Origin of the sequence: Streptomyces sp. NPDC056600 (assembly GCF_042792855.1) — a bacterium.
In the GTDB taxonomy this organism is placed as follows: Bacteria; Actinomycetota; Actinomycetes; order Streptomycetales; family Streptomycetaceae; genus Streptomyces.
In genome coordinates, this window is the sequence record NZ_JBHTVQ010000015.1 from 55,323 (window position 1) to 112,021 (window position 56,699).

Below are 56,699 nucleotides of genomic sequence, written 5' to 3' on the forward strand. Positions count from 1 at the left end.
AGGCGCCCAGGTCCTCGAAGCCGCGCCGGGCGATCGCCGACAGCAACGCGTGGTGCGTGGGGAACCAGCGGCGCGGCGCACCGTGCGACACCCCCGCCCGGCGCGCGATCTCCCGCAGCCCCACGGACGCGGACCCCTCGGCCAGCACCAGGTCCACCCCGGCGTCGATCAACCGCTCCCGCAGGGAGCCCTCACCAGACATGGACAGTGTCTACCACCGTCGCGTAGACACTGTCTACCTCGTGTGGTGAGGGCCGGCCCCGAGGGGTGAGCGACGCCGGTCCGGTCACGATCCGGTCAGGCGGACGCGGCGAGGCGGCGGCGCAACTCGTCGTCCGCGACGTCCTCCTGGTGGGTCAGGAACACCCACAGGTGACCGGACGGGTCCCTCAGGATGACCGTGCGGTCGCCGTGGAACATGTCGGTCGGCGGCTGGAGGATCTCGGCCCCGGCGGACTCCGCGCGCCGCGCCAGGCTGTCGACGTCCGGCACGAAGACGTGCAACGTGACGGACGTGCCCCCGCCCAGCGAGGCGGGTGCGGCGAAGGAGGCGGCCTCCGCCTCCTCCACACTGGCGTCGCCCAGCATCAGGGTGGACGGTCCGATGCTGATCTCGGCGTGCAGGACGCCGCCACCCGGGGCGTCGATCCGGAAGTCCTCCCTGGCGCCGAAGGCCCGCCGGCAGAAGTCGATCGCCGCGGCGGCGTCGTCGACCATGATGTGCGGGATCACGGCATAGCGGTAACGGTCGGGGATCCCGGCGAAGTCGCTGCGTTCGGTCATGGCGGACCTCCTGGACGAAGACGCCGCCGGCGGGTGCCCGCGGCGCGGTCACGAACCTAGGAACCCAAGCGCGCTTGAGGTCAAGCGGACGGGGAGGCGACGGCCTCGGACGACGTCGCCGTGCGCCGTGACGCGACCGCCGCTGCCCCGCTAGCCCGTTTGTCCTCGTGCTGGTGCACGTGAGGTGGTCGTCGGTGACGCTGTCGGAAGTGGCCCTCGGCGACGGGATGTCGCTGCGCAGGGGCGTGCCGACGGAGGAGCCGACACATGATGCACCGGATCGTTGCCCTTGCCGTGGCGGGTGTCGTGGCCGCGGCGGTCTCGGCCACGGCGGCCCCGGCGGTCCCGGAGGTCCCGGAGGTCCCGGCACGGGCGCCCGAAGGACCGGGGACCCCGGCCCCGGGACGGACCGCGCCATCCGGGCCCGCTCCTCACCCGCGCCCCGCGCCACACGACCACCACCCCGGGCCGCCCCAGCACCACAGACCTCCGCACCACCAGCCCTCGCACGCCGAGCCGCCCCAGCACCACAAGCCGCACCACCCCGGGCCCTCGCACCACAAGCCGCCCCACCACAAGCCGCCCTCGCACCCCAAGCCGCCGCACCACCCGAGGCCGCCCCACTCGCCGAGCCCGACGCCTCCTCCCGGTGGCGGCGGGCCCGGTGGCGAGGCCTGGGCGTGGACCCAGCTGACCAGCCACGGCACCCAGGTCCGTTACGTGTCCACCGACCCGAGCCAGACGTGTCCCACCCTGCGCTACACGCTGGGCGCCCAGGTGACCGTCACCCTGCGGCGGGTGAGCACCCCCACCGGGTCCCACTTCCCCACCACGGTCTGCGAGTCGGGCGCGCAGACACCGGTGCCCCTCGGGGCGGGCAACGCGCAGCTCGACCTGACGACGGTGCAGGCGGCGACGCTCCATCCGGCGGGCGGTCGTCTGCCGCTGCCGAGGTGGACCGTGACCACCCGTCCCCGCACGGTCGACGTCATCGGTGACACCGGCTGCGAACTGCCGGTGAACACGGCGGAGCCGGCGCAGTCCTGCGCGACCGCCTGGCCCTTCACCCCGATCGCGAACAGCATCGCCCGTGGGGCGCCCGACCTCGTGGTCCACACCGGTGACTACCTCTACCGCAACGACCCGAGCCGGGCGGACGACAAGGCCAGGAACCCGGGGTGCACGCTGCGCGCCGAGGCGGCGAGCTGGGCCTGTGTGGTGGCGGACTTCTTCCGGCCGGCCGAGGCGCTGCTGGCCGCCGCCCCCGTCGTGCTGGCCCGGGGCAACCACGAGGACTGCACGGGACAGACCGGGGGCGCCGGAGACGCCTGGTTCCGGTACCTCGCCGACGAACTGCGCGGCAACGGGACGTGCAGCCGCTTCCCGCCGCCCGCCACGATCCGCGCCGGCCTGCTGAACCTCGTCTCCGTGGACACCTCGTTCGCCGACCCGAACGACACCGGCAGCACGGCGCAGGTGAACACCTTCCTCCCCCAGTTCCAGGCCGTGAACCAGGCCGCGCGGCAGCGCCCGGCCGAGGACTTCTTCCTGCTCACCCACAAGCCGGTGTGGATGGTGAAGGCGGCGGGGCAGGCCCCCGGCGCGGTGACCTGGCTGACCCATGTCCTCGACGCGGCGGTGGCCGGCACCACCCAGCACCGCCTGGCGGACAACGTGCGCCTGGTGCTGTCGGGGCACGTCCACCTCTACCAGATGCTCGACTTCGACACCGTCCGTCCGCCCCAGCTGACCGTGGGCTCCTCGGGCTCACCGCCGGACAGCGGACCGATCGACGGCAACGTCACGGGACAGCCGATCGGCACGCCCCCTCAGCCGGTCCACCGGTCGATCACCCAGGTGGTGAACCCCTCGAACCCTCCGGCGGGCCTGGAAGGCGTCCACGGCTACGGTCAGCTCCAGCACGTCAACGGCACCTGGGACCTGACCTTCCACCGGACGGACGGTGGGGTGCGAGGCCAGGTCTGCACGCTGAGCACGAGTCTCGCCAACAAGTCCTTCAGCTGCCACTGAACTCCTCGTCGACGAGGGGGACCTGCCCGCACGTGGCCCGCCGACCTCCGGTTCTCAGCGGAGGTCGGCGGTGGTGAAGTGCTGCTGGTAACGCATGCCGTCGTCGGTGCCCCGCATCACCCAGAACGCGTCGACGTCCCGGCTCTTCGGGTTCAGGAAGCCGGCGGAGCCGAACACGACGTCCAGGTGCTGGTCTCCGTCGGTGTCGATGAGATCGATGACGGAGATGCGGTTGCGGGTCGGGCCACGGCCGGGGGCCGGGGTGTCGCTGCCCGGGACACCGGGGCTGTCGAGAGTGACCGCCTGCACCGCCGAGGCGTCCCCCTCCAGGAGGTTCGGGACCAGCCACACCACCCCGTTGTTGTCGTTGGCACCGGTCGCCGACGTGACCAGATCGGGCCTGCCGTCGCCGGTGACGTCGCCGAGCGCGGAGCCGCCCATGCCGGAGTAGTGCAGTCCCTCCTTCAGGCCGGGCGGCGGGGCGGCGCCCACCCCGTCCTGCTTCCCGGTCTCGGGCCCGGAGCGGGTGCTGAGCCAGTAGCCGACACCCAGGACCTTCCGGGTCGGATCGAAGCGTGCCGAGAACAGGTCGTCGGTCCCGTCGCCGTCCACGTCGCCGGGCGTCCCCCGAAAGCCGATCTCCGGACGCTCGCGGCGCTCGGCGAGCTTCAGCCCGTCGGGGCCGCCCTTCAGGTACTGCAGACCGCTGACCTGTACGTCGCCGTCGCCCTCCGACTCCAGGTCGAGCGCGTGGAACGTCAGGGCCAGGTCGGTCGCCTTGTCACCGTCGAAGTCGCCTGCCACGGCCCCGGCCGGAATCGAGTCCGGCCAGTGCCCGTTCTTCAGCTCCTGCGTGCGGGCCGGTTCCCCTCCGCGCCCGACCGGACCGAACCACACGGTGCCCTCCGGGCCCTCGGCCCCGCCCGGAAGGAACAGGTCGTCGTGGCCGTCCCCGTCGAAGTCCCCCACGGCCGCGAGGCTCTTGGCGGCCCCGGTCAGCGGCTTCGGGTCACCGACGCCCCGCGAACCGCCCCACAGCACGTCGGGCCTGCCCATCCGTTCCATCGCCGGGACCCGCAGCAGATCGGTGAAGCCGTCACCGTCGAGATCCGTGCGGAACAACTGGACGGGCCAGTACCCCAGCGTGGAGGTCCAGTCGGGCGACCTCGGCACCACCGTGCGCCGGCCCGGGTCCAACCCCTTCGCCGAGCCGTCGACGATCACCACGGTGCCGTCCTCCACCACCGCGGCGAGGTCGTCGTAACCGTCGCCGTTGAAGTCGTCGGGCCGGGCCGGCCCGGACGGCTTCGCTGCCGACGGCTGCGCCCCCTTCCCACTCCCGCCCGCCGCAGGACTCCGTGTCCCGCCCCGCTGCCCGGCGGCAGGGTCCTTCCCGGCGTCCCTCCCGGCGCCGCAACCCGCCGCCAGCAGCACGGCTGCCAGAGCGGCGGCGGCCAGACCGAACGGACGCCCAACCCCACGCCCCGCCCCCGCTCGCGGCGTCCGCGGCACCTGTATCGCACGCACCATGCGTCCTCACCCATCCCCCTAGGCAACCTGAACCACACCCTGGACTCGCGAGGGAGCGAAAGGGTTGTGGCCCTGAGGGCGCCCGGGCGGGAGCTCAATGGCCGCAGGGCGTAGGGGACTCCGGCTCAGGCGTCCTCGTCCCGTTCCCGAGCCACCAGCATTTCTGCGCTCTACCTGCGTTCGGGCAGGGACAGTTCAAGCTCCTTGGGGCCGTACACAGCGGCGTCCGCTCCTGTCGTCAGCGCCCATCGCCGCGGCCTGGCCGGTCCGGCCTCAGGCGCATGGCGAGCGGCAGCCAACCGACCGCCGCGCCGACCACGTACCAGAACAGGTCCGGCGCGTTGAAGGTCGAGCCGAGGACGAGACGGGCGGCGAGGCTGTGCCGGGAGAGCTCCGCGGGCACGCCGGTGAGCTGCGAGAACTCAACGGCCCAACTGACGGCTAGGGCGACCGTGGCAGCCTTCCACGGGGTCGTCCGGGGTGCGGCCAGGACGACCAGCGCGAGGAGCAGCAACGTGTAGAGGGCGCCCCCGCCGTACTTGGCGAGGCCGCCCGCCGCGACGGCCCTGAGGCCCAGCCCGGCCGCGACGATCACCAGAACGGTCACGGCAGCCACCAGTCGGGTCCGGCCCGGGTGCCGTCGCCGATCCACCAGTTGCCGCCGCACTCCGCACCGCCCGTCCCCAGGCCCACTCCAGGGCCTTGCCCGACACGGGACCAGGACGCGGGCAGTGGGCTTCCGGTTCCGGGCCGCTCCGCGCGGCCGACGCGGCTCACATGCCATGACCGGCGCACCCGGGCCAGGGTTCGCCGGTCGGAGCGGGCCGGTCGGAGCGCGTCGGCCGGGGCGACGGCGGTCAGGCCGCCGGGTCGGGGCTCTCCGGGATGGTACCCAGCGCCGCCCCCAGGTCCGAGAGGTCGGCGTTGAGGGCCGCCATCAGCTCCTCCATCTGCTGGAGCAGGCCCGCCGGCTGTTGCGGCACGCCCTGCATCCCCGACCCGCCCGGAACGAACTGCGGCGGCGGCACGGTCTCTTCCGACATCGATGTCTCCCAGCCCCGAGGGGCGCACACGGACGGACGCCCCGGCGGATGGTCCCCGGCGCGGAAGCCGGGTCGGCCCGGCTCCGCACCGGACAACGAACTCCGCAGGTGGCGGTAACTGCATGGGACATCGAACGGTCGCCAGGTTGACGCTTTTTCACTCTGGCGATGATCACGGCGAACGTGGGACCGGAGAGACACCCGAGGGGAACGGGAGGGGAAGGGGAAAGTGGCCGCCGGAGGGGCGGGCGTGCTCCGGGCCTGGGTTTCGGTGCAGGATGGGGGCATGGACCTGCGAATCTTCACCGAGCCCCAGCAGGGGGCTACGTACGACACCCTGCTCACGGTCGCGAAGGCCACCGAGGACCTCGGCTTCGACGCGTTCTTCCGTTCCGACCACTACCTCCACATGGGCGACGTCAGCGGCCTGCCCGGGCCGACCGACGCGTGGATCACGCTCGCGGGCCTGGCCCGGGAGACCAAGCGGATCCGGCTCGGCACGCTGATGACGGCCGGTACCTTCCGTCTGCCCGGCGTGCTCGCCATCCAGGTCGCGCAGGTCGACCAGATGTCCGGCGGGCGCGTCGAGCTGGGCCTCGGCGCGGGCTGGTACGAGGAGGAGCACAAGGCGTACGGCATCCCCTTCCCGAAGGAGAAGCTCGCCCGCCTGGAGGAGCAGCTCGAGATCGTCACCGGGATGTGGGCCACCGAGGTCGGCAAGACCTTCAGCCACCACGGGACCTACTACGACCTGACCGACTCCCCCGCCCTGCCGAAGCCCGCGCAGAGCAAGGTGCCGGTGCTCATCGGCGGTCAGGGCGCCAAGCGGACGCCGCGGCTGGCCGCGCGGTACGCGGACGAGTTCAACATGCCGTTCTCCTCGGTCGAGGACACCAAGGCGCAGTTCCAGCGGGTGCGCGCCGCGGCCGTGGAGGCCGGGCGGTCCGCGGACGACCTCGTGTACTCCAACGCGCTGGTGGCGTGCGTGGGCCGCGACGACGCCGAGGTGGCCCGCCGGGCGGAGAAGATCGGGCGTGAGGTGGACGAGCTGAAGGAGAACGGTCTCGCGGGCTCCCCCGCCGAGGTCGTCGAGAAGATCGGCCGGTATGCGCAGGAGGCCGGGTCGCAGCGGATCTACCTGCAGATCCTCGACCTGGACGACCTGGACCACCTGGAGCTGATCTCCTCCGAGGTGCAGAGCCGCCTCGGCTGACCACGCCGCCGACACGTCGGTCGACGCCGTCGCCTCGGCGGACGCCGCGTCGGCGCGGACCGTCGCCGCGATAAACAAGGGCGCAGGTCGGGCCCGTTGTGCGATCGTGAGCGGCGTCGTCCTGCGAAGCCCCCGGGACAGGTGTCCCGGGGGCTTCGCATGTCCGTCCCCCAGGCCGCGCCGCGAGCGGCTCCAGGAGAATGAGGAGAGGTGTCCGGATGTTCCTGACCATCACCACGACCGGTACGCCGGAGAACCCCGCCACCGATCTCGGGTTCCTGTTGCACAAGCACCCCGACAAGGCGCAGCCCTTCTCCACCTCCTACGGCACGGCGTTCGTGTTCTACCCGGAGGCCACCGAGGAGCGCTGCACGGCGGCGCTGCTGCTGGAGGTCGACCCGGTGGCGCTGGTGCGCCGCGGGCGGGGCAAGGGGCGCGGCGGAGCGCCGGACTCGGCGCTCGCGCAGTACGTCAACGACCGCCCGTACGCGGCCTCGTCGCTGGTGGCGGTCGCGCTGAGCGCCGTGTTCTCGACGGCGATGAAGGGGCAGTGCAACGCCCGCCCCGAGCTGCCCTCGCGGCCGCTGCCGCTACGGGTGGAGATCCCGTCCCTGCCGGCCCGCGGCGGCCCGGAGCTGGTGACCAAGCTGTTCGAGCCGCTGGGCTGGACGGTGGACGTGCGGCCGGTGCCGCTGGACACCGCGTTCCCCGAGTGGGGCGACTCCCGGTACGTGGCGCTCACCCTGGAGTCCGAGGCCCTGACCGTGGCGCAGGCGCTTCGCCACCTGTACGTGCTGCTGCCGGTGCTGGACGACGCCAAGCACTACTACGTCTCCGCCGACGAGGTCGACAAGCTGCTGCGGGCGGGTGAGAGCTGGCTGGCCGGGCACCCCGAGCACAAGCTGATCGCCAACCGGTACCTGTCGCGGCGCTGGTCGCTGGCGCAGAAGGCGATGGACCGGCTGGATAACGAGCGCGAGGAGCTGGCCCGGCTGGCGGCGGCCGACGACACCGCGGTCGAGGAGATCGACAACGCGGTCGACCCGGACACCGACACCGAGGAGCGCCCGGTGCCGCTGGCGGTGCGGCGGCGGGAGGCGATCCTGGAGGCGCTGCGCGACCGGCGCGCCGCCCGGGTGCTCGATCTCGGGTGCGGTCAGGGGCAGTTGGTGCAGGCGCTGCTGCAGGACACCCGCTACCGCGAGGTCGTCGGGGTGGACGTGTCGATGCGCGCGCTGACCATCGCCTCGCGCCGGCTGCGGCTGGAGCGGATGGGTGAGCGGCAGGCGTCGCGGGTGCGGCTGCTCCAGGGCTCGCTGGTGTACACCGACAACCGGCTCAAGGGGTACGACGCGGCGGTGCTCAGCGAGGTGATCGAGCACCTGGACCTGCCGCGGCTGCCGGCACTGGAGTACTCGGTGTTCGGCTCGGCACGGCCGCGCACCGTGGTCGTCACCACGCCGAACGTCGAGTACAACGTGCGCTGGGAGTCGCTGCCCGCCGGTCACTCCCGGCACGGCGACCACCGGTTCGAGTGGACGCGGGAGGAGTTCCGCGCCTGGGCGGACTCGGTGGCGGCGCGCTACGGCTACGACGTCGAGTACCGGCCCGTCGGACCGGACGACCCCGAGGTGGGGCCGCCGACCCAGCTGGCCCTGTTCACCCTGTGCGCGGACACCGGCGGCGAGAGGCACGCGGGCTCCGCCACCGCCCCTGCGCCCGCCCGTACCGACGCCCGTACCGACGAGAGCAACGACGAGAACCGTAAGGAGGCCGCGGCGTGAGCGACGCACCTGTCATCGAGGAGGCCCGGCCCGCCGGGCGCGTGCTGCCCGTCACCGACCTGTCCCTGGTGGTGCTGGTCGGCGCCTCCGGCTCCGGCAAGTCCACTTTCGCCCGGCGGCTGTTCAGGCCGACCGAGGTGATCTCCTCGGACTTCTGCCGCGGGCTGGTGTCCGACGACGAGAACGACCAGAGCGCCACCCGGGACGCGTTCGACGTGCTCCACTACATCGCCGGCAAGCGCCTCGCGGCCGGCCGGCGGACCGTGGTGGACGCCACCAACGTGCAGCCGGAGGCGCGGCGGCAGCTGATCCAGCTGGCGCGGGAGCACGACGTGCTGCCCATCGCGATCGTGCTGGACGTGCCGGAGGCGGTGTGCGCGGAGCGCAACGCCGCCCGGGCGGACCGGGCGGACATGCCGCGCCGGGTCGTCCAGCGGCACATCCGTGAACTCAAGCGTTCGCTGCGCCACCTGGAGCGCGAGGGCTTCCGCAAGGTGCACGTGCTGCGCGGGGTGGCTGAGGTGGAGGGCGCCACCGTCGTCACCGAGAAGCGGTTCAACGACCTGACGCACCTGACCGGTCCGTTCGACATCGTCGGCGACATCCACGGCTGCTCCTCCGAACTGGAGGCGCTGCTCGGCAAGTTGGGATACGTCGACGGGGTGCACCCGGAGGGCCGCACCGCCGTGTTCGTCGGCGACCTGGTGGACCGCGGACCCGACTCGCCGGGCGTGCTGCGGCGGGTGATGTCGATGGTGGAGTCCGGCAGCGCGCTGTGCGTGCCGGGCAACCACGAGAACAAGTTCGGCCGCCACCTGCGGGGCCGCCAGGTCCAGCACACCCACGGCCTGGCCGAGACGATCGCCCAGATGGACGGCGAGAGCGAGGAGTTCAAGGAGCGGGTCCGGAAGTTCATCGACGGCCTGGTCAGCCACTACGTGCTGGACGAGGGCCGGCTGGTGGTCTGCCACGCGGGTCTGCCGGAGAAGTACCACGGCCGCACCTCGGGCCGGGTGCGTTCGCACGCCCTGTACGGCGACACCACCGGGGAGACCGACGAGTTCGGGCTGCCGGTGCGCTACCCGTGGGCGGAGGACTACCGCGGCCGGGCCGCGGTGGTCTACGGCCACACCCCGGTGCCGACAGCCACGTGGCTCAACAACACGATCTGCCTGGACACCGGTGTCGTCTTCGGCGGCAAGCTGACCGCGCTGCGCTACCCGGAGCGCGAACTGGTCGAGGTGCCGGCCGAGCGGGTCTGGTACGAGCCGGTGAAGCCGCTGGTCGGCGAGGCTCCGGGCGGTCACCAGGGCCGACCGCTGGACCTGAACGACGTGCACGGCAAGCGGATCGTGGAGACCCGGCACGCCGGGCGGATCTCGGTGCGCGAGGAGAACGCGGCGGCGGCGCTGGAGGTGGTCAGCCGGTTCGCGGTGGACCCGCGGCTGCTGCCCTACCTGCCGCCGACCATGGCGCCGACGGCCACCTCCACGGTGGAGGGCTACCTGGAGCACCCCGCGGAGGCGTTCGCGCAGTACGCGGCGGCCGGGGTGGAGCGGGTCGTGTGCGAGGAGAAGCACATGGGCTCGCGGGCGGTGGCCCTGGTCTGCCGGGACGCGGCCGTGGCGCGGGAGCGGTTCGGCGTGGACGGTCCGACGGGGTCGCTGTACACCCGCACCGGGCGGCCGTTCTTCGACGACGAGCACGTCACCGAGGAGGTCCTCGGCCGGCTGCGGTCGGCGATCGACGGCGTGGGCCTGTGGGAGGAACTGGACACCGACTGGCTGCTGCTGGACGGTGAGCTGCTGCCCTGGTCGCTGAAGGCGGGCGGGCTGCTGCGCCACCAGTACGCGGCGGTCGGCGCGGCCTCCGGGGCGGTCTTCCCGGGCGCGCTGTCCGCGCTGGAGGCCGCCGGGTCGCGGGGCGTGGACGTGGCCGGACTGCTCGCCCGGCAGCGCGAACGGGCCGTCGACGCGGGGAAGTTCACGGAGGCGTACCGGCGTTACTGCTGGAGCACCGAGGGCCTGGACGGGGTGCGGTTCGCTCCGTTCCAGCTGCTCGCCGGGCAGGGCCGGAACCTGGCGGGCGTGCCCCACGACGCGCAGTTGGCGTGGCTGGACCGGCTGGTGGAGGCCGACGGCAGCGGGCTGCTGCGGAGCACCGGCCGGCTGCTGGTCGACACCGGCGACCCGGCCTCGGTGGCCGCGGGCGTCGAGTGGTGGCTGGAGCTGACCGGGCAGGGCGGCGAGGGCATGGTCGTCAAGCCGCTCGGCGCGGTGGTGCGGGACGCGGAGGGCCGCCTGGTGCAGCCCGGCGTCAAGTGCCGGGGTCGGGAGTACCTGCGGATCATCTACGGCCCGGAGTACACCCGGCCGGACCACCTGGAGCGGCTGCGGCAGCGGCACCTCGGCCACAAGCGGTCGCTGGCACTGCGGGAGTACGCGCTGGGCCTGGAGGCGCTGGACCGCCTGGCCGAGGGCGAACCGCTGTGGCGCGTCCACGAGGCGGTGTTCGCGGTCCTGTCCCTGGAGTCCGAGCCGGTGGACCCGCGGCTGTAGTCCCGCGTGCGGACGTCGGCGCGACGTGGCCGGGCCGGGAAGGGGCGCCCCCTTCCCGGCCCGGCCGTCTCGTACGCGGCGGTGCGAGTACCCTCGGGCCGCCGGTCGTTCAGGGAGGTGGGCATGACGCCGAGGCCGTCGGTCGACGAGGCCATGGGCCTGCTGGAGGCGGAGGTCCGGGCGGAACGGCGGGCGAGCGCGCGCCTGGACCTGGAGGCCGCCTGGGAGGCCTTCCTGCGTTTCGGCCGGCAGCTGTTCGACGTCTCCGACGCCCCGGACGGCGACGGGCTGCTGTTCCAGTACGGGACGTACGACTTCGAGGGTCCCCCGGCGTTCACGGTGGACCTTGTGCGTCAGTTCGAGATCCTCGACGCCGAGGGCGACCACGCCGGATACGTCCAGCTGCACTGCGAGGTCCGCTTCGGCCCGGAGCCCGCGCTGGAGGCGCTGGGAAGCCTCACCTCGTGGTTCTTCCACGACGGCGGCCAGGATCTCGACGCGTGGGCGCGGGAAGTGACCGAGCGGCCGGCCTGGGCCGTGGTGTGTGCCCGCACGCCGACCGCGGTCCGGGTGTACCAGGAGTGCGTGTAGCCGTTCGGCTGCCGCGCCCCGTCACCCGAGGGCCCGCACCTCACGATGTCGCCATGTCGACACCAGGCGGCCCGGGGACGGCCGAGGGTTCAGTCCGTCGGCGTGACGAACCGGGACGCACCCTCGCGCAGGCGGTCGCGGAGGGCGTGGAACAGGGCGGTGGCGCGGGGGCCGGGCCAGTCGGGCGGGAGGAGGCGGGGCGGGAGGCCCGGGTCGGCGTAGGGGAGTTCACGCCAGGCGTCGAGGGCGAGGAGGTAGTCCCGGTAGGCCTCCTCCGCCGGGGTGTCCTCCCGCTGTTCCCAGGCCCGCAGCATGCCGGTGTGGCGGGCCAGGAAGTCCTGGTAGCGGACGGCGATGGCGTCCAGGTCCCACCAGCGGGCCACCGCCTGCTCGGTGGGCGTGTAGCCGAGGTGGTCACCGCGGAAGAGGTCCACGTAGCTCTCGAGGCCCAGGCGGCTGAGGGAGTGCCGGGTCTCCTCGTGGACGCGGGCGGGGGCTATCCACACACCGGGGGCGGCGGCGCCGAAGCCCAGGCGGGCCAGTCGGGTGCGCAGCACGTGGCGCTGCTGCCGCTCGGTCTCGGGGACGGAGAAGACGGCCAGCAGCCAGTCCTCCTCGTCGGACGGGGCGGCGTGCACCCTGCGCCCGGTGTCCTCCAGCAGCTGCCGCGCGCCGGGCGACAGTTCGTACCCGGCGGCGCCCGTGGCGGTGCGGGCGGGGACGAGCATGCCGCGCCGCTTGAGCCGGGAGACCGCGGACCGCACCGAGGGGGCGTCGACGCCGACCGCCGCGAGGAGCCGGATCAGCTCCGCGACGGGCAGCGGTCCGGGCAGGTGGCGGCCGTACGCGCCGTAGAGCGTGACGATGAGGGAACGGGGAGCGCGTTGGTCGGACACGTTGATCATTTTAAAGGGCCGAAAATGACGGAGTGTCACGGGGGGCGGCCCTGACCTGGGTCGCCGTCCCCGTCCCGGCCCAGGCGGCCGTTCCTCGCCGCGCCGCTCAGGCCCAGCCGAGGCGCGCGGCCTGGAGGCCCAGCTGGAGCCGGGTCTGGGCGCCGGTGAGCTTCATCAGCTGGCCCACCCGACGCTGCACGGTGCGCAGGGACAGGCCGAGACGGACGGCGACCGCCTGGTCGGTGAGCCCGGCCACCAGCAGGCTCATGATGCGGGCGTCCGTCTCGTCCAGGGCGCTCTGCGAGGACTGCACGGCCGTCCCGGCCCGGGGAACGGTGAGGCGCGAGCTGCGGTGCCAGACCAGTTCGAACAGGCCCATCAGGGCGTCCAGCAGACCGCTGGGCCGCACCAGGAGGGCGCCGTCCGCGGCGTGACCCCGGCCGCCCATCGGCACCATGGCGAGTTCCCGGTCGGCGATCATCAGCTTGACCGGGACCGAGTCGGTGACCCGCACCTCCTCACCGGCGTCCACGGCGCGTTCCAGTTCCTCGACGATGCCGTCGTCCTCCTCCAGCATGCGGCGCTCGAGGACCACCCGGTAGGCGACGCCGCGGGCGGCCGCGGCGGCCTCGGTGGCGGTGTTCTCGGTGGTGGAGACGAAGCGCGCGGGAGCCTGCACCAGGCAGAGGATCTCGCTGCGCGCGCCGGTCTGGAGCTGTTCCAGCCGCTGCCGGGTGGCCTCCGTGCCGCGGACCACGTCCAGGACGTCGGAGGAGGACCGCTCGGCCATGGTGGCCCGGTACAGCTCCTCCAGGGAGCCGAGCTCGAGCTCGGCCAGCCGGAGCGCGTTCTGCTGGCGCACCAGCATCGAGCCGAGGGCGAGCCGGGGCGGGGAGGCGCTCAGCCGGCCGGGCGCCTGCCCGTTGCGGGCGGCCAGGCCCAGCGCCTCCAGGCTGCCCATCAGCCGCGCGGCCTCGCCCTCCGGCACGCGCAGCACGCCGGCGAGCTCCGCGGCCGAGCAGGAGGGGCGGCGCAGCAGTTCGCGGTAGGCGTCCGACTCGTTCTCCGTCAGTCCCAGCACATCCTGGATCATCGTGGCCCCCCACTGGATCGCGTCCCGCCCGGGCACGGCGGGTTCATGCCATGTCGTAATGCCGCAACCTCGCACGGATCTTGTCTGGCGTAAAGCACCGTCCATGGCTCGAAGCACTCTCCCCCGCACGCGGGTACCCGCAAGCCGGGGGAAGGGACCGTCCGGCAGGGATGAAAGGGCCTGGTCGGGGTCAGGATCAGTGGCATGGGATTTCACGTCGACTCAGAGGCCGGCCGCCTGCGCCGGGTCGTTCTGCACCGCCCCGGCCTGGAGCTGAAGAGGCTCACCCCCAGCAACAAGGACGACCTGCTGTTCGACGACGTCCTCTGGGTGCGCCGCGCCCAGGCCGAGCACGACGCCTTCGCCTCCGTGCTGCGCGAGCGCGGCGTGGCCGTGCACCTCTTCGGCGACCTGCTGGCCGAGACCCTGTCCGTCCCCGAGGCCCGCACCCTGGTCCTCGACCAGGTCTTCGACGACCGGGAGTTCGGCCCGCTGGCCACCGACCACCTGAGATCGGTCTTCGAGGCGCTGTCGTCCGAGCGGCTGGCCGAGGCGCTGGTCGGCGGCATGACCAAGCGGGAGTACCTGGACGAGCATCCGGAGCCGGTCTCCATCCGGTTCCACGTGATGGAACTGGACGACTTCCTGCTGAACCCGCTGCCCAACCACCTCTTCACCCGCGACACCTCCGCCTGGATCTACGACGGCGTCTCGATCAACGCGATGCGCTGGCAGGCGCGCCGCCGGGAGACCGTGCACTTCGAGGCGCTCTACCGGCACCACCCGCTGTTCCGCCGTGAGGACTTCCACATCTGGTCGCAGGGCCACGCGGACTACCCCTCGACCATCGAGGGCGGCGACGTGCTGGTGATCGGCAACGGGGCGGTGCTGATCGGGATGAGCGAGCGGACCACCCCGCAGGCCGTGGAGATGATCGCGCGCAAGCTCTTCACGACCGGTTCGGCCCGCACCGTGGTGGCGCTGGACATGCCCAAGCGGCGGGCGACGATGCACCTGGACACGGTGATGACCATGGTGGACCGGGACACCTTCACCCAGTACGCGGGCCTGGGCATGCTGCGCTCCTACACGATCACTCCGGGCGGCGCGGGCCGGCTCGAGGTCGCCGACCATCCGCCGGAGCACATGCACCGCGCGATCGCCGCGGCGCTGGACCTGCCCGAGATCCGGGTGCTCACCGCCACCCAGGACGTCCACGCCGCCGAGCGGGAGCAGTGGGACGACGGGTGCAACGTGCTGGCGGTGGAGCCGGGCGTGGTGGTCGCCTACGAGCGGAACACCACGACCAACACGCACCTGCGCAAGCAGGGCGTGGAGGTGATCGAGATCCGGGGCAACGAGCTGGGCCGCGGGCGGGGCGGCCCGCGCTGCATGAGCTGTCCGGTGGAACGCGATCCGGTGTAGGGTCTCGCTTTCCTCGACGCCGTGAATAATCATTCTTGGTGTCGTATAGAATTCCAGAGTCCCCGCAGCAGTCCAGGAGCTCGTGATGCCTTCCCTCCCCTCCGCCCTCGCCGGTCGCAGCTTCCTCAAGGAGCTGGACTTCACCCGTGAGGAGTTCCGCGGCCTGGTCGAGCTGGCCGCCGAGCTGAAGGCGGCCAAGAAGGCCGGGAACGAGACCCCCTACCTGCGCGGCCGCAACATCGCGCTGATCTTCGAGAAGACCTCGACGCGCACCCGCTGCGCGTTCGAGGTCGCCGCCGCCGACCAGGGCGCCTCCACCACCTTCCTGGACCCGTCCGCCTCGCAGATCGGGCACAAGGAGTCGGTGAAGGACACCGCCCGGGTGCTGGGCCGGATGTACGACGGCATCGAGTACCGCGGCGACAGCCAGGCCAAGGTGGAGGAGCTCGCCGCGCACGCCGGCGTGCCGGTCTTCAACGGCCTCACCGACGACTGGCACCCCACCCAGATGCTCGCCGACGTGCTCACCATGACCGAGCACTGCGCGAAGCCGCTGGAGGAGATCGCCTTCGCCTACCTGGGCGACGCCCGCTTCAACATGGGCAACTCCTACCTGGTCACCGGTGCCCTGCTCGGCATGGACGTGCGGATCGTCGCGCCGCGCTCCTACTGGCCCGACGAGGAGATCGTCGCCCGCGCCCACAAGCTGGCCGAGATCAGCGGCGCCCGCGTCACGCTGACCGAGGAGGTCGCCGAGGGCGTCTCCGGCGCGGACTTCGTGGCCACCGACGTCTGGGTCTCCATGGGCGAGCCCAAGGACGTGTGGGGCGAGCGGATCGCGGCCCTGTCGCCGTACGCCGTGACCATGGACGTGCTGCGCGCCACCGGCAACCCGGACGTCCGGTTCCTGCACTGCCTGCCCGCCTTCCACGACCTCGGCACCGAGGTCGGCCGGCAGATCCACGCCGAGTACGGCCTGGACTCGCTGGAGGTCACCGACGAGGTCTTCGAGTCGGAGCACTCCGTGGTCTTCGACGAGGCCGAGAACCGCCTGCACACCATCAAGGCCGTGATGGTCGCCGCACTCGGCCGGTGACACGCCCCCGGCCGGTCACGACGCTCGGCCGGTGACACGGCGCCCGGGACGACGTCATCTCGTCCCCCGCATGCTCGGCATGCCCCACACCACCTGACTGACCTGCTGATACGCCCCGTGGCCGTCGTGCCGCGGGGCGTGTCGCCGGGCGGCGTGGAACCATCCCTTCCGTGCCGTCCGACCAGCGACCCACCCCGTCGCGTACCGCACCACCGAGAAACGAGCACCACCCGTATGCCCGCTCCACGCGTCAAGTCGTCGCGCCTCCTGATCGCCGAGTCCGGCCATGACCTCGAGGGTCACGGTCTGAAGCGGACGATGAGCCTCTTCCACCTCATCTGCTTCGGCATAGGCGCCGTGGTCGGCACCGGCATCTTCGTCGGGCTGTCCGACTCGATCGCCGAGGCCGGTCCCGCGGTCGTCGTCTCCTACGTCCTCGCCGCGATCACCTGCGTCTTCACCGCCTTCTCCTTCGCCGAGCTCGGCGGCGCCATCCCGGTGGCCGGCTCCTCGTACTCCTTCGCCTACGCCGGTCTCGGCGAGACCTGGGCCTTCCTGGTCGGCTGGTGCCTGCTCCTGGAGTACGGCATCTCCATCTCCGCGGTCGCGGTCGGCTGGAGCGAGTACGTCAACGAGCTGTTCGACAGTCTGCTGGGCCTCCAGCTCCCCGCCGCCCTCTCGCACGGCCCCACCGAGGGCGGTCTGGTCAACCTGCCCGCCGTGGTGCTGATCGGCCTGGCCACGATGCTGCTGGTGCGGGGCGTCCGGGAGAGCGCCCGGGCCACGGCGGTGATGGCGGTCGTCAAGCTCGTCATCCTGGTCGTGTTCTGCGTGGTCGGCTTCACCGCCTTCCAGGACGGGCACCTCAGCCCCTTCGCCCCCGAGGGCGTGGCGGGCATCGGCGCGGCCACCTCGGCGGCCTTCTTCTCCTACATCGGCTTCGACGCCATCACCACGGCCGGCGAGGAGTCGCGCAACCCGCGCCGTGACGTGCCGATCGCGATCCTGGTCTGCATCGGCCTGGTGACCGTCCTGTACTGCGCGGTCGCCCTGGCGGCGATCGGCGCCATCGGCTCCGAGGAGGCGGGCAGCCGTCCGGCGGCGCTGTCCCACGTGGTCGACACCGTCACCGGCTCGGACATCGGCGGCGCGGTCATCGCCTTCGGCGCGGTCGTCGCGATCGCCTCGGTCACGCTGGCGGTGACCTACGGGCAGAGCCGCATCCTGATGTCGATGTCGCGCGACGGCCTGATGCCGCGGGTCTTCGAGAAGGTCTCCCCCAGGACCTCGACGCCGGTCACCGGCACGGTGATCATCGGCGTGGTCTTCAGCCTGGTCGCCGCGTTCGTGCCGCTGGGCGGCCTGATCGACCTGTCCACCATCGGCACGCTGGCCGCGATGGCCGCCGTGAACATCGCGGTGATCACGCTGCGCCGCCGCGAGCCGGAGCTGGAGCGGCCGTTCCGGGTGCCGCTGGGTCCGGTCCTGCCGGTGCTGGGCGTGCTGTTCTGCCTGTACCTGATGTTCGAGACGGGCTGGGAGACGTGGGTGCAGTTCGCCGTCTTCCTGGCTGCGGGGCTCGCGCTGTACCTCGGGTACGGGCGCAAGCACTCCGTCCTGGGCTCCCGCCCCACCGAGGAGCCCCCGGTCCTCGCCGGGCGCTGACCCCTCGACCGCCGTCCCCCACGAAGGGCCGCCGCTCCCAGCCGGAGCGGCGGCCCTTCGCTGTCGCGGGGGCTTCGCCGGGGCGGGTCCTGTGCCGTCGCCGGGGTCCCGCCGGGGCTGGGGCTCCGCCGGGCCCGGCTTAAGAAGTCATCTCATTTGGCGGCTACGTGTGGGGAACCCGCGACAAGTTGAGCCATCTCGTGCAGGTGGTGCCAGTACTCAGGGGCGTCAGCTTCGCCGAGTACAGGTATGACCCGGTCTAGGCGGGCGAGGCAGCGCAGCAGAATGCTTCGACCCCGCGCTTCGAGCTCGCCGCCGTTCTTGATCCATATGAAAACGCAGCCTGCGGTGTCCGAGTCCAGCATCACCAGGTCGAAGCCCGCCCGGTCCGCTCCAGCCAGTCTGGGAGGAAACGGCCATTCCATGAACTCTTGGTACAGGCGCGATACGGCCTCAAGCGCAGTCTCTTCACTCACGCGGGCCATCATGACGCAGCTTTCACACCCCATGGAGTCGTCTTGAGCCTTCGGTAGCAGATGAGGGTGCAGGCGATGCTGGTGAAGGCGAGGAAGTGGTCGGCTTTGCGTTCGTAGCGTCGGTGGAGGCGTCGGCAGCCGGCAGGCCAGGCCATGGTGCGTTCGACGGTCCAGCGATGACAGCCCAGCCGCTGCGAGGACTCGACACCCTTGCGGGCGATGCGGTGGGTGATACCACGCTGGCGTAACCATCGCCGCAGGTGAGAGTAGTCGCAACCCTTGTCGCCGTGAAGCTTGCCCGGCTTGCGCCGCCGGGTCCCGCGGCGGGACCGGATCGGCGGTATGCCCTTCACCAGCGGGATCAGGGCCTGGCTGTCGTGCAGGTTCGCCGCCGAGATCCCGACAGAGATGGGTAAACCGGTCCGCTCCGTGATCAAGTGAATCTTCGAGCCGTACTTACCCCGGTCCACAGGATTCGGGCCTGTCAGGTCCCCCTTTTCAAGGCCCGCATGTTCACCGAGTCGATCGCGCAGCGGGACCAGTCCAGTTCGCCTCGGGCCCCGAGTTCGTCGAGGACCAGGCGGTAGAGCTTGGCCCACACCCTGGCCTTCGTCCACTCGGCGAAACGCCGGTGGGCCGTCGCTCCTGACGGTCCGAACGACGCGGACGGCACCTGCTGCCACGTGCAGCCCGACGTGGCCACGAACACGATCGCCGCCAGCACCTCCCGGTCGCCATGCCGACGCCGGCCACCCCCCTGAGGCCGCGAAGGAGCCTCCGGCACCACCCGCTGGAACAGCTCCCACAACTCGTCCGGCACCAGCCGCTCAACAATCCCCACCACGGCCCGCAGCCTACTGACCAGCCAAATGAGATGACCTCTTAAGCGCCACCTCTATGCCGACTGAAGCGCACGGGGACTCGATCAGCTCGCGCATCATCGTGCGGGTGCCCTCGGGGTTGCGCTCCATCGAGGCCTGGAGGGTGTTCGCGTCCGGCTTTTTGGCCCAGGTGAGGGGCGAAGTAGGCGAACTTCATGACATCGACATTCGGTCACTTCATCACCACTCAGTGTGCGGGACATGTCGCCATCTTCGGTACTGAAGGCCCTCCTTCCTTAGAGCTCCCTTGGGAAGCAGAGGCGTCTTGAATTCGTCCGTGAGTTCGATCAATTCGCGGGCACAGACCGGCGGCATGTGCAGAACTCGTGACAGCTTCTGGGGGCGTCCGGTGGCCGCTGGGGCCGGCCGGAGTCACTTCTGTGGGGGATGGTTCATGCATTCGCGTGCCGTCGGCACGCCGTTTCGGCGTGCCCGGAAGAACATGAGACGTGGCGTGGTCGCCGCGCTGACCGTGCTCACGGTGGGGGTGGCGGGGCTGCCGGCCGTCGCCGCTCCGCCTGTGACCGACGCGGCAGCGAAGTCGGCGTGGGGGAAGAAGGCAGACCGGCTGGAGATGCCGCCGGTGAGGGTCGGCTCCAACAAGCCCGTAGACTCGCAGGCCGAGGCCAAGCCCTCCAAGGGCAAGGCAGCCTGGGAGGCGGCGCAGAAGGAACGGGCCCGCGCCGGCACGAAGGCCGACGTCTCGAGGACGGCTTCGCCCTCCACCGACATCACGCCTTTCAGCTACGTGCCGGAAGGTCAGGGCGCGGTTCCCTGGCACCAGATCTCCGACTTCAGAATCACCGACTCCCTGGTCGCGCGCATCGACCTGTCCACCGGGAACCTGATGCTCGCCGCGACCGACTTCGAGATCGCGGGCGTCGGGCAGAAGTTGCGCCTGGCGCGCACGTACAACTCCTTCGACGCTCCGTGGGGCAAGGTCTCCGACCCGTGGTGGCAGGAGTACGAGCGCTACCTCGACCTCTTCTACTCGTCCGAGGCGATCTTCTACGACGCCACCGGCGCCACCGTCCGGTTCAGCAAGAACTCCGACGGGACCTTCACCACGCCGAAGGGCTACTCGAAGGACCTGAAGAAGAACAGCGACGGCACCTACACGCTGACCGACCGCAAGTCCGGGTCGAAGGACACCTACGACGCGAACGGCACGCTGACCAAGGTCACCGACCGCAATAAGGGCGCCATCACCGTCGACCAGCACGACGAGGGTGAGGAGCACAAGGGCTTCAAGGTCACGGAGACCCGCTCGGGCCGGTGGGTGGACCTGGTCAAGACCTACCCGAGCCAGTGGCAGGCCAAGGACAACACCGGCCGCACCGCCGTCTTCGACCTCGACAGCTCCGGCAACCTGGTGCGCACGGCGGACACCGAGGCCAAGACGACCCAGTTCCAGTACGACTCCTCCCGCCGGCTCACGAAGATCATCACGCCGGAGGGGCGGGTCACGGTTTTCACCTACGACGACCAGAACCGCGTGACCTCGATGCTGCGGGCCACCGCCCTGGACGCCTCCGGGCACACCGGCCCGACCTACACCTACAGCTACTCGGCGGCGCAGCGTTCGGACGCGGGCACCACGACGGTCACCGACCCCGAGAAGCACTCCACCCGCTACGAGCACGACGGCGACGGCCGGGTCACCAAGGTGACCGACGCCCTCGGTCATGAACGCTCGAAGAAGTACGACGCGAACAACAACGTCACCGAGGCGACCGACGCGATGGGCACCGGGGGTGTCGGCAGCAACGTCACCACCTACGGCTGGGACTCACGCAACAACCCCACCTCCGCAGAGCTCCCCACCGGTGCGACAGCGTCCGCCGGCTACCAGACGGTGGCGGGCGCGGACCTGCCCGGCACGACGACCACGCCGGACGGTGAGAAGACCGACTACACCTACGACACCGCCGGCAACACCAAGTCCGTCGCGGTGACCGGCACCGGCGGTGGCACGCAGACGTTCGACTACAATCCGGCCACGCCCACCTGCGGCGGCTTCGAGGGCCAGCGCTGCAAGGCCACGACGAAGATGAGCTCCACGAAGTCGGTGTCCACCGCCTTCACTTACGACGCCAAGGGCAACCTGAGCAAGGTCACCCCGCCCGCACCGCTCGGCGTCACCACCTACACCTACGACGACCTCGGCCGCCCCTTCATGGTGCGCGACGGCCGGGGGGTGACGGTCACGTACGAGTACGACGAGCGCGACCGTGTGGTCAAGGTCGACTCCTCCAACTACCTCACCGTCACCTATGACTACGACAGCGACGGCAACCTCGTGCAGCGCTCCGACAAGACTGGTGTGATCGGTTACGCCTTCGACCCGCTGAACCGGGAGACCGTGCGCACCCTGCAGGACGGGTCCCAGACCCGCCTCACCTACACGCCAGCCGGCAACGTCGACACCTACGAGGACCCCGCCGGCCTGACCGACTACACCTGGGACGCCGTCAACAACCTCACCCAGCTGAAGACGCCGGCCGGCAAGGTCACCACCTACGAGTACAACAACAACGACGTCCGCAAGAAGACCACCTACCCCGGCGGCACCGTCCAGGAGGTCACGCTCGACGAGTCCTCCCGACCGGAGCGCATCAAGGCGACCTCACCGAAGGGCACGTTGGTCGACCTCACCTACTCCTACGCCTACTCCGGTGCCAACGCGGGTGGCGACGGCAGCAAGATCCGCACCAGTACCAACGCCGTCACCGGCATGAAGACCAGCTACAGCTACGACGGCGCCGGCCGCTTCTACTACGCGAAGGAGGAGAAGGGCACCACCCTCAACTCCTCCTGGCAGTACTGCTACGACCTGGCTGGCAACCTGACCTCCCAAGGTGTCGACCCCGGTTGCCCCCGCGGCACCACCTACAGTGTCAACGACGCGCAGCAGATCACCGCGAAGAACGGTGACAGCACCAACTGGTCCTACGACAAGCTTGGGAACGAAACCGCCGGCGCCTCCACACCCGAGGCGACCCGCACCGCCGAGAAGTGGTCCGACTACTCCCAGCTCACCTCGCTCACCGTGGGCGGCACGACCTACGCCGGGCAGTACGGTTCGACCGACCAGAGCGAGCGCATCCGTCTCGGTGACACCTTCTTCCACAACGGCCCCCTGGGCCTGTCGGCGAAGACCACCGGCGGCGTGGACATGGGCTTCAACCGGGAGCCCGGGGGCACCCTCAACTCCATGACGACCGGGGGCAAGAGCTACTACTACCTCACCGACGCACTCGGATCCGTCGTCGCGCTCACCGACGACACCGGCGCCAAGGTGAACAGCTACAGCTACAGCCCCCGCGGCGTCACCCGCGCCGCCACCACCGAACAGGTCCCCCAGCCCTACCGCTTCGCCGGCGGCTACCAGGACCCCACCGGCCTCTACCACTACGCGGCCCGCTACTACGACCCTAACATCGGCCGCTTCAACAGCCCCGACCCCTCCGGCCAGGAGAAGAACCCCTACCTCTACGCCGAAGGTGACCCCGTTAACCGCATCGACCCCACCGGGTTGCTCGGCATGGGTCTTTTCACCGGCGCGTTGAGTGCGGTCGGCCTCTCCAACGATGGCGCTTCCGTGGGCGCCATGTGGAACGCGGCTCTCGATGGGCAATGGGGCAAGGCCGCTGGGATCGGCTTTGGGCTGGCTGTAGGGACAGCCGTTGAGGCTGCCTGCATCGGAGTGGCAGCAGTGGGCGCTGGCCCGACCGCCGCGGCCATCGCCGCAGTTCCGTGCATGGCCATCGGCGAAGCTGCCAGCTCATTCGCCGAGGACCGGGCCGTTTCCGCCTGGTCCTGACGTTCCCTGGGGCAGGCGGGCACTTACCCGCCTGCCCCAGCCAACGAGAGGAGGAACGCATGTTCACACTCGCCGCCGAGGGAAAGGGGTGGTGGATCCCAGAAGGATGGGCCATCCCTATTATGATCATAGGTGCGGTTTTGGTGGCTCTGATCATTTGGATCGTTCGAAGGAATGGTTGGTGAAGGGGGCCGCGCGCCGAGCCTCGCCGGATGGTAGAGCAATGAAAGGCGCGGCTGTAGCCGTCGTCGCCGCTGGGGCCGGACTGGCTCTCGTCTTAGGAATGATGGGGGTTGATCGAGTGGCGATCCTCGCTTTGACGGCACCGGTGATCGCCATCGGGATTTTCCTGCTTCGGCGTTCACGCTCCTGATCGCATCCCGAACTCCACCGGTGGCACCGCTTAGCACATCAGCCGCCGCCTGCGGTAACGGTCCGGCGCCCAGAGACGCACGCCGGACCGTTCCTGCCGCCAAGCGGTGGCGCAAGCTTTCGGGTGATCGGCGACCGAGGAGCGTAGCGACGGCATCGCTCAGCGAGTTGTGCCGTGCATGCGCACGTCGATTGCGGAACTCGGCACCGTCATTGCTGCGGCTGTGGTGCTCGTGGCCGGCACGGCTGCGGAGGCCGGAGCCGAGGTCCGGCACGGGTCGTGCGGCCGAGGTGCTCGCCAGCCCAGGGACCGGGTGTGCCTCATGGCCGAAGACCCGCGAGGGCCGATCGTGTTCCTGCACATCGAATCCCGCAAAGGCCACGACTGGGCATGGACCGACGGGATGGTCGCGGACGGCGGCCACCTCTGGATGGAGACCCGCCACCAGGGGGAGACCACGCGGAAGTTCATCCGGCGGGCGCCGTCCGACGGGACGTCCGCGATGACCCGGCTGTCGACGCCGGCGGTGTACGACGGCCCCGGCTATCAGGCCCGCGCCTGCGCAGACGGCCCTCACCGGCGCAAAACTTGCACTCCCTGGCACTGCGCCACCCCCTGCTGGTTAGTCGCACCTCAGGGTGACTGCCCAGCGTGTGCAGTGCGGCAGCGGGCCGGCGGCCGCGCACAGTAAGGCTTGGCCGGCTACCACGGCGCTTGGACACCGGAGGAATGGAGACAGCGGTGACGACGATCTCGGAACTCGCCGACCCAGCGTTGGGCGCCCAGGCCGGATCCGTGCCCGGTGCCGCGGCGGGCGATCAACGGCTTCACGCCGAGGTCCCAGACCAGGCGACGGTACTTGTCGTGGTCGTAGCCGCGGTCGCCCAGCACCACGTCCGGGCGGCGCCGGGGCCGGCCGCGCTTGCCCCGCACCGACGGCACGGCCTGGAGAAGAGGGATCAGCTGGGTGACGTCGTTGCGATTGCCGCCGGTCAAGGTGACGGCGAGCGGAATGCCGGCTGCCCATTCCTCGCTCCACGGCGTTGAAGAACCCAGCTCGCCAACCAGCTCCGCCAGTGCGGCATCCAAGTCCCGCACCAAGTCGGTGGGCGACAGGCGGCCAAGGAAGGCCAGGCCGAGCAGGTAGGCGGCGAGCCCGTCCGCGTCAGGACCGCCGATGTCGACGACGGTGGCGTCGGGGCCGTCGGGGCGGTGGGCGCCGACCGTGGGCGGGACCAGCCGCAGCGCGCGGTCCATGGGCAGCGGGAGACGGACGGTCACCGTGCAGGGGTAGGCGCCGGCCGCGATCGACCGGGAGACGAGCAGCGCGGGGTCCGGCGGGTCGGCGAGTTCCACCGCCCGTCCGCTGATCGGCCGTATCCGCACCACCCGGTCGGCCCGGAAGGTCCGCCACTCGTCCCGCGCCACGTCGCGGGCGACGAAGTACCAGCGGCGCCCGGTGTGCACGAGGCGGTACGGGTCGACCTCCCGCAGGGTGGTCCTGCCGTTCCTGTCCCGGTACGCCAGGTCGGCCCGCTCGGCGCCGCGGCAGGCGTTGGCCAGTTCACGCAGTGTGCCGGGGGTGATCTGCGGCTCGTCGGGCCGAGGCGTGTGGACGAAGGCCGCGTCCATCTCGCCGAGCCGCTCCGCGACCCGCGGTGGGAGGACCTGCCGCAGCTTCAGCAGCGCCGACAGCGCTGCCTGGTCCCCGCCGAGGACGCCGCTGTACGCCGCCTCCCGCAGCCCGACGGCCACCGCCAGCGCCTCCTCGTCGTCGAGCACCAGGGGCGGTACCCGGTTGCCGGGCCGCAGGCGGTACCCGCCCCAGGGACCGGGGTCGGACTCGATCCCGTAGCCGAGCTCCCGGAGCCTGGCGACGTCCCGGCGCACGGTGCGTCCGGTGACCGCCATCCGTTCGGCCAGTTCGCCACAGGTCCAGGACGGTCTGGCGGACAGCAGGGACACCAGACGCAGCAGGCGGGCCGAAGTGCTGATCACATCGCGAAGTCTCCCGCACCAGGCCGCGCGGCAGAACGCATCCAGGACTGAACCTGTCCTGGTCCCGTCGTACCGTCCCAGCCATGAACACGAGCACCCCAGAGACTTCCGTACCCGCCGTCCGCTTCGCCGCCGTCACCTTCGACTGCCCCGACCCCGCCGAACTGGCCCACTTCTACGGGCAGGCCCTCGGGCTTCCCGTCGGCTACGAGAGCGAGGACTTCGTCCTGCTGGGCGAGGAGGGGGCGCCCGGACTCGGCTTCAACCGCCTGGCCGACTACCGGCGTCCCACCTGGCCGGACCCCGTCCAGGAGAAGCAGGCGCACCTCGAACTCGGCGTCGACGACCTCGACGCCGCCCAGGCCCGCCTCCTCGCCCTGGGCGCCGTCGAGCCCGGCTCGCAGCCGCAGCCGGACCGCTGGCGGGTCCTCCTCGACCCGGCCGGCCATCCGTTCTGCATCACCACGTTCGCCTGACCCGTACCTGAGGGGTCAGGGGGGTCCCGGGGGCCGACGGGGAGGTGCGGGGGCGGAGGACCTGTCCCAGGGACTCCTCGCGCCAGCGGCGGAGCAACTCGTGGAAGGCCACCGCCCCGTGCGGGTAGGCGGACGGGCCGTTCGGGCGGCCCTTCCCCTCACGGTTGTAGTAGCCGGGGGTGCACTCCGCGTGGAACCACTCGTGGTCCGGCCCTTCCTTCGCCAGCAGGGCGAGCCAGTCGTCCTCGGCCTCCCGGGGCGGCTCGATCAGGGCGCCCTCCGCCTCGGCCGCCGCCACCAGCGCGGCGGCGTGCACGGCCTGCTCGTCGAGGACATGGGTGAAGTTGACGCCGGCGGCGTTCTGCAGCGAGCCCATCTGGAGCAGGTTGGGGAAGCCGTGACTGGTGAAGCCGTGCAGCGTGCGCGGCCCCTGGGCCGCCCAGAGGTGCAGCAGCTGGGCGCCGCCGCGGCCCTGGACGGCGAGCCTGCCGGAGAGGATCCCGGAGACGCCGACGGAGAAGCCCGTGGCGAAGACCAGGCAGTCCAGGGCGTACTCCTGGCCGCCGACCACCACGCCGCTCGCGGTGACCCGCTCGATGCCGTGGGTGTCCGCGGTGTCCACCAGGGTGACGTTGTCGCGGTTGAACGCCGGGTAGTACAGGTCGGAGAAGGTGGGGCGCTTGCAGGCGTACCGGTACCAGGGCTTGAGCTTCTCCGCGGTGTCCGGGTCGGCGACGGCCTGCTCGACGCGGGCGCGTATCTCGTTCATCTTGGCCGCGTCGGCCACCTCGTAGGCGGCTTCGAACGCCCCCCGGTCGCCCTGGCGGCGGAAGCTCGGCAGCAGCTTCTCCAGGAGGGCAGCCGACTGCGTCCAGCGGTCCGCGACGAGGTCCTGCTCGACGGGCTCGCCGGAGACCACCCGCAGGAAGTTCTCCCGCCGCTCGCGCGCCCACCCGTCCCGGCCGGCGCCGACGTCCTCGGCGGCGGTGCGGCGGTTGCCGCGCACGTCCACCGTCGAGGGGGTGCGCTGGAAGACGTACACGTGGCCGGCGTCCTCGGCCAGCATGGGGACGACCTGCACGCCGGTGGCGCCGGTGCCGACCACGCCGACCCGCTTGCCCGCCAAACCTGTCATGCCGCCGTCGGGGCCGCCGCCGGTGTAGGCGTAGTCCCAGCGCGAGGTGTGGAAGGTGTGGCCCGCGAAGGTCTCGACGCCCGGCAGGGCGGGCAGCTTCGGCTCGGAGAGCGTGCCGGTGGCGGTGACCACGTACGTCGCCCGGAACGCGTCGCCCCGGTCGGTGGCCACGATCCACACCTCGGCGTCCTCGTCCCAGGTGAGGGAGGTGACCTCGGTGGAGAACAGGGCCTCGTCGTGGAGGCCGAAGCGTTCCGCGATGCGTACGGCGTGCCGCCGGATCTCCTCGCCCGGAGCGTACTTCCACTCCGGCACGTACCCGGTCTCGTCGAGCATCGGCAGGTACACGTGGGACTCGATGTCGCAGTGGACGCCCGGGTAGCGGTTCCAGTACCAGGTGCCGCCGAAGTCGCCGCCCTTGTCGACGATCCTCACGCGCTCCACGCCCTGCCCGCGCAGGCGGGCCCCGGCGAGGATGCCGCCGAAGCCGCCGCCCACGACGGCGACGTCCACCGTGTCGCGCACCGGCTCCCGCTCGGCCGGGCCGCCCGCCCAGGGGTCGGCCGCCCAGTGGCCGGACGCCGCGTCGGCGCCCCGGTACTGGCTCGCACCGTCGGGCCTGATCCGCCGCTCGCGCTCCTGCCGGTAACGCTCCCTCAGCCGGGCGAGCTCCTGCGGGGACGGGTCCTGACGAGTCGTCATACGGGCACCCTCGATTCTGTGAAGTCCGTTACGAATGAGCCGACTTGAGATGCGCGGGGAAGCGCTTCCCCGAACCCGGAGGTCGGACGTCCGCTACCGTACCCCCTACCGGACAACGCTGTCCGGTTCCCCCAGTGAGGGCACGGCGACCGCACCGGACCGGCACGGTCCGGACCCGGGCCGGGACCGTGCCGGACAGGAAGGCCCTCATGCAACGCTTCCCGATCCGGTGCCTCGCCGGGTTCGCCGCCGCCGGCCTGCTCGCCGCCCTCGCCGGGTGCGGCACGACCCCCGCCTCGTCGTACGTCTCCCCCGGCGACCGGACGGCGGCCGCCGCCTCGGGTCGCACGCTGCCCGCCAAGAAGCTCATGCGGCTCACCGAGGTGCACGAACGGACCGGGATGACGCTGCTGGAGGGACCCACCTTCGACGAGGCCGGCCGGCTGGTCGTCGTGGACGTCACCGCGCCCGAGGGCGAGCCGAAGGTGATACGCGTCGACGTCCGGAGGAAGACCTCCGAGGGGCTCCACACCGACGGCACCGGCGCCTACACCTCGGCACAGTTCGGCCCGCACGACGGGCGGCTCTACCTCACCGACTTCGCCACCGGCCGGATCGTGAGCCTCGCCCCCGACGGCGGCGACCCGCGGACCTTCTTCTCCGGCGAGGTCGACGGGGCGCCGATGAACCCGGACGACCTGGCCTTCGACCCGGAGGGCAACCTGTACGTCAGCGACTCCCGCGGTTACCGGCAGGGCAAGGCGCAGGGCCGCGTGGTGCGGATCGACCACGCGACGAAGGAGGCCACCGTCCTGGCCGACGGGATGGCGGCGACCAACGGCATCTCCTTCGACGAGAAGTACCGCGGCCTGTGGGTCAGCGAGCTGACGGAGAACCGGATCTCGTACTTCCTCCTGGACGGCAAGGGAGGGGTGGCCTCCCGGCACACCGCCGTCCGGGTCGACGGCGGCGTCGCGCAGACCGACTCGATCGCCGTGGACGCGGACGGCAACCTGTACCAGGCCCTGCACGGTCGCCCCGCGATGGCGGTGTACGACCGCGACGGCGAGCGCCTGGCGACCGTCGAGATCCCCGCCGCCGACGCGCGGGGGCTGGAGTCGGCCACCAACGTGGCGATCGCGCCCGGCGGCAGGAAGGCCTACATGACGGTGAGCGGGCCCGCCGGGGGGTACGTCTACACCTTCGAGGCGCTCGCCGAGGGCATCCGGCAGTCCAACGGCGGCTGACACCTGTCGGCGGGGCCGGCCCGTTGGCGGGAGCCGGCCCGTCGGAGGGAGCCGGCCCTTGCCGCGCGGGGCGGGTCCCGGTCGGTGCGAGGGGGAACGCCGGAGCGCGGGGCGAAGTGGTGCGCGCTCCGGCAGGCTCAGCCCTCGAAGGGCCGCACCGGTCCCACCTCGAGGCCGAGCAGCCGCCAGGCCGCCAGCGCCCGGCGCTCCCGCTCCTCGCGGGTGAGGCCGGTGACGGCGCCGGAGACCATGGCCACGGCCAGCATGATCTCCTCCGCCGCCGCGGGCCGGGGGCCGGACGGCAGGCTCCGCCCCACGGCGCGCTCCACCCGGCCCGCCAGTGCGAGGGCGCAGGCGCGGCCCTCGGTGCGGCAGGTGGAGGCACCGTCGGCGCGCAGCAGGTCGATGAAGGCGGCGGACTCGCTCAGGTGCCAGGTCAGCACGCCGAGCACGCCGGCGAACGTGGCGTCCTCGGCGGCGGCCGCCCGCTCGATCTGCCGGACGTTCTCCTCCAGGACTGCGGAGGCCACCGCGGCCCGGTCGGGGAAGTGGCGGTACAGGCTGCCCTGGCCGACGCCGGCCCGGCGGGCGATCGCTGAGAGCGGGGCGTCCAGACCCTGGGCCGCGTAGACCTCGCGGGCGGCGGCGATCAGGGCGGCGCGGTTGCGGGCGGCGGCCAGCGGCCCCTGGTTGGCGGGTCTTCGCTCCTCCGGCATGGATGGTCGCGTCACCCCGGAAGGGTAACCGGGCGGGCCGCACCGCCTTGGGCCTCACCGTTTCCCGGGGCGGCAGGCTCCCCTCGGCCCGCGCCGCGTGCGGACCCGCCTCCCCCGGATCCGCCTCCTCCGCGCCCACCTCTCCCGGGTCCGGGTCCGCCTCCCCCTGCGCCGCTTCCCGTGAACGCGCCGTCCGGGGACAGGCGGCGGATCATCTGCAGGACGCGGTCGCGGGACTCGTCGGCGGCGTCGATCGCCTCCATGCACTGCCAGTACGTGTCGTCGTCGGCTGCCGCGGGGGCGAGGCCGATCATGGCTATGCCCGCCTCGGACAGCAGCTCGCCGAGCTGTTCCAGCACCTCGGAGGGGTCCCCGAGCGAGCTGAGCCGGGCCGCCCGCAGGTGTTCGGCGCCGAAGGGGGCCTGGCCGAGCACCCCGCAGCCCCGCCCCGCCAGCTCGGCCAGGCCTATCGCCTCACCGCGCAGCTCCGGTGGTCCGTTGACGGCCAGGCGGCTGCCGACCGCCTGGGCCAGCGCATGCGCCTGCCAGACCTCGGCCACCACGGCCTTGGGTTCCTCGCTGACCGCCAGCGCGCGTCTGCCCGCCTCGATGAGTCGCACCGCGTCCATCCACGCCGCCCCGTTTCGCTCCGCGTGCCCCCGCGCACGCCGTATCGATTCCACTACCCAGAGTGAAGGGTCGGGCACGGTTACGCCAGACCATGCCGGAAATCTGTGGAAAACTCTGCGGGAACGGCCCGCTCCACAACTCCGGAGAGTGAAGGCGCCGCCGCGACGGCGCCGGCGACCCCGGTCCCCGCCACCGGCCCGCGCCCGCCGCACGCGGCTTCACGCCCCCGGTACGGGGAACCTCTTCTCGTTCCGTCCGATCTTCGCATCCAGCGCCGACAACGGGTCCACGCCGAGCGCCGCGCACAGTTGCAGCAGGTAGGCGAGCACGTCCGCGACCTCGTCCTCCACCCGGTGCGCCTTCTCCGGGTCCTCCATCACCCGCGCCGACTGCTCGGGCGTCAGCCACTGGAAGATCTCCAGCAGTTCGGACGCCTCCACGCTGAGCGCGGCCGCCAGGTTCTTGGGGGTGTGGAACGGCTCCCAGCGGCGTGCGGCGGCGAACTCGGTCAGCCGCCGCTGCAGCGCGGCGAGTTCACGATCTCCAGTCATGGGGCCAGGTCTACCACCCGTGCCGACTCGCCGCCGTCCTCGCCTTCCACCCAGGACAGGTCGTTGACCGCGCCCACCAGCCGGATGTGTCCGCGCTCGCACATCCGGGCCGCCAGGGCCAGCAGTTCGCGGCGCTGCCGGGCGTCGAGCCCCTGCCCGAAGCCGTCGGCGAGAACGGTGAGCGTCTGGAATGCCTCCGGCACGTCGACGGTGTCCACCTCCAGCACGCCCGGCCCGGTGAGCAGCACCAACGCCAGTGCGATGTACCGCAGTTCGCCGTCGCCGAGGCGGGCGAGGTCGGTGCGGGCGCCGTCGCCGCGGTCGAGCAGGGCGCGTACCCGGCCGTCGGTGGTCCGCTCGGCGAACAGGTCGGCCACCGGGCCCGCGCAGCCGGCGCGGACCGCGGCGACCAGCAGCGCGTGCCGCCGCCCGCACTCGGACCGGGTGCGGAACAGGACGTCGGCGAGGTTGTCGCAGCCGCGCAGCAGCCGCCCGGTGCCCAGCGGCACGGCCGAACGCATCCGCGCGGGGCGCGGGTCGCAGACGAACACCGACCGCAGCGCGACCACCATCTGCTCGGCGGCCGTGAGCACCCGGCGCTGCCCCTCGGTCTTCCCGGCGACCCGCAGCGGCAGCAGGGCCGTGCCGAGCCGGTCGTCGGGGAGCGGGGCGCGGGTGACCGGAGCGGCGCCGGCGGTGTGCCAGGCCGCCTGCACGGCGCGGCGGCCCGGGTCGCGCAGGGCGGTCTCCAGCAGGACCAGCCCTTCGCTGCTCAACCGCTCGCCCACGATGCGCAGTTCGGGCTCGACCTGCACGGCGACGTCGAGCCGGACCGGTCCCTCGGGCCCGTCCGCGGTGCAGCCGATGCGGAAGCCGCGGCGTCCCTGCTCGTCGGGGCGGGCGCGGTCCGGGACGCAGGAGAGCGCGTCGGGGAACGCCTCCTTGAGTTCCGCCCCGGCGGCCAGCCGGGCCAGCGCCTCGTAGGCGCGCAGCACACCGGACTTGCCGCTGCCGCTCGGTCCGGCGACCAGGGTGAACGGGGCGTCCAGCGGGACGCGCAGCCGCCGGTGCGAGGCGAACGCGGACAGCCGCAGTTCGGTGACCCGGGCCCGGCCGGCGACGGCGCGCTGCGCGGGGACCCGCGCCGCCTCCGCGTCGTGCGGGACCGGGGAGGGGGACGGGACGTCTGACGGCCTGGACACGGTCATGCCCGGACCGTAGGCGGGAGCCGCGGCGGCGAACCGTTCCGCCCGGTCCGGCTTCCTACGATCGGGGGATGCGGTCAGCGCCGCCGGTGGCATCACCCCTGCTGGGAGCGGGAAGGGCGGCTACGGCCGCGGGCCGCCGAGGCCTTCCATCAGGCCCTGGACCTCGACGCCGTTCGGGGTGCACAGGAAGACGTTCCGGTCGACGCGGTGCATGGAGGCGCCGAGGCCGAACACCACGCCGGTGGAGAAGTCGAGGACGCGTTTGGCGACGTCGCTCTCGGCCCCGGAGAGGTCCAGCAGGACGGGGGCGCCGGCCATCAGGGTCTCGGCGACCTCACGGGCGTCGGCGAACACGTTCACCCGGAGCACGACGAAGCGGCGGCGTGGTTCGGCGGCCTCCACCGGGAGGGCTCGGTGGTCCACCTGGGAGGGCCACGCGTCCCTGCCCCGCAGCGGGACGACCTCGGCCAGGCCTTCCCACTGTTCGTCGGTGACGTCGTGCCTGCGCCTGCTCATCACCGTCGGTCCCCCGCGTCATGTCCGGATGGTCGTTCCGGATCCATTGTGGCGCGCGCTCACCCGTTCGGCCGAACCGACGCGCGGAACGGACGGGACGGTTCTTGCGATCGCGCCCCGGCCACCGGCGGCGGCCGGACCCGGATACGGCCGTGCACCCCGGAGATTCGCTCCGGGGCGCACGGTCGGCGTGGCGTCGTGCCTGGTCAGCTCGGCGCGGGGCCGGTCGTCACGGTCTGCTCCCGTGCGGGGAGTCCGGGCGCGCCCGTTTGCTGATCCGCCGCAGTCCCGGTCTCGGCCTCGGTCTGCGGGGCCTGATGTCGCGTCACGCGGGGTCGGATTCCGACGGCGGCGGCGATCGCGCCGAGGACGCACAGGACGCCGGTGACGACCACCGCGGCGTGCAGGCCGTTGACGAAGGCCTGGCCCGCGCCTTCGACGACCGCGGCCCTCAGCCCTGCGGGCATCTCGGGTGAGACGGGCGCGATGCCCATGGTGACCGCGTCCTCCGCGTGCCGCAGGCCGTGCGCGACGGCCTGCGGCACGCCGGCGGAGGTGAGTTCGCCGAAGAGCGAGGAGCCGACCCTGCCGCCGATGACGGAGACGAGCACCGAGGTGCCCAGGGCGCCACCGATCTGCAGCATGGTGGACTGCAGGCCCGAGGCGACGCCGCCGTCCCTCACCGGTGCGTTGCCGATGATGGTGTCCGCGGTGGCGGGCAGCACGATCCCCACACCCAGCCCCATGGCGATGCAGGGGACCCACATGGTGGCGTAGGACGAGTCGACGGTCCAGGTCAGCATGGAGAACATCGCGACGGCCGACAGCAGCAGGCCGGTCGGCACCGCGACCCGCGCACCCGGCCGCCGGCTCAGCTGCGCCCCGAGCGGGGAGGCGACCAGGGAGGCCAGCGACATGGGCAGGGTGGCGACACCGGCCTCCACCGGCGTGTAGCCGCGGACGTTCTGCAGGTACAGCATGATGAAGAAGATGCCGCCGAGCATCACGAAGAAGTTCAGCACCGTCATCACCGCGCCGACGGTCAGCGAGCGGTCGCGGAACAGGCGCATCGGCAGCAGCGGGTGTTCCTGACGGGTCTCGTACCAGCCGAACAGCACCAGGACCGCCAGGCCCGCCGCGAGCAGGCCGAGGGTGCCGGCGGAGTCCCAGCCCCAGGTCTCGCCCTTGACGATGCCGTACACGAGGGCGAGCAGACCGGCGGCCAGCAGGACCACGCCCGCGACGTCGAACCGGTGCCCGCCGGTGGAGTTCTTCGACTCGGTCAGCACCCGCGCCGAGAAGAGCAACGCCACGACGCCGATGGGGGCGTTGAGGTGGAAGACCCACTGCCAGCCGACGTTCTCCACGAGCAGGCCACCGACGATCGGGCCGAGGGAGGTGGAGACGGCGGAGACCATGCCCCAGATGCCGACCGCGACGGGGAACCGGCGGGGTTCGAAGGCCGAGCGCAGGATGCCCAGGGTGTTGGGCATCAGGATGCCGCCGCACAGGCCCTGCAGGGCACGGAAGAGGATGACCGTCCCGATGCTGTCGGACAGGCCGATGGCCACCGAGGTGACGACGAAGCCGGCGATGCCGGCCAGGTAGTGGCGGCGTCGGCCGAAGCGGTCGCCGAGTTTGCCGCCGAGGATCATCGAGGCGGCGAGGGCCAGCAGGTAGGAGTTGGTCACCCACTGGAGTTCCGAGGTGCTGGCGCCGAGGTCGCGGCCGATGGCCGGGTTGGCGATGGCCACGACGGAGCCGTCGAGCTGCACCATCAGCAGACCGAACGACACCGCGATCAGGGCGAGCCAGGGGTTGCCCCGGTGCGGGGCGCGCGTGGCGGCCGCCGGGGAGGAGTCCACGGGAGTGGATGCCATGGGGGAATCGAGCCTTGTCTACGAGGGGACGCCACGGACACCGCCCGGGCGCGGCAGGCGGGCGGACGGACGGCTTGCTGCCGGTCCGGTCCGCCGAGCACGGCGCAGGCGCGCGGAGGACACGGCCGGGGCACGGCGCAGGCGTGGCGTGGCGAGGTGGAGTGGGAGGGGCGGGAGAACACGTGGGCGCCCAACGGGTGGGCGCCCCGCGCCCCCGAGCCGCTGCGGCACCGCGCCGCAGCGGGCGGGGCAGCAGCAAGGCGGGGCAGCGGGAGGCGGGCGGAAGGCTCAGCCGTCGTCGCGGACGGCGCGCTGCAGTGAGCCGAGGGCCGACAGCGCGGAGCCCAGCGCGTCGAGCTCCCCGTCGGTGAGCGTGAGCAGCGCCTCGGCGAGGACGCCGGTCTCCAGTTCCCGCACGTCGGCGATCCGGCGGCGCGAGGTCGCCGTGAGGTGGAGGTGGGCGATGCGCCGGTCGGCACCGTCCTGGCGGCGCTCCAGTTCGCCCTGCTCGGTGAGGAGGGACACCAGCGCGCTCACGTTGTTGGGCTTCATCCGCAGCGCCTCGGCGGCCTCACGGACCGTGGCGCCGTCATGGCCCTCCACGTACCGCAGGAGGGCGAGCTGCGCCTCGGGGGGCTTGGGCACGTGGTACGCGCGTGCCACCCGCCGGTCCATCGCCCGGTGCAGCGCGGGCAGGCACGCCGCGAGGCCGGAGGCCACTCGGTCGGTGCGTGCGCTGTGATCGGACATGCCGACGATAATAGGTATCGCGATATACCTATGTCAAAAGAGGTATGCAGGGTGGTGACGGTTCCACGGCGAAGCCCCCGGCCGGGGCGGACCGGGGGCTTCGGGATCGGGGGCGGCGCTGAGAGGTCAGCGGGCGCCGGGCTCGGCGGCGGTGCGGCGGACGGATTCCAGGACGACGTCGCGCAGGCTCCCCGTCTTCTCCCACACCTCCCACTGGACGCGGGCGCCGTTGCCCTCCTTGAAGAGGCGGTCGACCGTGCGGTGGGCGAGGTCGCGGTCGCCGGTGTCGCCCAGCGCCTCGTCCAGGTGCTCGAGCAGCGCGTCGACCACCTCGCGGGCGGGCGCGGGGCGGAAGGTGAGCGGGTGCAGGAGGTCGCCGTCCAGGCCGGAGCGGGAGGCCTGCCAGGCGGCCAGCTTCATCAGGCTCACGCTGGCCGGCGAGGCGGGTTCGGCCCCGGAGCGCCACTGCGTGGCGGCGGTCTCCACCAGGCCGCGGGCCAGCGCGGCGATCAGCACGGGCGTGTCCGCGTCCATGCACACGTCGGAGACGCGGATCTCGACGGTGGGGTACGCGTCGGAGAGCCGGGCATCGTAGTAGGCCATGTGCCGGTCCAGGATGGCACCGGTGGCGACCATCGCGTCGGTGCGCCGGTGGTACTCCTCGGGGGTGCCGAACGGCTCGGTCGGACCGGCCGAGGGCCAGCGCTCCCACACCTGGCGGCGGTAGCTGCGGTAGCCGGTCTCCTTGCCCTGCCAGAACGGCGAGTTGGCGCTCAGCGCGGTGAGCACGGGAAGCCAGTTGCGTATGCGGTCCAGGACCGCGACGCCCTCCTCGTCGGACTCCACCGAGACGTGCACGTGGCAGCCGCACACCATCTGCTCCTGGGTGGGCAGCCCGTACCGCTCGACCATCCACCGGTAGCGCTCGCTGGTGCTGACCTTGGGGCTCACCGGCAGTGGGGAGGTCGCCAGCGCGGTGACGGCCGCGCCCGTCCCGGCGGCGTGCCGGGCGGCATCGGCCCGCCAGCGGACGATCTCCTTCTGCAGCTCCGCCAGCGAGGACTGCGGATGCGTGGCGAACTCGAGCATCTGGCCGTGGAGCTCCTTCTCGAACACGTCGGAGTCCGCGGGGTCGCGCTCGGCACGGGCCAGCACGGCCGCGGACAGGGCGCGCGGGTCGCCCGTCTCCGGATCGACCAGGAGCAGTTCTTCTTCGACGCCGACGGTGCGCACGGGGGCCTTTCTCTCGAGCGGGTTTCCCTCGTGTTCCCGGGTGTTCCCGCGATCAGTCCTCACCGGTTCGCGACCGGTTCGCACCCTCGCCCGCCCGGTGCGCGCCGTCGCCGCGCGGGCCCGGCGTTTGGCGGCCGGGAGCAGGGCGACCCGTACACGGTGGCCCGACCAGGTCACCGGACGTGAAGGAGGAGGATCCGTGGACCATTCACGCGTGCCCGTGCTGGAGGCGCTGGAGGATTTCCGCCGACGAGGGGACGTGGTGTTCGGTCCGCCCGGGCACCGCCAGGGGCGCGGGGCGGACCCCCGGGTCAAGGAGATCCTCGGCGAGGGCGTCTTCTCCTCGGACGTGCTCGACATGAACGGGCTCGACGACCGGCGCCTGTCGCAGGGCGTGCTCAGCGAGGCGCAGGAGCTGATGGCCGACGCGGTCGGCGCGGACCAGGCGTTCTTCTCCACCTGCGGCAGCTCCCTGTCGGTGAAGACGGGCATGCTGGCGGTGGCCGGGCCCGGCGAGAAACTGCTGATCTCGCGGAACTCGCACAAGTCGGTGATCGCCGCGGTGATCATCAACGGGGTGGTGCCCGTCTGGGTGCACCCGAAGTTCGACGCGGAGCGGCACCTGGCCCACCCGCCGGAGCCGGACGACGTGCGGCGCACCCTCCAGGAGAACCCGGACGCCAAGGGCATGCTGCTGATCACGCCCACCAGCTGGGGTTCCTGCGCCGACATCCGCGGCGTGGCGCGGGTCTGCCACGAGTACGGCGTCCCGCTGATCGTCGACGAGGCCTGGGGCGCCCACCTGCCCTTCCACCCGGAGCTTCCGGCCTGGGGCATGGACGCCGAGGCCGACATGGTGATCACCAGCGTGCACAAGATGGGCGGGGCGATCGAGCAGAGCTCGGTGTTCCACCTGAAGGGCGACCGGATCTCCGCCGAGGTGCTCAAGCAGCGCGAGGACCTGCTGGGCACCACCAGTTCGTCCTCGCTGGTCTACGCGACGCTGGACGGCTGGCGGCGGCAGATGGTGGAGCAGGGTGAGGAGCTGCTGGGCACGGCGCTGGCCCGCGCGCGGCGCATCCGCGAGGCGGTGACCGCGACGGAAGGGCTGTCGGTGATGGGCGAGGAGATCGTCCGCGAGGGGCTGGCCTTCGAGCACGACCCGCTGAAGATGAGCATCGACGTCCGGGAGCTCGGCATCACCGGCATGCAGGCGGCCGAGTGGCTGCGCACCACCTGCCACGTGGACATCGGCTCGGCGGACACGGTGCGGATCTGCCCGCAGATCACCCACGGCGACGACGACCGTGCCGAGGCGCTGCTGGTGGACTCGCTGCGGCGGCTGGTCAAGGAGGCGGGCACGCTCGAGCGGCCGCCGCGGGTGAGTCTGCCGGCGCCGGGCGACCTGGAACTGGAGCAGGCGATGCGGCCGCGCGACGCCTTCTTCGGGAGCGTCGAGCACGTGCCCGCCGCCCGGGCCGTCGGGCGGGTGGCCGCCGAGACCATCACGCCGTACCCGCCGGGCGTGCCGGCCGTGGCCCCCGGCGAGGTGATCACGCAGGAGGTCGTGGACTACCTCACCAGCGGTGTGAAGGCGGGGATGCTGCTGCCGGACGCCGCCGACCAGAAACTGGAGACCTTCCGCGTGGTCGCCTGACCCGGAGCATCCGCCTCACCCGCGGCGTCCGCCGCGCCTCAGACGTCGGTGCGGACGATCACCTCGAGGGTGCGGGGCCCGTGCACGCCCTCGACCCGCTCGAGCTCGATGTCCGAGGTGGCCGACGGCCCGCTGATCAGGGTCGTCGGCCGCTCGGGCACCAGGCGGGCGACCGCCTCCGGCACGCCGGCCACCACCGAGGACAGGTCGACCACGCACACGTGGAGGTCGGGGACGAGGGACAGCGCGCGCCGGCCCTGGTCCGGGGACCCGTCGAGGAAGATCGTGCCGGTCTCCGCGCAGGTGACGGCGGAGGCGGTGACCACACCGTCGAGGTCGTCGAGCAGGGGCGCCGGGACGTCGGTGGAGTCCTGCCGGACCTCGCCGTCGAAGGCGGCGAGCCAGGCGGGGTCGAGTCCGCGGGGGACGCCGACGCGGCGCGCGCCGCGCTCCCGCAGGACCTCGGCGACCGTCTCGGCGGTGCGGTCCGCGGTACAGGTGCGGACCCCCGCCTTGTAGTCGACCAGGCGGTCGGTGAGCAGGTCCAGCCGCGCCTGGCCGGGCAGGGTGCGGCCGGTGCGGTAGGCGCGCTCGACGGTCACCTCGCCCGGCTCGGCCAGGGCGAGCGCGTCGCGGATCCGGCCGAGCACCGTCTCTCGTGCGGTCGGGGTCACCGTGTCTCCTCGTTGCCGTCTCGGTCGTCGGCGCGGTCGCCATCGCGGTCGCGGTCGTCGGCGTGGTCGCCGTCGTCGTTCCCGTCGCGCGGCGGCGTGACGTCACGCCGCGTGCCGTCGGTGCCGCGGACGTCGCCCCCGCCCTCCTCGCGGCCCTCCGTCCCGCCCTCGCGGTCGCGGCGGCCCTCCTCCGCGGCCGCGCGCAGGGTGGCGGCGCCCTCCTCGGAGGCCAGCCAGGACCGGAAGGTCTGCCGCGGCGGGACCGGGAGGTCGCGGCTGTCGGTCCAGCCGTCGAACGGCGGCGGCAGGTGGGAGACGACCCCGTCCCGGCCGGCGATCAGCCGCCCGGGGCCGCCCGCGGCCTTCTGGGCGGCGGTGTACAGCGCGGGCCGCTTCATCACGGCGGCGGCCGCCTTCATCGCCAGCTTCTCGGCGGTGGTCCCGGCCTGCTCGGTGTGCTGGTGGCGCAGCTCGACCAGCAGCGAGGGGATGTCGATCTTCACCGGGCAGGCGTCGAAACAGGCGCCGCACAGGCTGGAGGCGTAAGGCAGCGAGCTGTTGGGGTCGTTCTTCGCGACGTCCATGCCGGCCAGCTGCGGGGTCAGGACGGCGCCGATGGGGCCCGGGTAGGTGGAGCCGTAGGAGTGGCCGCCGGTCCGCTCGTACACCGGGCAGACGTTGAGGCAGGCGGAGCAGCGGATGCAGTTGAGGGCCTCGCGGCCGATCCGGTCGGCCAGCGCGGCGGTCCGCCCGTTGTCCAGCAGGACCAGGTGGAACTCCTCGGGACCGTCGCCGGGGGTGACGCCGGTCCACATCGAGGTGTACGGGTTCATCCGCTCGCCGGTCGAGGACCGGGGCAGCAACTGGAGGAAGACCTCCAGGTCCTGGTAGCGGGGCAGCACCTTCTCGATGCCCATCACGGTGATCAGCGTCCGCGGCAGCGTCAGGCACATGCGGCCGTTGCCCTCGGACTCGACGACCGAGAGGGTGCCGGTCTCGGCGATGCCGAAGTTGGCTCCGGAGACGGCGACGGGCACCGTCATGAACTTCTCGCGCAGGTAGGCGCGGGCGGCGGCGGCGAGATGCGCGGGCACCGCGTCCAGCCCGGGGTCGACGCCCGGGATGCCGGCGCGGAAGATGTCCCGGATCTCCTCACGGTTGCGGTGGATGGCGGGGACCAGGATGTGCGACGGCTTGTCGCCGGCGAGCTGCACGATCAGCTCGGCCAGGTCGGTCTCGTGGGCGGCGATGCCCCGGCTCTCCAGGTGCTCGTTGAGGCCGATCTCCTGGGTGGCCATCGACTTGACCTTGATGACCTCGTCGCTGCCGGTCGCCTCGACGAGGCGGGTGACGATCTCGTTGGCCTCGACGCCGTCGCGGGCCCAGTGGACGGTGCCGCCGCGCTCGGTGACCTTGCGTTCCAGTTGTTCCAGCAGCTCGGGCAGCCGGTTCATGGTGTCGGTCTTGATCGCCGCGCCGGCATCTCGCAGCTGCTCCCAGTCGGGGAGTTCGCCGGTGACCGCGAGCCGCTTGCCGCGGATGGTGTGGGTGGCCTTGGTGAGGTTGCGGCGCAGCTGGTCGTTGCCCAGCTCGTCGTGGGCGGCCCGGGGGAACGTGCGGTCGCCGCGCAGGTTGCCGGTGCCGTAGGGCGAGCGGGGCGGGACGGCGGGCAGGCCGAGGAAGGTGGAGCCGCCGGCCGGGCTGCTGTTCATCGGGCGGCCTCCGACTGCGGGAGCTGGTGGGGGGCGGTGCGCGTGGAGGCGAGGATCTGCGCCAGGTGCAGGGTGCGGGTGCCCGCCTTGATGCGGGACAGCCCGCCGCCGATGTGCATCAGGCAGGAGGAGTCCCCCGCGGTGCACACGTCGGCGGCGGTGGAGCAGACGTGGTCCAGCTTGTCGCGCAGCATGGCGGCGGAGGTCCCGGCGTTCTTCAGGGCGAAGGTGCCGCCGAAGCCGCAGCAGGCGTCCGCCTCCGGCAGCTCGACCAGGTCGATCGCCTCGACGGCCCGCAGCAGCTGGAGCGGCTTGTCGCCGACGCGCAGCATCCGCAGGGAGTGGCAGGTCGGGTGGTAGGTGACGCGGTGCGGGAAGTACGCGCCGACGTCGGTGACGCCCAGGACGTCCACCAGCAGCTCCGAGAGCTCGTACGTCTTCGCCTTCACCGCGGCGACTCCCGCGCGCAGAGCCGCGTCGCCGTAGCGCTCGGCGACGATCTCGTGCTGGTGGCGGACCGAGCCGGCGCAGGAGCCTGAGGGCATGACCACCGCGTCCAGGGAGGCGTCGCCGAACTGCTCGGCGAAGTTCCGCACCAGCGGGACCGGCTCGCGCTGGTACCCGGTGTTGACGTGCATCTGGCCGCAGCATGTCTGACCCGGCGGGAAGACCACCTCGTGGCCCAGCCGGGAGAGCAGCACGGCGGTCGACCTCACCGCGTCCGGGAAGAGCGTGTCTCCCAGACAGGTGGCGAAGAGCCCGATCCGCATGGAAACTCCCGTCGTATGGTCCGACCACAGTAGGCCAGGGGTTCTCTTGAAGCAAAGCGGTCCGACCTTATTGACATAGGACATTTTCGATGTCGTACTGATGCCCGCCATGGGTGGAACAGAGCCGGTGGCGTTTCGCGGTACCGAGGAGGAACAGCCCGTGTCCATCGCGCCACCCCACGCTCAACTGGCCGCCTACACACCCGACGTGACCGCCGTCGGGGACAGCCTGGCCGCCACCGCCCTGCTGGGCCTGTTGCCGCTGGCGACCTTCTTCGTGCTGCTGATGGCGGCCAAGCGGTCGGCCCTGGCGTCCGCGCTCGGCGCGCTGGCGACCGCCCTGCTGGTGGCCGTCCTGGGGTACGGGATGCCCGTGGGGCTGAGCGTCCTGTCGGCCGGGCAGGGCCTGGTCTTCGGCCTCTTCCCGGTGATGCTGATCGTCGTCGCCGCCATCTGGTTCTACCAACTGACCGTGGAGAGCGGCCGGTTCGACGACCTGCGCCGCTCCTTCAGCGCGGTGGGCCGCGGCGACCTGCGGATCCAGGCGATGCTGATCGCCTTCTGCTTCGGCGGTCTGCTGGAGGCCCTCGCCGGCTTCGGCGCGCCGGTCGCGATCACCGCCGCGATGCTGATGGCGATCGGTCTGCCGCCGCTGAAGGCGGCGGTGACCGTCCTGATCGCCAACACCGCCCCGGTGGCCTTCGGCGCCATGGCCATCCCGATCACCACGGCGGGCAACCTGACCGGGATACCCCCGGAGGAGATCGCCTCGGTGGTGGGCCGCCAGACACCGCTGCTGGCGCTGGTGGTGCCGACGCTGCTGCTCCTCCTGGTCGACGGCGTCCGCGGCGCCCGTCAGCTGTGGCCGATCTCCCTGGTCACGGGCGCCGTCTTCGCCGTGACGCAGTACTGGTGCTCCTCGCACTTCGCCTACGAGCTGACCGACGTGGTCTCCGCCCTGGCCGGCTTCGGCGCCGCCGTGCTGATGCTGCGGTTCTGGAAGCCCGCGACCCCCGATGACCAGCGCTCGCAGGTCGAGGCCGAGCCGCTCACCGCCCGCCGCGTCACCCTGGCCGTGCTGCCGTACCTGCTGGTCATCGCCGTCTTCGCGCTCGCCAAACTGCGCGTGGGGGCGCTCGACGTACCCGCCTGGCTCGGGACCTTCGCGCTCGAGATCGAATGGCCCGGCCTGTACGGCGAGCTCGTCGCGCCGGACGGGGCACCGGCGGGCAGCGCCCTCTACAAGCTGGACGTGCTCGGCAACCCCGGAACCCTGCTGATCCTCACCGGCCTGCTGGTGGTGCTGGTCTACAGCCGCGCCGCCGACCGGGACCGCTTCCCGATGACCGCGCGCACCGGCCTGGCGGCCGCCGTGAGCACCGTGCGGAACATGCGGGTCGCCATCGCCACGGTGGCCACCGTGCTGGCGCTCAGCTACGTGATGAACCAGTCCGGCCAGACGGTCGCCATCGGCACCTGGCTGGCGGCGGTCGGCACGATCTTCGCCCTGCTCTCGCCGATCCTGGGCTGGCTGGGCACCGCGGTGACCGGCTCCGACACCTCCGCCAACGCGCTGTTCGCCACGTTGCAGCAGACCGCGGGAAAGACGGCCGGCATCGACCCGACGCTGCTGGTGGCGGCGAACACCTCGGGCGGCGTGGTCGGCAAGCTGGTCAGCCCGCAGAACCTGACGATCGCGGCCACCGCGGTGGCCATGCCGGGCTCGGAGCGGATCCTGCTGCGCAAGGTCGCGGGATACAGCCTCGCCATGCTGGCCGTGCTGGGCGTCCTGGTGTACCTGCAGTCGCTTCCGGCGCTGGCCTGGATGCTGCCCTAGACCGGCCGACGCGGCGGACCGAGGACGCGCCCGCGCGACGGCCCGCCGCTCAGGCGTCGCCGCGTCCCCGGTCCTCGGGCTTCTCGTCGACGAGGGTGCCGTGGAAGCCGCGGATGTGCCGCTCCACCAGGTCGGCGGCGGCCCCGCCGTCGCCGGACCGCACCAGCCGCAGCAGGTCCGCGTGCTCGGCGGTGAGGGCGTCGGCCGTCGCGGACCAGTCCTCGGTCGACTCCAGCGCCCGCAGGATCAGCGGACGCACCGACTCCCGCACCGCGGAGGTGAGGGTGGAGGTCAGCCGGTTCCCCGACGCCCGGGCGAACAGGACGTGGAACCGGGTGTCCAGCTCGTTGTACTCGTCGACGCCGATCCCCGGTGCGCGCATCCGGGAGAGCACCTCCTCGGCCTCGGCGAGCTCCTCGGGCGAGGCGTTCCCGGCGGAGGCCTGGAAGCTGGAGCGCTCCAGCGTCACCCGGGCCTCCAGGACGTCCTCCAGGCTGTAGCTGCCCAGCGCGAAGTGCAGCCGCAGCAGCCGGCCCAGCGCGTCGTCCGGGTTGCGCACGATCCGCGCGCCGGCGTCCGGGCCCCGGCCCTGCTGGGCGACCAGCACGCCTATCGTCTCCAGCACCCGCAGGGCCTCACGCAGGGCGGAGCGGCTGACGCCCATCACCGGCGCCAGTTCCCGCTCGGGCGGCAGCCGGTCGCCGGCCTTGAGGTCGCCGGTGAACACCCGCTCCTCGATGCTCTGCAGCACCAGTTCGTGCGTACGGGCCTGCCGCACCGGCTGCCACTCGACCGACATGTAGCTGACTCCCTCTCGGACCGTCCCGCGGCCGGACCCCGTGGTGTCGCGGCCCGCCGGTCCCAATATGTCACAGAGACGAAATGGTAGGACCAAACCGCCGGTACCGAACAGCCGCTACTACCGAACAGCCGGTCACGAACAGCCGGGTGCGCGTGGGATCAGTGCTCGAACCGGTACCCCATGCCCGGCTCGGTGATGAAGTGCCGCGGGTGCGAGGGGTCCGGCTCGAGCTTGCGGCGCAGCTGGGCCATGTAGACGCGCAGATAGTTGGTCTCGCGGGTGTACGTCGGCCCCCACACCTCCTGGAGCAGCTGCTTCTGGCTCACCAGGCGCCCGGGGCTGCCGATGAGGATCTCCAGCAGGTGCCACTCGGTGGGGGTGAGCCGCACGTCCCGGCCGTCCCGGCTGACCTTCTTGGCGCGCAGGTCGACGGTGAAGTCGCCGGCCTCGACGACGCCCTCCTCCGGGGTGTCCTCCGCCCCGACCGGCTCGGCGCGCCGCACCGCGGCCCTCACCCGCGCCATCAGCTCGTCCATGCCGAACGGCTTGGTGACGTAGTCGTCGGCCCCGGCGTCCAGCGCCGACACCTTCTCGTCGCTGCTGTGCCGCGCGGACAGCACGATCACCGGGACCCGGGTCCAGCCGCGCAGGCCCCGCAGCACCTCGACGCCGTCCATGTCGGGCAGCCCCAGGTCGAGGAGCACGACGTCGGGGTGGCGTTCGGCGGCCAGCCGCAGCGCCTGCGCGCCGTCGGCGGCGACGTCCACCGCGTACTGGCGCGCCTTGAGGTTGATGACGAGCGCCCGCGCCATCTGCGGTTCGTCGTCGACCACCAGTACCCGGGTCGGCCCGGCCCTGCGGGCCGCCTCTCCCGTGCTGCGCGGCATCGCGGTCGCCTCTCTCCGTCTCGCTCCGGTCGCCCGGCCGGCGTTGCTCACCGGTTCTCCGGGAGACTACGCGTGCTCCCCGGCCGCCGCTCCCCCGGCCACCCTTGTGCGCGCGGCCGGAAGGGTGAGGACCATGGTCAGCCCGCCGCCGGGGGTGTCCTCGGCGGCGAGCGCCCCGCCCATCGCCTCGGCGAAGCCCCTGGCCACGGCGAGGCCGAGCCCGACCCCGACGCCGCGCGGGGCGTCCCCGAGCCGCTGGAACGGCGCGAACATCCGCTCCTTGGTCTCCTCGGGGACGCCCGGCCCGCGGTCCACCACCCGCAGCTCCACGCGGTCGCCGTGCGCGCTGGCCGACACCCGCACGGGGGCGGGGTCGGGGCTGTACTTGACGGCGTTCTCCACCACGTTGGCGACCACCCGCTCCAGCAGTCCCGGGTCGACGGCGACCATCGGCAGCGACTCGGGCACGTCCAGCACCACCCGGTCCACCTGCTCGTGCGGCACCCCGGCGAGCGCCTTGGGCACCACCTCGTCGAGGTCGATCTCGCGGATCAGCGGGGCGACGGTGCCGGTGTGCAGCCGGGACATGTCGAGCAGGTTGCCGACCAACTGGTGCAGCCGGTCGGCGCCGTCCTCGATGGCGGCGAGCAGCTCGGCCCGGTCCTCCTCGGACCACTCCACGTCCTCCGACCGCAGCGAGGAGACCGACGCCTTGATCCCGGCGAGCGGGGTGCGCAGGTCGTGGCTGACGGCGGCCAGCAGCGCGGTGCGGATCCGGTTGCCCTCGGCGAGTTCGCGGGCCTGTTCCGCCTCGCGCCGCAGCCGCTGGTGCTGCAGGGCGACGGCGGCCTGCGCGCCGAAGGCGGCGAGCACGCGGCGGTCCTCGGCGGGCAGCACCCGGCCGGACAGGGCCAGCGCCATCCGGTCCCCCACCGGCACCTCGACGTCGGCGTCCTCCGGACGGGCCGCGACCGGCCCCGGTCCGACGCTGCCGGCGCAGGTCCAGCGGGCGTCCGTCTCCTCGCGTTCCAGCAGGGCGGCCGACTGGAGGGAGAACGTCTCGCGGACCCGCTCCAGGAGTGCCTGGAGCCCGCTGCCGCCGCCCAGCAGGCTGCCCGCGAGGTAGGAGAGGATCTCCGCCTCGGCGCGCAGCCGGACCGCCTGCTGGGTACGGCGGGCGGCCAGGTCGACGGCGGAGGCGACGGCGACGGCGACCGACACGAAGACCGCGAGAGCGAGCACGTTGTGCGGCTCGGAGATGCTGAGGGTGCCCTCCGGCGGGGTGAAGAACCAGTTGAGCAGCAGCGTGCCGACCGCCGCGGACGCCAGCGCGGGCAGCAGTCCGCCCAGCAGCGCGGCGGCGACGGTCAGGGCGAGGAAGAGCAGCATCTCGTTGGCCAGCCCGATGGGGCCGGCCGCGCCGACGGCCAGCAGCAGCAGGGTGAGCAGGCCGGGGCCCACGACGCCGGTCACCCAGCCGGCCACCGTCCGGGACCGGCCGAGCCGGCTGCCGCGAGCCATCGGCAGGCCGCGGCCCTTGCCGGCCTCGGCGTGGGTGACCAGGTGGACGTCGATGTCGGGCCCGGAGTCGCGGGCGACGGTCGAGCTGACGCCGGGGCCCAGGACGTACTGCCAGGCCTTGCGCCGGGAGACGCCGAGGACGATCTGGGTGGCGTTCACCCCGCGGGCGAACTCCAGCAGGGCGCTGGGGACGTCCTCGCCGACGACGTGGTGGAAGGTGCCGCCCAGCTCCTCCACCAGGGTCCGCTGGAGGGTGAGCTCCCGGGGCGGGGCGGCCGGCAGGCCGTCGCGGCTGGCGATGTGCACGGCGAGCACCTCGCCGCCGGCGCCCTTCTCCGCGAGCCGGGCGGCCCGCCGGATCAGGGTGCGGCCCTCGGGTCCGCCGGTCAGCCCGACCACGATGCGCTCGCGGGAGCCCCACACGGCGGACACCCGGTGCTCGCTGCGGTAGCGGGTCAGGTACTCGTCGACGCGGTCGGCCACCCACAGCAGCGCCAGTTCGCGCAGGGCGGTGAGGTTGCCGAGGCGGAAGTAGTGCGAGACGCGGGCGTCGATCCGGTCCGGGGGATACACGTTGCCGTGGGCCAGACGGCGGCGCAGCGCGGGAGGCGACATGTCGACCAGCTCGATCTGGTCGGCGCGGCGCACCACCTCGTCGGGCACGGTGTCGCTCTCGCGCACGCCGGTGATCGACTCCACCAGGTCGCCCAGGGACTCCAGGTGCTGGATGTTGACGGTGGTGATCACCTCGATGCCCGCGTCGAGGAGCTCCGCCACGTCCTGCCACCGCTTCGCGCGCGGGCCGCCCGGGGCGTTGGTGTGCGCCAGGTCGTCGACCAGCGCGACGGCGGGGGCCCGGCGCAGCACGGCCGCGACGTCCACCTCGCCGTCCGGGCGGCGCGGCACCGTCTCCAGCCCTTCCAGCCGCTGCGCGGTGCGGGGGCGGTCCCGGTGTTCCACGACGGCGACCACGCAGTCCGTGCCGCGCTCCGCCCGGCGGTGCGCCTCGTCGAGCATGGCGCAGGTCTTGCCCACGCCGGGGGCGGCGCCCAGATAGATGCGGAGTCGTCCGCGGGCGGGGGTCATGCGGCTGGTCCCTCTGCTTCTCGCTCGACAGCGCGTCCCCTCCAGTGTGGAGGCTGCGGGCCGACGAGGGCGGGGAGGGGGGCGCGGGGGTGGATCACGGACGGGTGCCGCGCGGAATCCGAGGTCAGACCCGGCGGGCGACCGCCGCGTAGGTGGAGCTGATGTTGTCCCCCTGGCCCGGGACCGGCTCGCCCAGCTCGGGGCGCCACTGCTCGGCGAGCACCACGCCCGGCTCCACCAGTTCCAGGCCGTCGAAGAACCGCGCGAACTGCTCGCGGCCGCGCGGGCTGGCGTTGTACCCCCGGGCGCTGGCCGTGGCGGTCGCCCGGCGCACGTCCTCCTCGGAGTAGAAGTCGGTGGTGAAGTGGGAGAGCACCAGGTAGCTCCCCGGGGTCAGCGCCTCCTTGACGCGCTCGATCAGCCGGACGGCTCCGTCCTCGTCGCTCACGAAGTGGAGCAGGGCGATGAGCGAGATGGCGACCGGTCGGCCGAAGTCCAGCACCTTCGCGGCCTTCTCCAGGACGACGTCGATCTCGCGTGCGTCCGCGTGCAGGAACTCCACCGCGCCCTCGGGCGTGCCGCGCAGGAGCGCCTCGGCGTGGGCCAGGACGATCGGGTCGTTGTCGCAGTAGACCACCCGGGCGTCGGGGACCGTCTCCTGGGCGATCTGGTGCAGGTTGGGCTCGGTCGGTATGCCGGTGCCGATGTCCAGGTACTGCCGGATGCCCTGCTGGGCGAGCCAGCGGGTGGAGCGGTGCATGAAACCGCGGTTCATCTTCGCCATCAGCGGCAGGTTCGGCTCGATGGTGAGCATGTACCGGGCCAGTTCCTCGTCGACCGGGTAGTTGTCCTTGCCCCCGAGCATCCAGTCGTACATCCGGGCCGGGTGGGGCTTGCTGGTGTCGATCCTGGGGACGTCGGGCGTGCTGGAGGTGCTGGGCGTGCTGTCGGCTCCGGACATGGTGGACTCCCCGGGGTGGGCGGAACGGTGATGTGATCAATTGGCAGAGATTCTAGGCGTGTTGTGACACCGCCGCCGCAGGGTCGGCGATGTGGGGCGCCCGCTCCGGGCCCGGGGGCCGGACGTCCCCGCCGAAAACCGGAGGCGGCGGGCGCCCTCGGCGGGGCATCGTGGACCGTCGCCCCACCGTGCCCCACCGTCGCCCCGCCACCGTCGCGGTCGCCGCCCGCGACCGCCAGGAAGGACCCGCCATGAGCTCCGCCTCCTCCGACGCCCCCGATCTGATCCGGCTGCTCGCCGACACGACCCGTGCCCGGGTGTTCGCCGCCGTCACGCTCGGGGCGCGGACCGCCGCCGACGCCGCGGAGGCCGCCGGGGTGCGGCCGAAGGAGGCCGTGCAGGCCGTGCGGCGACTGGTGGACGGCGGGGCGCTGGTGCAGGAGGAGGCGGGGCTCGCCGTCGCGTACGCCCGGCTGCGCGGATCCGCACGCCGCCCGGCGGCCGCTGCCGTCGACCACGGCACGGGCGACGCGGCGACCGAGTCCCTGCTGGGCACCTTCGTGCGCGACGGGCGGCTGGTGCGCCTGCCGGCCCGCTGGGACCGCAAGCGGCAGGTCCTGCGCCACATCGCCGAGCGTTCCTTCGACGTCGACGTCGCCTACCCGGAACGCGCCGTGAACGAGCGCCTCGCCGCCTGGTGCGCCGAGGACGCCCCCGTCGACCATGTGACCCTCCGCCGCTACCTCGTCGACCTCGGCCACCTCGACCGTCACGACGGCGTCTACCGACGCCGCGCCGACGACGCCCCGGCCGCGCTGACGGGTTGACGGGTTGACGGGGTGACGGGGTGCCCGGCCCAGGCGCGCCCGGGCCCGGCGCGGTCCCGAGATCGACACGTGTACACGGCCTTCACCGCGGAGCCGAACCATATGCCCTGCTGAGGGCGTCAAGAAGCGTGACGGGGACGCCAGTCCGGCTCCCCGGAGGCGGACGGGCCGCAGGTTCATGGGGGAAGGGAAACGGATGTCGTTCGCGCAGGAGTGGGCCCAGCTCAAGGCCGACGCGCTGGCGCGCCAGGCGGAGGGCGGGATGCGCCTGAACCAACTGCCCGCGGACAGCGGCGGGGGGACCGGCGCGCCGGCCGGCGAGGACCTGGTGGCCAGGACCGACTCGATCAACGGCAACGCCAACCTGCTGGTGGAGATCGCCGGGCTGCTCTACGAGGGGCGGCCGGACGCGGAGCTGACGACCCTGGCCAGGGCGCCCAGGACGCACGAGGACGTGGCGCACCGGCTGGAGACCTTCGCGTGGTTCGCCGACGGGGAGTTCCTGGACACCATGGCGCTGTTCGCCGCGCTGTCGACCCGGTTGCGCACCGTCGGCGGGGACTTCGCGTCGATCGAGGACGACACCGCCCTCGGGTTCCTGGACGACGTCCTGGACGGCACCTACACGGCCTCGGAGAACCGATGAGCGACGGGCTGACCTACCGCAGGGACGTCGAGTTCCTGGAGAACTGCAACCCACCGCTGGTCGAGCGCAACGCGGACGAACTCCACCGGCTGCACGCCCTGTTGACGGCCGTCGCCCCTTCGGCGGAGCGGGCCGAGAAGCACACCGGGTGGCGCAGCGAGGGCAGCACGCAGTACACGGCCCGGCTGACGGAGGCCCGCAAGCTGGTGGACGAGCTCGCCGAGGGGTACCGCCATGCCGCGGACGCGCTGCGCCGGTACGGCGAGGCCCTGGCCACGGCGAAGGCGTACTACTCCGACGGGCTGGCCGACGAGCGGGCGCTGGCGTCCCTGATCGGCACCAAGGGCACGGCGATCACCCGTGAGGCGCAGGAGGCCGAGCCGATGCGGCAGTGGGAGGACATGCGGGCGACCACCGGCGTCATGGACTTCTTCGCCGAACTGACCATGGACGTCGACGACATCAGGGACGAGGCGAACCGGCTGCACGACGCCGCCGGCGGCAGCTTCGACCTGGCGCGGACGACCGAGGCGGACGCCCGGGCCCTGTGCGTGCACGGGCTCAGGCAGGCGTACGACCTGCTGCCCCGGTTCGACGTCCGCTCCTTCCCCGGCCTCTCCGCCGGACGGCCGGACCTGGCCGCGGCCATGCCCGCTCTTCGGCGAGAGGCGGCCGAGGCGAGCGGCGACCCGCTGACCCGGCTGCCGGGCAGCGGCCCCAAGCAGGACTTCTACCCCATGCCCGGCGACGACCCCTACCGCCCGGGGAAGGGCGACGAGTTGGTCTCCCCGGCGCTGAGGGACATCCGCCTGCAGCTCGCCGGCCTGCCGGGCGCGACGGACAGCTACTGGACGCCCCCGTCGAACGACGCGGAGAAGACGGAGTGGATCGCCGCCAACAAGGACATCATCAAGGCCGCGGCACACAACTCAGGTCTGCCGCCGGAGGTGGTGGCGGGCATCGCGTGGAAGGAGATCGCGGGGCAGCCGGGTGTGCTCGACGACGTGACCGACACCCTCCGCGAACAGGCCGACGCGCTCAGCCCCGTCATCCCGGAGAACCTCCCCGACCGGCTGGGCGGCGACCCGGACGAGACGTCCTTCGGGCCGATCGCCATCCAGATCCGGCGGGGCGCCGAGGTGCTCGGCTACGATCCCGAGAACCTCGGCGACCAGCAGCGGGAGATCGTCGAGGCCTCGCTCCAGGATCCGGGGCAGAACATCTTCATCGCGTCGGAGTACCTGGCCCAGCTGAAGGCCGAGAGCGGCTTCGCCGACGTGCCGCCGGAGGAGATGACGGCGGCGCAGAAGCAGGAGCTCGCGGCGCGCTACAACGGCGGCCCCTACTGGCAGTCCGAGAAGGCCCAGGAGTACGGGCGCCAGTTCACCGACCACCTCGACCAGGCAAGGAACGCGATCCGCTGATGGAGCCGAAGCACGACGCCCACGTCCACCACCCGGCCGACGACCGGCCCCACCACCCCGACGACGACCGGACGGCCCTGCGGGTGCTGTTCGCGGTGCCGGTGGGGCTGCTGACCCTCGTGTCCGGGTTCTTCCTCTGGCTGGCCCTGGTGACGCGGCCGGACGGGGCGTGGGACGAGGCGGCCTACGGAGGGATCGAACTGGGGTGCGTACTGGCCATCCTCTCGGCGGGGGCGGTCGGGGCCCTGTGGCTGGCGCCGTCGGTGCGGAGAGTCATGCGATGGCCTTGGCTGACGCCTGCCCTGTTGCTCGGGCTCGCGGCGGTGGTGCGCTGGGTGAGCAGCGGGGCGTGAGGCACGGCAGGCGCCGGAGGCGAGTTCCGGCCAACCGCCGTCCGGCGCGGTGGTGGAAGTCGTCGGCGTCTGCATAATCGCGTGGCATGACGATCACGCACGGAGGGCCACTGACGGAACTCGGCGCGGGGCTGTACGCCCTTCTGCCGGGGCGGCGCGGATGGGGCCTGGCCAACTGCGGGCTGCTGGTCGGCGAGGACTCCGCGCTGTGGATCGACAGCCCTTACGACCGGCGGCTGGCGGGTGAGTTCCTGGCTACGAGCCGTCAACTGCTGCCCGCGGGCGCGGACGTGGACCGGGTGGTCGTCACGCACGCCAACGGCGACCACCTGTGGGGCGCCTGCGTGCTGCCCGAGGCCCAGGTGATCGCCACCGACGCGGCCAGGGCGCACCTGTGTCTGGAGCCCACGCCGGATCAGCTGCACGCCCTGGCCGGGGCGGTGGACCCGGCGACACCGTGGGGCTCCTACGTCCGGCGGCACTTCGGGGTCTTCGACTGGTCGGCGACCGAACTGCCTTCGGTGACCGAGACGTTCACCGGGGAGCACGAGCTGACGGTGGGCCGGCACACCGTCCGCCTCGCCTCGCTGCCTCCCGGGCACACGGTCGGCGACCTGTTCGTCCATCTGCCGGAGCAGGGCGTGGTGTTCACCGGTGACGTGGTGTTCGGCAGCACGGCCGCTCAGCCCGGCGACCACCCGTCGCACTGGGCGGGCCCGCTGGGCAACCTGATCGCCTCCTGCGAACGGTTCCTGGCCACCGGGGCGCGGACCTTCGTGCCGGGCCACGGTCCGGTGCTGAGCGCGGCCGGGCTCAAGGTGCACATCGGCTATCTGGAGTACGTCGCCGAGCGGGCGCACGCCTTCCACGCCGCCGGCGTCCCCGCCGCCGAGGCCGCGCGCCGGGTGATAGCAGAGGGCAACTACCCCGAACTCGGGCTGCCCGAGCGGCTGGTGATCACCATCGGCAGCGAGTACCGCCACCTGGACGACGGCGACCACCCGGGGATGCTGCCCGTCATGCAGCAGGTGGCCCAGCTGGCCTGGGACCTGTCCGGCCGCTGAGCTCCGGCGGCGCGCCGCCGGAGCGGTCCGGAAAGCCGCGTTCAGACGGCGTCGAGGTCCCGGTCCCGGGTCTCCGGCAGGGCCAGGACGCAGACCAGCGACAGCAGTGCCATGGCGCTCATGAACCAGCCGCCGACCGCGGGGCTGTACGTCTCCGCCAGCGCGGTGACGACCAGCGGGGCCACCGCGCCGCCGAGAACGCCACCCAGGTTGTAGGAGAACCCGGCGCCGGAGTACCGCAGGCGGGTCGCGAAGAGTTCGGGCATGTACGCCCCGGCCGGGCCGTAGATGACCCCCATGCACAGCAGCGCGCCGCTGAGGGCCACGGCGATCAGCACGTAGTTCCCGGTGTCCAGCAGGGGGAAGACGAGCGCTCCCCAGACGACGCCGAACGCGGCGCCCGCGATGATCAGCTTCCGCCGGCCGACGCGGTCGGACCATCTCGCCACGGCGTAGGTGGAGACGCCCAGCACCACGACGGCGACCAGGGTGAGCGCCAGCATGTCGTTCTTGGGGATGCCCAGCGTGCCCGTGGTGTACGTCATGCAGTAGGTGGCGGCCGTGTAGAACATCACGTAGACGACCGTGATCATGCCGGCGCCCAGCAGCATCTCCCTGGGGTGCCTGCGGAACGCCTCGGCCAGCGGGACCTTCGCGGTGTCGTGCCGCTCCACGGCCTTGGCGAAGGCCGGGGTCTCGGCGATGCTGAGCCGGATCACCAGGCCGACGGCGACCAACACGAAGGACAGCAGGAACGGGATCCGCCATCCCCAGCTGTCGAACATCTCGTCCGGCATCACCACACCGAGCAGCAGGAAGGTGCAGGTCGCCGCGAAGTAACCCACCGGGGAGCCCAGTTGGGGAGCTGCCGCGTAGAGTCCGCGCTTCCTGCGGGGCGCGTGCTCGACGGCCAGCAGGGCCGCGCCGCCCCACTCGCCGCCCAGCCCCAGGCCCTGCACCAGGCGCAGCAGCACCAGCAGGACGGGGGCCCAGATGCCCAGGGTGTCGTAGCCGGGGAGCAGCCCGATGAGGCCGGTGGACAGGCCCATCATCAGCAGGGAGACCACCAGGACCGCCTTGCGGCCCACCCGGTCCCCGAAGTGGCCGAATATCGCGGCGCCGACGGGGCGGGCCGCGAAGCCGACGGCGAAGGTGGACAGCGTCGCCAGGGTCCCGGCCGTCTCCGACAGCTCGGGGAAGAACGCCTCGTTGAGGACGAGCGCGGCGGCCGTCCCGTAGATGTAGTAGTCGTAGAACTCGATCGCGGTGCCGATGAAGCTGGCGGTGGCGATCTTTCGCATGCCCTGGGGCGACTCGGAGGCGGAGACCGGGTCCGAGGAGGAGGGCGGGGCAGAGCTGTTCATGGGGCTGCTCCGGGGAAGGTGGCTGAAAGCCCGCGTGGTCCGGGCCGGAAGGTGAATGTAGGACCGCCCCCGCCGGCCCGTTCTCGTCCTCCGGGACAGTGATCGGGGCCTCGCGTTGTCCGCCCGGACGATGCCCCGCCGCCCGTTCCCCGTCCCCCGCCGCCGGACTCCGCGCGCCCTCCCGGCGGCGGCCCGGCAGAAGCGGCGTCGGCCCGTCAGAAGGGGCGTCGGCCCGTCAGAAGGCCGGGCCCGCGGCCTCCTCGGTGTGCGGAGGCAACCGGAGCTGGAGCATCGCCGCGAGCCGGTGCTCGGGGTCGTCGAGGTCGAGCCCCGCGACCGCGGCCGCCTTGCGTACCCGGTACCGCAGCGTGTTGGGATGCACGTTGAGGACCTCGGCGACCGGCCCCACGTCCCCGAATGCGTCCAGGTACAGCCGCAGCGAGCGGGCCAGTTCGGTGCCGTGCCCGGCGTCGTGGGCGACCAGTGCCGTCAGTCCGGGGTGCCTGACGCCGCCCCGCGCGGCCATCAGCTCCACGGCCTCGCGCACCAGCATCGACGAGACCAGACCGCTGTACGCGCCCACCCGCCACCGCGGGTCGTCCGCCATGATGCGCAGCCCCCGGTGCCCGCGGAGCTTGACCTCGGGGATCTCCTCCAGCCGCGCCGCGGTGCCCGCCACACATGCCTGGACCGGTGTCCGGGTGTGCTGCCGCAGCGCCGCCACCAGGTTCTCCGCCCACCGGAGCAGCACCGGCTCGGCGGCCGTCGCCGCCGCGTCCGCGGTGTCCTCCGCGACCGCGGACCCGGCCGGCTCCGGCAGCATCGCGTAGATCTGGCCGCAGGCCTGGGCGACCAGGGCGTCGCGGCGGTGGGCGGCCGCGTGCACCGAGACGAGCACCGCCGCCTCGGCCAGCCGTGCGTCCCGCCAGGTGCCGTCCGCCCGGGCCGTGGTGTCGCGCAGGTCGAAGGCGACCACGGAGGCGCCGGAGGTGGCCGGGATGCCGAGGTGCTCGGCGAGCGCGGCCGCGTTGAACCGTCCGGTGAGCAGGCCGTGCGCCAGTTCCTCCCGCGAGCGCAGCCGGGCGCCGGGGTCGTCCCGGTAGTAGTGGTCGATCAGTTGCGTCCCGGCGACCCTGGCGGCGCCCCGCAGCGCGTCCTCGGTGTCCGGGGCGAGGGGGCGGTGGCCCTCCTGGACCCAGATCGTCCCGAGTGGCCGCGTCCCGGCGTTGATGCCGACGACCATCCGCCGCCGGATGTCCTTCTCCGGCACGGCGGCGACCTCGACCACCTCGTCGGACTTGCGGACGCGCTGGTACACGCCCCAGTCGCGGAGCATCGCCAGGTACGGCTCCGGGCAGGTACGGCCGAGGACGGAACGGCGCCGCAGTTCGTCGGCCTCCTCGCCCGGGCCCGCGTAGGCGATCACCCGGTGGGCGGTGTCCTCGACGCTGACCAGGCCGTGGGTGAGGGTGGCGAGGGTCTGCGCCAGCGCGTACAGGTCGCCCTGCCGTCCGGCGGCCCCGCGGATCAGCTCCCGCCGGGCCTCGGCCTCCACCGTGTCCCATCGCACCCCGGCGGGCACGCCCAGCACCGGCACCCCTGCCTCGGCGGACGCCTCCCGGACGGCCGGGGGCACGCCCTCGCCGCCGATCCGCACGGCGACGCAAGCCGCGCCCGCCGCCCCCGCCGCGACGGTCAGTTCCGCCGCCTCCTCGTCGCGGACACCGATCGCCAGCACCAGGACACCGGGCATGCCGACGAGGGTCTCGCCGGGCTCCGCGATGACCACGTCGCTGATGCCGTCGTCGGCGGAGTGCGTCAGGACGGCGCCCAGCGCCTCGGCGATGCGCTCCAGTGGTGTGCCCGGGACGTCGCCCTCCGGCAGGTCGTGCTGCATGGCCGACAGCGTAGGCAGGCCGCGGCCGCGCCGGAAGCGCGGGCCCGCGCACCGGGAGGCCGGCCCGCCGGCGCGGGGGCGGGAGCGGGGCACCGCCCCTTCCCCGCGGCCGCCGCCCCTGTCCGCGGCGGGGCCTACCGCCCGCCGGCCACCCGCAGCACCGCGCCGGTCGTGTACGACGCGTCGTCCGACATCAGCCAGGCCACCGCCCCGGCGATCTCCTCCGGCTGGCCGGATCGGCCCATCGGGGTGGTCTCGCCCATCCACGCGGGGCGTTGCGGGTCGGCGTGGAACTCGGTCCACACGGTGCCCGGGGCGACGCAGTTGACCCGGATGCCGTCGGCGGCGACCTCCTTGGCCAGCCCCACCGTCATCGTGTCCACGGCCGCCTTGGCCGCCGCGTAGTGGACGTACTCGCCGGGGCTTCCGAGGGTCGCCGCGGCGGAGGAGATGTTGACGATCGCGCCGCCCGACGCGGCCGTCATCTCCCGGACGGCACGCCGGGCGCAGAGCAGGTAGCCGAGGACGTTGACGCCCAGCGCGTCGCGCATGCCCTCCGGGTCGGCGTCGGCGAGCCGGCCCAGCGGGCCGCTGACGCCCGCGTTGTTCACCAGGCCGGTGACCGCGCCGAGCCGCTGTGCCGCGGCGTCGAAGAGCCGGTCCACCGAGGCCGCGTCCGAGGTGTCGACGGCGACCGGGAGGGCCCGGACGCCGAGTGCGGAGACGTCGGCCGCCACGCGTGCGGCGGCGTCCGCGTCGGAGCGGTAGCCGATCACCAGGTCGTGGCCCTCGGCGGCGAGGCGACGGCAGACCGCCGCGCCGATGCCGCGACTGCCTCCGGTGACGACGGTGATCAGAGGTGCGGATGCTGTCGTGCCTGTCGTGCCTGTCATGCGCGCCATGGTCGCAGGCCG

45 protein-coding genes and 3 pseudogenes (1 of these 48 only partly in view) are annotated in these 56,699 nt (G+C 72.6%); 18 read left to right on the plus strand and 30 right to left on the minus strand.

All coding sequences use genetic code 11. The features are described 5' to 3' along the window. Together ACFRAV_RS10600 and ACFRAV_RS10605 are read right to left on the minus strand one after the other, a co-directional pair. On the minus strand, window positions 1–202 hold the 5' end (the start) of the coding sequence (locus tag ACFRAV_RS10600) for a TetR/AcrR family transcriptional regulator (protein ID WP_382553562.1). Its footprint begins 407 nt before the window's first position; only the first 202 of its 609 coding nucleotides appear in the window; the start codon lies at window positions 200–202; its stop codon lies off the left edge, out of view. 95 nt (window positions 203–297) lie between these two features. After that, the gene (locus ACFRAV_RS10605; RefSeq protein ID WP_382553564.1) at window positions 298–783 is read right to left on the minus strand and encodes a VOC family protein; all 486 of its coding nucleotides are present in this window, start codon (window positions 781–783) and stop codon (window positions 298–300) included. Window positions 784–1,503: 720 nt separating this feature from the next. On the opposite strand from ACFRAV_RS10605, the gene ACFRAV_RS10610 reads away from it, so the two are divergent. Then, the gene (locus ACFRAV_RS10610; RefSeq protein ID WP_382553566.1) at window positions 1,504–2,814 is read left to right on the plus strand and encodes a metallophosphoesterase family protein; all 1,311 of its coding nucleotides are present in this window, start codon (window positions 1,504–1,506) and stop codon (window positions 2,812–2,814) included. A 54-nt stretch (window positions 2,815–2,868) separates the two neighbouring features. Here ACFRAV_RS10610 and ACFRAV_RS10615 read toward each other — a convergent pair whose 3' ends face one another. From ACFRAV_RS10615 to ACFRAV_RS10625, 3 genes are all read right to left on the minus strand, one after another. After that, window positions 2,869–4,344: an FG-GAP repeat domain-containing protein gene (locus ACFRAV_RS10615; protein WP_382553568.1), complete on the minus strand. Its 1,476-nt coding sequence runs from the start codon at window positions 4,342–4,344 to the stop codon at window positions 2,869–2,871. 238 nt (window positions 4,345–4,582) lie between these two features. Further along, on the minus strand, window positions 4,583–4,960 hold the full coding sequence (locus ACFRAV_RS10620) for a DUF2809 domain-containing protein (protein WP_382553570.1): 378 nt from the start codon (window positions 4,958–4,960) through the stop codon (window positions 4,583–4,585). Between the two features lie 241 nt (window positions 4,961–5,201). Next, window positions 5,202–5,387: a hypothetical protein gene (locus tag ACFRAV_RS10625; RefSeq protein ID WP_382553573.1), complete on the minus strand. Its 186-nt coding sequence runs from the start codon at window positions 5,385–5,387 to the stop codon at window positions 5,202–5,204. Window positions 5,388–5,673: 286 nt separating this feature from the next. Between ACFRAV_RS10625 and ACFRAV_RS10630 the strand changes: the two genes are divergently transcribed. From ACFRAV_RS10630 to ACFRAV_RS10645, 4 genes are all read left to right on the plus strand, one after another. Next, window positions 5,674–6,600 (plus strand): LLM class F420-dependent oxidoreductase, encoded by a 927-nt coding sequence (locus ACFRAV_RS10630; RefSeq protein WP_382553575.1) that lies wholly within the window; start codon window positions 5,674–5,676, stop codon window positions 6,598–6,600. A gap of 218 nt (window positions 6,601–6,818) precedes the next feature. After that, window positions 6,819–8,384, plus strand: a complete 1,566-nt coding sequence (locus tag ACFRAV_RS10635; RefSeq protein WP_382553576.1) for a 3' terminal RNA ribose 2'-O-methyltransferase Hen1 — start codon at window positions 6,819–6,821, stop codon at window positions 8,382–8,384. Beyond that, a complete protein-coding gene (locus ACFRAV_RS10640; RefSeq protein ID WP_382553578.1) occupies window positions 8,381–10,942 on the plus strand; it encodes a polynucleotide kinase-phosphatase in 2,562 nt (853 codons plus the stop codon). The genes ACFRAV_RS10635 and ACFRAV_RS10640 overlap by 4 nt, the downstream gene beginning before the upstream one ends. Window positions 10,943–11,065: 123 nt before the next feature. Continuing rightward, on the plus strand, window positions 11,066–11,533 hold the full coding sequence (locus tag ACFRAV_RS10645) for a hypothetical protein (protein WP_382553580.1): 468 nt from the start codon (window positions 11,066–11,068) through the stop codon (window positions 11,531–11,533). An 89-nt stretch (window positions 11,534–11,622) separates the two neighbouring features. Here ACFRAV_RS10645 and ACFRAV_RS10650 read toward each other — a convergent pair whose 3' ends face one another. Both ACFRAV_RS10650 and ACFRAV_RS10655 read right to left on the minus strand, forming a co-directional pair. Then, window positions 11,623–12,438, minus strand: coding sequence for a PaaX family transcriptional regulator C-terminal domain-containing protein (locus tag ACFRAV_RS10650; RefSeq protein WP_382553583.1), 816 nt, complete (start codon window positions 12,436–12,438; stop codon window positions 11,623–11,625). A 97-nt stretch (window positions 12,439–12,535) separates the two neighbouring features. Next, window positions 12,536–13,510 carry a helix-turn-helix domain-containing protein gene (locus ACFRAV_RS10655; RefSeq protein WP_382553586.1) on the minus strand — a complete coding sequence of 325 codons (975 nt, stop codon included), beginning with the start codon at window positions 13,508–13,510 and terminating at the stop codon, window positions 12,536–12,538. A 216-nt stretch (window positions 13,511–13,726) separates the two neighbouring features. Here ACFRAV_RS10655 and ACFRAV_RS10660 point away from each other — a divergent pair, with 216 nt between their 5' ends. The 3 genes from ACFRAV_RS10660 to ACFRAV_RS10670 all read left to right on the plus strand — a co-directional run bounded on the left by ACFRAV_RS10660 (window position 13,727) and on the right by ACFRAV_RS10670 (window position 17,708). Next, on the plus strand, window positions 13,727–14,947 hold the full coding sequence (locus ACFRAV_RS10660; RefSeq protein ID WP_382553589.1) for an arginine deiminase: 1,221 nt from the start codon (window positions 13,727–13,729) through the stop codon (window positions 14,945–14,947). Between the two features lie 85 nt (window positions 14,948–15,032). Continuing rightward, window positions 15,033–16,043 (plus strand): ornithine carbamoyltransferase, encoded by a 1,011-nt coding sequence (gene argF, locus ACFRAV_RS10665; RefSeq protein WP_382553590.1) that lies wholly within the window; start codon window positions 15,033–15,035, stop codon window positions 16,041–16,043. Between the two features lie 234 nt (window positions 16,044–16,277). Further along, the gene (locus ACFRAV_RS10670; RefSeq protein WP_382553593.1) at window positions 16,278–17,708 is read left to right on the plus strand and encodes an amino acid permease; all 1,431 of its coding nucleotides are present in this window, start codon (window positions 16,278–16,280) and stop codon (window positions 17,706–17,708) included. A gap of 152 nt (window positions 17,709–17,860) precedes the next feature. Here the strand turns inward: ACFRAV_RS10670 and ACFRAV_RS10675 are convergent, their stop codons facing one another. Together ACFRAV_RS10675 and ACFRAV_RS10680 are read right to left on the minus strand one after the other, a co-directional pair. Beyond that, a complete protein-coding gene (locus ACFRAV_RS10675; protein ID WP_382553596.1) occupies window positions 17,861–18,184 on the minus strand; it encodes a hypothetical protein in 324 nt (107 codons plus the stop codon). An 8-nt stretch (window positions 18,185–18,192) separates the two neighbouring features. After that, window positions 18,193–19,019 (minus strand): IS5 family transposase gene (locus ACFRAV_RS10680; protein WP_382553673.1). Its coding sequence is split into 2 segments (ribosomal slippage): window positions 18,193–18,680 and window positions 18,680–19,019, totalling 828 coding nucleotides; the frame shifts between segments, so codons are not numbered across the junction. Window positions 19,020–19,507: 488 nt separating this feature from the next. Between ACFRAV_RS10680 and ACFRAV_RS10685 the strand changes: the two genes are divergently transcribed. After that, window positions 19,508–22,888, plus strand: coding sequence for an RHS repeat-associated core domain-containing protein (locus ACFRAV_RS10685; RefSeq protein ID WP_382553599.1), 3,381 nt, complete (start codon window positions 19,508–19,510; stop codon window positions 22,886–22,888). 1,132 nt (window positions 22,889–24,020) lie between these two features. On the opposite strand, the pseudogene ACFRAV_RS10690 reads toward ACFRAV_RS10685, so the two are convergent. Both ACFRAV_RS10690 and ACFRAV_RS10695 read right to left on the minus strand, forming a co-directional pair. Further along, window positions 24,021–24,284, minus strand: a pseudogene (locus tag ACFRAV_RS10690) (transposase); the annotation flags it as partial. A gap of 42 nt (window positions 24,285–24,326) precedes the next feature. Further along, a pseudogene (locus tag ACFRAV_RS10695) lies at window positions 24,327–25,259 on the minus strand (helix-turn-helix transcriptional regulator); the annotation flags it as partial. 83 nt (window positions 25,260–25,342) lie between these two features. Between ACFRAV_RS10695 and ACFRAV_RS10700 the strand changes: the two are divergent. Continuing rightward, window positions 25,343–25,735: a VOC family protein gene (locus tag ACFRAV_RS10700; protein WP_382553601.1), complete on the plus strand. Its 393-nt coding sequence runs from the start codon at window positions 25,343–25,345 to the stop codon at window positions 25,733–25,735. Here ACFRAV_RS10700 and ACFRAV_RS10705 read toward each other — a convergent pair. Then, window positions 25,719–27,572, minus strand: a complete 1,854-nt coding sequence (locus ACFRAV_RS10705) for a flavin-containing monooxygenase (protein ID WP_382553603.1) — start codon at window positions 27,570–27,572, stop codon at window positions 25,719–25,721. The two genes, ACFRAV_RS10700 and ACFRAV_RS10705, sit on opposite strands and share 17 nt — an antisense overlap. Window positions 27,573–27,781: 209 nt before the next feature. Here ACFRAV_RS10705 and ACFRAV_RS10710 point away from each other — a divergent pair, with 209 nt between their 5' ends. Then, window positions 27,782–28,819 carry an SMP-30/gluconolactonase/LRE family protein gene (locus ACFRAV_RS10710; protein ID WP_382553605.1) on the plus strand — a complete coding sequence of 346 codons (1,038 nt, stop codon included), beginning with the start codon at window positions 27,782–27,784 and terminating at the stop codon, window positions 28,817–28,819. A 137-nt stretch (window positions 28,820–28,956) separates the two neighbouring features. On the opposite strand, the gene ACFRAV_RS10715 is transcribed toward ACFRAV_RS10710, so the two are convergent. The 8 genes and pseudogenes from ACFRAV_RS10715 to ACFRAV_RS10750 all read right to left on the minus strand — a co-directional run bounded on the left by ACFRAV_RS10715 (window position 28,957) and on the right by ACFRAV_RS10750 (window position 36,303). After that, entirely contained in the window at window positions 28,957–29,550 is a 594-nt protein-coding gene (locus ACFRAV_RS10715; protein WP_382553606.1) for a helix-turn-helix domain-containing protein, read from the minus strand. 182 nt (window positions 29,551–29,732) lie between these two features. Then, window positions 29,733–30,164: pseudogene (locus ACFRAV_RS10720) on the minus strand (DUF6099 family protein); the annotation flags it as partial. 219 nt (window positions 30,165–30,383) lie between these two features. Next, window positions 30,384–30,716, minus strand: coding sequence for a nucleotide pyrophosphohydrolase (locus ACFRAV_RS10725; protein WP_382553608.1), 333 nt, complete (start codon window positions 30,714–30,716; stop codon window positions 30,384–30,386). Beyond that, window positions 30,713–31,924, minus strand: a complete 1,212-nt coding sequence (locus tag ACFRAV_RS10730) for an AAA family ATPase (RefSeq protein WP_382553610.1) — start codon at window positions 31,922–31,924, stop codon at window positions 30,713–30,715. The genes ACFRAV_RS10725 and ACFRAV_RS10730 overlap by 4 nt, the downstream gene beginning before the upstream one ends. Window positions 31,925–32,044: 120 nt before the next feature. Then, entirely contained in the window at window positions 32,045–32,440 is a 396-nt protein-coding gene (locus ACFRAV_RS10735; RefSeq protein WP_351113318.1) for a cell division protein SepF, read from the minus strand. Window positions 32,441–32,646: 206 nt separating this feature from the next. Next, the gene (locus ACFRAV_RS10740; RefSeq protein ID WP_382553614.1) at window positions 32,647–34,320 is read right to left on the minus strand and encodes an MFS transporter; all 1,674 of its coding nucleotides are present in this window, start codon (window positions 34,318–34,320) and stop codon (window positions 32,647–32,649) included. Between the two features lie 288 nt (window positions 34,321–34,608). Continuing rightward, on the minus strand, window positions 34,609–35,070 hold the full coding sequence (locus ACFRAV_RS10745) for a MarR family winged helix-turn-helix transcriptional regulator (RefSeq protein ID WP_382553617.1): 462 nt from the start codon (window positions 35,068–35,070) through the stop codon (window positions 34,609–34,611). Between the two features lie 126 nt (window positions 35,071–35,196). Then, the gene (locus ACFRAV_RS10750; RefSeq protein ID WP_382553618.1) at window positions 35,197–36,303 is read right to left on the minus strand and encodes a glutamate--cysteine ligase; all 1,107 of its coding nucleotides are present in this window, start codon (window positions 36,301–36,303) and stop codon (window positions 35,197–35,199) included. A gap of 199 nt (window positions 36,304–36,502) precedes the next feature. Here ACFRAV_RS10750 and ACFRAV_RS10755 point away from each other — a divergent pair, with 199 nt between their 5' ends. After that, the gene (locus ACFRAV_RS10755; RefSeq protein ID WP_382553619.1) at window positions 36,503–37,960 is read left to right on the plus strand and encodes an aminotransferase class I/II-fold pyridoxal phosphate-dependent enzyme; all 1,458 of its coding nucleotides are present in this window, start codon (window positions 36,503–36,505) and stop codon (window positions 37,958–37,960) included. A gap of 38 nt (window positions 37,961–37,998) precedes the next feature. On the opposite strand, the gene ACFRAV_RS10760 is transcribed toward ACFRAV_RS10755, so the two are convergent. The 3 genes from ACFRAV_RS10760 to ACFRAV_RS10770 are packed head-to-tail and all read right to left on the minus strand — an operon-like array spanning window position 37,999 to window position 41,116. Beyond that, window positions 37,999–38,634 (minus strand): lactate utilization protein C, encoded by a 636-nt coding sequence (locus ACFRAV_RS10760; RefSeq protein ID WP_382553622.1) that lies wholly within the window; start codon window positions 38,632–38,634, stop codon window positions 37,999–38,001. Further along, window positions 38,631–40,346, minus strand: a complete 1,716-nt coding sequence (locus tag ACFRAV_RS10765) for a lactate utilization protein B (RefSeq protein WP_382553623.1) — start codon at window positions 40,344–40,346, stop codon at window positions 38,631–38,633. Before ACFRAV_RS10765 ends, ACFRAV_RS10760 begins: the two co-directional genes overlap by 4 nt. Further along, a complete protein-coding gene (locus tag ACFRAV_RS10770; protein WP_382553626.1) occupies window positions 40,343–41,116 on the minus strand; it encodes a (Fe-S)-binding protein in 774 nt (257 codons plus the stop codon). Before ACFRAV_RS10770 ends, ACFRAV_RS10765 begins: the two co-directional genes overlap by 4 nt. A 160-nt stretch (window positions 41,117–41,276) precedes the next feature. On the opposite strand from ACFRAV_RS10770, the gene ACFRAV_RS10775 reads away from it, so the two are divergent. After that, complete coding sequence (locus ACFRAV_RS10775; RefSeq protein ID WP_382553629.1) at window positions 41,277–42,953, plus strand: L-lactate permease; 1,677 nt, start codon at window positions 41,277–41,279, stop codon at window positions 42,951–42,953. Window positions 42,954–43,002: 49 nt separating this feature from the next. Here the strand turns inward: ACFRAV_RS10775 and ACFRAV_RS10780 are convergent, their stop codons facing one another. The 4 genes from ACFRAV_RS10780 to ACFRAV_RS10795 all read right to left on the minus strand — a co-directional run bounded on the left by ACFRAV_RS10780 (window position 43,003) and on the right by ACFRAV_RS10795 (window position 48,210). After that, entirely contained in the window at window positions 43,003–43,752 is a 750-nt protein-coding gene (locus tag ACFRAV_RS10780) for a FadR/GntR family transcriptional regulator (RefSeq protein WP_382553631.1), read from the minus strand. A 161-nt stretch (window positions 43,753–43,913) separates the two neighbouring features. Next, a complete protein-coding gene (locus tag ACFRAV_RS10785; protein ID WP_382553633.1) occupies window positions 43,914–44,642 on the minus strand; it encodes a response regulator in 729 nt (242 codons plus the stop codon). A 66-nt stretch (window positions 44,643–44,708) separates the two neighbouring features. Continuing rightward, window positions 44,709–47,249: an ATP-binding protein gene (locus ACFRAV_RS10790; protein WP_382553636.1), complete on the minus strand. Its 2,541-nt coding sequence runs from the start codon at window positions 47,247–47,249 to the stop codon at window positions 44,709–44,711. A gap of 124 nt (window positions 47,250–47,373) precedes the next feature. Beyond that, window positions 47,374–48,210 carry an SAM-dependent methyltransferase gene (locus ACFRAV_RS10795; RefSeq protein ID WP_382553637.1) on the minus strand — a complete coding sequence of 279 codons (837 nt, stop codon included), beginning with the start codon at window positions 48,208–48,210 and terminating at the stop codon, window positions 47,374–47,376. A gap of 251 nt (window positions 48,211–48,461) precedes the next feature. Between ACFRAV_RS10795 and ACFRAV_RS10800 the strand changes: the two genes are divergently transcribed. The 5 genes from ACFRAV_RS10800 (at window position 48,462) to ACFRAV_RS10820 (ending at window position 52,524) form a co-directional block, all read left to right on the plus strand. After that, window positions 48,462–49,037: a DUF2087 domain-containing protein gene (locus tag ACFRAV_RS10800; RefSeq protein ID WP_382553638.1), complete on the plus strand. Its 576-nt coding sequence runs from the start codon at window positions 48,462–48,464 to the stop codon at window positions 49,035–49,037. Window positions 49,038–49,233: 196 nt separating this feature from the next. Further along, window positions 49,234–49,683 carry a hypothetical protein gene (locus ACFRAV_RS10805; RefSeq protein ID WP_382553640.1) on the plus strand — a complete coding sequence of 150 codons (450 nt, stop codon included), beginning with the start codon at window positions 49,234–49,236 and terminating at the stop codon, window positions 49,681–49,683. Continuing rightward, window positions 49,680–51,107 carry a hypothetical protein gene (locus tag ACFRAV_RS10810; protein WP_382553642.1) on the plus strand — a complete coding sequence of 476 codons (1,428 nt, stop codon included), beginning with the start codon at window positions 49,680–49,682 and terminating at the stop codon, window positions 51,105–51,107. Before ACFRAV_RS10805 ends, ACFRAV_RS10810 begins: the two co-directional genes overlap by 4 nt. Beyond that, on the plus strand, window positions 51,107–51,460 hold the full coding sequence (locus tag ACFRAV_RS10815; RefSeq protein ID WP_382553645.1) for a hypothetical protein: 354 nt from the start codon (window positions 51,107–51,109) through the stop codon (window positions 51,458–51,460). Before ACFRAV_RS10810 ends, ACFRAV_RS10815 begins: the two co-directional genes overlap by 1 nt. Before the next feature lie 86 nt (window positions 51,461–51,546). Next, window positions 51,547–52,524 carry an MBL fold metallo-hydrolase gene (locus ACFRAV_RS10820; RefSeq protein WP_382553647.1) on the plus strand — a complete coding sequence of 326 codons (978 nt, stop codon included), beginning with the start codon at window positions 51,547–51,549 and terminating at the stop codon, window positions 52,522–52,524. 41 nt (window positions 52,525–52,565) lie between these two features. On the opposite strand, the gene ACFRAV_RS10825 is transcribed toward ACFRAV_RS10820, so the two are convergent. The 3 genes from ACFRAV_RS10825 to ACFRAV_RS10835 form a co-directional block, all read right to left on the minus strand. After that, window positions 52,566–53,888 (minus strand): MFS transporter, encoded by a 1,323-nt coding sequence (locus tag ACFRAV_RS10825; protein ID WP_382553650.1) that lies wholly within the window; start codon window positions 53,886–53,888, stop codon window positions 52,566–52,568. 235 nt (window positions 53,889–54,123) lie between these two features. After that, complete coding sequence (locus ACFRAV_RS10830; protein WP_382553651.1) at window positions 54,124–55,785, minus strand: PucR family transcriptional regulator; 1,662 nt, start codon at window positions 55,783–55,785, stop codon at window positions 54,124–54,126. A gap of 134 nt (window positions 55,786–55,919) precedes the next feature. Then, window positions 55,920–56,678, minus strand: coding sequence for an SDR family NAD(P)-dependent oxidoreductase (locus tag ACFRAV_RS10835; RefSeq protein ID WP_382553654.1), 759 nt, complete (start codon window positions 56,676–56,678; stop codon window positions 55,920–55,922). Between the last annotated feature and the right edge of the window lie 21 nt (window positions 56,679–56,699).

Coding starts and splice junctions, on each gene's coding strand:
- ACFRAV_RS10645 (WP_382553580.1), top strand. CDS start 11,066: ATGACGCCGAGGCCGTCGGTCGACGAGGCCATGGGCCTGCTGGAGGCG.
- ACFRAV_RS10815 (WP_382553645.1), top strand. CDS start 51,107: ATGGAGCCGAAGCACGACGCCCACGTCCACCACCCGGCCGACGACCGG.
- ACFRAV_RS10825 (WP_382553650.1), bottom strand. CDS start 53,888: ATGAACAGCTCTGCCCCGCCCTCCTCCTCGGACCCGGTCTCCGCCTCC.
- ACFRAV_RS10605 (WP_382553564.1), bottom strand. CDS start 783: ATGACCGAACGCAGCGACTTCGCCGGGATCCCCGACCGTTACCGCTAT.
- ACFRAV_RS10705 (WP_382553603.1), bottom strand. CDS start 27,572: ATGACGACTCGTCAGGACCCGTCCCCGCAGGAGCTCGCCCGGCTGAGG.
- ACFRAV_RS10765 (WP_382553623.1), bottom strand. CDS start 40,346: ATGAACAGCAGCCCGGCCGGCGGCTCCACCTTCCTCGGCCTGCCCGCC.
- ACFRAV_RS10735 (WP_351113318.1), bottom strand. CDS start 32,440: ATGAGCAGGCGCAGGCACGACGTCACCGACGAACAGTGGGAAGGCCTG.
- ACFRAV_RS10820 (WP_382553647.1), top strand. CDS start 51,547: ATGACGATCACGCACGGAGGGCCACTGACGGAACTCGGCGCGGGGCTG.
- ACFRAV_RS10810 (WP_382553642.1), top strand. CDS start 49,680: ATGAGCGACGGGCTGACCTACCGCAGGGACGTCGAGTTCCTGGAGAAC.
- ACFRAV_RS10615 (WP_382553568.1), bottom strand. CDS start 4,344: ATGGTGCGTGCGATACAGGTGCCGCGGACGCCGCGAGCGGGGGCGGGG.
- ACFRAV_RS10670 (WP_382553593.1), top strand. CDS start 16,278: ATGCCCGCTCCACGCGTCAAGTCGTCGCGCCTCCTGATCGCCGAGTCC.
- ACFRAV_RS10660 (WP_382553589.1), top strand. CDS start 13,727: ATGGGATTTCACGTCGACTCAGAGGCCGGCCGCCTGCGCCGGGTCGTT.
- ACFRAV_RS10790 (WP_382553636.1), bottom strand. CDS start 47,249: ATGACCCCCGCCCGCGGACGACTCCGCATCTATCTGGGCGCCGCCCCC.
- ACFRAV_RS10700 (WP_382553601.1), top strand. CDS start 25,343: ATGAACACGAGCACCCCAGAGACTTCCGTACCCGCCGTCCGCTTCGCC.
- ACFRAV_RS10730 (WP_382553610.1), bottom strand. CDS start 31,924: ATGACCGTGTCCAGGCCGTCAGACGTCCCGTCCCCCTCCCCGGTCCCG.
- ACFRAV_RS10685 (WP_382553599.1), top strand. CDS start 19,508: ATGAGACGTGGCGTGGTCGCCGCGCTGACCGTGCTCACGGTGGGGGTG.
- ACFRAV_RS10780 (WP_382553631.1), bottom strand. CDS start 43,752: ATGTCGGTCGAGTGGCAGCCGGTGCGGCAGGCCCGTACGCACGAACTG.
- ACFRAV_RS10785 (WP_382553633.1), bottom strand. CDS start 44,642: ATGCCGCGCAGCACGGGAGAGGCGGCCCGCAGGGCCGGGCCGACCCGG.
- ACFRAV_RS10710 (WP_382553605.1), top strand. CDS start 27,782: ATGCAACGCTTCCCGATCCGGTGCCTCGCCGGGTTCGCCGCCGCCGGC.
- ACFRAV_RS10725 (WP_382553608.1), bottom strand. CDS start 30,716: ATGACTGGAGATCGTGAACTCGCCGCGCTGCAGCGGCGGCTGACCGAG.
- ACFRAV_RS10830 (WP_382553651.1), bottom strand. CDS start 55,785: ATGCAGCACGACCTGCCGGAGGGCGACGTCCCGGGCACACCACTGGAG.
- ACFRAV_RS10795 (WP_382553637.1), bottom strand. CDS start 48,210: ATGTCCGGAGCCGACAGCACGCCCAGCACCTCCAGCACGCCCGACGTC.
- ACFRAV_RS10770 (WP_382553626.1), bottom strand. CDS start 41,116: ATGCGGATCGGGCTCTTCGCCACCTGTCTGGGAGACACGCTCTTCCCG.
- ACFRAV_RS10740 (WP_382553614.1), bottom strand. CDS start 34,320: ATGGCATCCACTCCCGTGGACTCCTCCCCGGCGGCCGCCACGCGCGCC.
- ACFRAV_RS10650 (WP_382553583.1), bottom strand. CDS start 12,438: ATGATCAACGTGTCCGACCAACGCGCTCCCCGTTCCCTCATCGTCACG.
- ACFRAV_RS10625 (WP_382553573.1), bottom strand. CDS start 5,387: ATGTCGGAAGAGACCGTGCCGCCGCCGCAGTTCGTTCCGGGCGGGTCG.
- ACFRAV_RS10805 (WP_382553640.1), top strand. CDS start 49,234: ATGTCGTTCGCGCAGGAGTGGGCCCAGCTCAAGGCCGACGCGCTGGCG.
- ACFRAV_RS10635 (WP_382553576.1), top strand. CDS start 6,819: ATGTTCCTGACCATCACCACGACCGGTACGCCGGAGAACCCCGCCACC.
- ACFRAV_RS10835 (WP_382553654.1), bottom strand. CDS start 56,678: ATGACAGGCACGACAGGCACGACAGCATCCGCACCTCTGATCACCGTC.
- ACFRAV_RS10800 (WP_382553638.1), top strand. CDS start 48,462: ATGAGCTCCGCCTCCTCCGACGCCCCCGATCTGATCCGGCTGCTCGCC.
- ACFRAV_RS10745 (WP_382553617.1), bottom strand. CDS start 35,070: ATGTCCGATCACAGCGCACGCACCGACCGAGTGGCCTCCGGCCTCGCG.
- ACFRAV_RS10630 (WP_382553575.1), top strand. CDS start 5,674: ATGGACCTGCGAATCTTCACCGAGCCCCAGCAGGGGGCTACGTACGAC.
- argF (WP_382553590.1), top strand. CDS start 15,033: ATGCCTTCCCTCCCCTCCGCCCTCGCCGGTCGCAGCTTCCTCAAGGAG.